This is a genomic window from Xanthomonas sacchari (genome assembly GCF_040529065.1).
GTDB classification, from domain to species: Bacteria; Pseudomonadota; Gammaproteobacteria; order Xanthomonadales; family Xanthomonadaceae; genus Xanthomonas_A; species Xanthomonas_A sacchari.
The window spans coordinates 512,103-567,174 of record NZ_CP132343.1 but is presented as its reverse complement, the minus strand read 5'-3'; the positions used below and the strand labels follow the sequence as shown (position 1 = coordinate 567,174).

At 71.0% G+C, this 55,072-nt stretch carries 55 protein-coding genes and 2 tRNA genes (2 of these 57 only partly in view); 32 read left to right on the top strand and 25 right to left on the bottom strand.

Features of this window, described 5'->3' with window-relative positions; genetic code table 11:
- A protein-coding gene (groL, locus tag RAB71_RS02465; RefSeq protein WP_010340980.1) for a chaperonin GroEL crosses the window boundary here: on the bottom strand, positions 1-8 show its 5' portion. It extends 1,639 nt beyond the left edge of the window; only the first 8 of its 1,647 coding nucleotides appear in the window; it begins with the start codon at positions 6-8; its stop codon lies off the left edge, out of view.
- Between the two features lie 136 nt (positions 9-144).
- The gene (locus RAB71_RS02460; RefSeq protein ID WP_010340979.1) at positions 145-432 is read right to left on the bottom strand and encodes a co-chaperone GroES; all 288 of its coding nucleotides are present in this window, start codon (positions 430-432) and stop codon (positions 145-147) included.
- A 279-nt stretch (positions 433-711) separates the two neighbouring features.
- On the opposite strand from RAB71_RS02460, the gene RAB71_RS02455 reads away from it, so the two are divergent.
- From RAB71_RS02455 to RAB71_RS02440, 4 genes are all read left to right on the top strand, one after another.
- Positions 712-2,487, top strand: coding sequence for an endonuclease (locus RAB71_RS02455; protein ID WP_010340978.1), 1,776 nt, complete (start codon positions 712-714; stop codon positions 2,485-2,487).
- A 135-nt stretch (positions 2,488-2,622) separates the two neighbouring features.
- Positions 2,623-2,955 carry a divalent-cation tolerance protein CutA gene (gene cutA / locus RAB71_RS02450; protein ID WP_010340977.1) on the top strand — a complete coding sequence of 111 codons (333 nt, stop codon included), beginning with the start codon at positions 2,623-2,625 and terminating at the stop codon, positions 2,953-2,955.
- Positions 2,956-2,959: 4 nt separating this feature from the next.
- Positions 2,960-5,263, top strand: a complete 2,304-nt coding sequence (locus RAB71_RS02445) for a protein-disulfide reductase DsbD (RefSeq protein ID WP_104609610.1) — start codon at positions 2,960-2,962, stop codon at positions 5,261-5,263.
- On the top strand, positions 5,260-5,850 hold the full coding sequence (locus RAB71_RS02440) for a TlpA disulfide reductase family protein (protein WP_104609611.1): 591 nt from the start codon (positions 5,260-5,262) through the stop codon (positions 5,848-5,850). The genes RAB71_RS02445 and RAB71_RS02440 overlap by 4 nt, the downstream gene beginning before the upstream one ends.
- A 131-nt stretch (positions 5,851-5,981) precedes the next feature.
- Here the strand turns inward: RAB71_RS02440 and RAB71_RS02435 are convergent, their stop codons facing one another.
- Complete coding sequence (locus tag RAB71_RS02435) at positions 5,982-7,382, bottom strand: FAD/NAD(P)-binding protein (RefSeq protein ID WP_010343845.1); 1,401 nt, start codon at positions 7,380-7,382, stop codon at positions 5,982-5,984.
- A 183-nt stretch (positions 7,383-7,565) separates the two neighbouring features.
- Complete coding sequence (locus tag RAB71_RS02430) at positions 7,566-9,530, bottom strand: beta-N-acetylglucosaminidase domain-containing protein (RefSeq protein ID WP_010343846.1); 1,965 nt, start codon at positions 9,528-9,530, stop codon at positions 7,566-7,568.
- 311 nt (positions 9,531-9,841) lie between these two features.
- On the opposite strand from RAB71_RS02430, the gene aroQ reads away from it, so the two are divergent.
- The 4 genes from aroQ (at position 9,842) to accC (ending at position 12,669) form a co-directional block, all read left to right on the top strand.
- Positions 9,842-10,288 (top strand): type II 3-dehydroquinate dehydratase, encoded by a 447-nt coding sequence (gene aroQ, locus RAB71_RS02425; protein WP_010343847.1) that lies wholly within the window; start codon positions 9,842-9,844, stop codon positions 10,286-10,288.
- Between the two features lie 93 nt (positions 10,289-10,381).
- Positions 10,382-10,864 carry an acetyl-CoA carboxylase biotin carboxyl carrier protein gene (gene accB, locus RAB71_RS02420; protein WP_010343848.1) on the top strand — a complete coding sequence of 161 codons (483 nt, stop codon included), beginning with the start codon at positions 10,382-10,384 and terminating at the stop codon, positions 10,862-10,864.
- A gap of 16 nt (positions 10,865-10,880) precedes the next feature.
- Positions 10,881-11,315: a four helix bundle protein gene (locus tag RAB71_RS02415; protein ID WP_010343849.1), complete on the top strand. Its 435-nt coding sequence runs from the start codon at positions 10,881-10,883 to the stop codon at positions 11,313-11,315.
- A complete protein-coding gene (accC, locus tag RAB71_RS02410) occupies positions 11,305-12,669 on the top strand; it encodes an acetyl-CoA carboxylase biotin carboxylase subunit (RefSeq protein ID WP_010343850.1) in 1,365 nt (454 codons plus the stop codon). The genes RAB71_RS02415 and accC overlap by 11 nt, the downstream gene beginning before the upstream one ends.
- Positions 12,670-13,007: 338 nt before the next feature.
- Here the strand turns inward: accC and RAB71_RS02405 are convergent, their stop codons facing one another.
- Positions 13,008-13,361, bottom strand: a complete 354-nt coding sequence (locus RAB71_RS02405; RefSeq protein ID WP_010343851.1) for a hypothetical protein — start codon at positions 13,359-13,361, stop codon at positions 13,008-13,010.
- On the bottom strand, positions 13,358-14,284 hold the full coding sequence (locus RAB71_RS02400; RefSeq protein WP_010343852.1) for a hypothetical protein: 927 nt from the start codon (positions 14,282-14,284) through the stop codon (positions 13,358-13,360). Before RAB71_RS02400 ends, RAB71_RS02405 begins: the two co-directional genes overlap by 4 nt.
- A 579-nt stretch (positions 14,285-14,863) precedes the next feature.
- Here RAB71_RS02400 and prmA point away from each other — a divergent pair.
- The 4 genes from prmA to fis all read left to right on the top strand — a co-directional run bounded on the left by prmA (position 14,864) and on the right by fis (position 17,794).
- Positions 14,864-15,784, top strand: a complete 921-nt coding sequence (prmA, locus tag RAB71_RS02395; RefSeq protein WP_010343853.1) for a 50S ribosomal protein L11 methyltransferase — start codon at positions 14,864-14,866, stop codon at positions 15,782-15,784.
- 186 nt (positions 15,785-15,970) lie between these two features.
- On the top strand, positions 15,971-16,345 hold the full coding sequence (locus RAB71_RS02390; protein ID WP_010343854.1) for a helix-turn-helix transcriptional regulator: 375 nt from the start codon (positions 15,971-15,973) through the stop codon (positions 16,343-16,345).
- A gap of 208 nt (positions 16,346-16,553) precedes the next feature.
- The gene (locus RAB71_RS02385; RefSeq protein ID WP_234006521.1) at positions 16,554-17,405 is read left to right on the top strand and encodes a DUF3426 domain-containing protein; all 852 of its coding nucleotides are present in this window, start codon (positions 16,554-16,556) and stop codon (positions 17,403-17,405) included.
- Positions 17,406-17,521: 116 nt separating this feature from the next.
- Positions 17,522-17,794 carry a DNA-binding transcriptional regulator Fis gene (gene fis, locus RAB71_RS02380; protein ID WP_010343856.1) on the top strand — a complete coding sequence of 91 codons (273 nt, stop codon included), beginning with the start codon at positions 17,522-17,524 and terminating at the stop codon, positions 17,792-17,794.
- 490 nt (positions 17,795-18,284) lie between these two features.
- Here fis and RAB71_RS02375 read toward each other — a convergent pair whose 3' ends face one another.
- The 8 genes from RAB71_RS02375 to RAB71_RS02340 all read right to left on the bottom strand — a co-directional run bounded on the left by RAB71_RS02375 (position 18,285) and on the right by RAB71_RS02340 (position 26,231).
- Entirely contained in the window at positions 18,285-19,259 is a 975-nt protein-coding gene (locus RAB71_RS02375; RefSeq protein WP_010343857.1) for a phosphatidate cytidylyltransferase, read from the bottom strand.
- Positions 19,256-19,888, bottom strand: a complete 633-nt coding sequence (locus RAB71_RS02370; protein ID WP_010343858.1) for a 1-acyl-sn-glycerol-3-phosphate acyltransferase — start codon at positions 19,886-19,888, stop codon at positions 19,256-19,258. The genes RAB71_RS02375 and RAB71_RS02370 overlap by 4 nt, the downstream gene beginning before the upstream one ends.
- The gene (locus RAB71_RS02365; protein WP_010343859.1) at positions 19,885-20,538 is read right to left on the bottom strand and encodes a CDP-alcohol phosphatidyltransferase family protein; all 654 of its coding nucleotides are present in this window, start codon (positions 20,536-20,538) and stop codon (positions 19,885-19,887) included. The genes RAB71_RS02370 and RAB71_RS02365 overlap by 4 nt, the downstream gene beginning before the upstream one ends.
- Positions 20,538-22,019, bottom strand: a complete 1,482-nt coding sequence (locus tag RAB71_RS02360; protein WP_104609602.1) for a TIGR04222 domain-containing membrane protein — start codon at positions 22,017-22,019, stop codon at positions 20,538-20,540. The genes RAB71_RS02365 and RAB71_RS02360 overlap by 1 nt, the downstream gene beginning before the upstream one ends.
- Entirely contained in the window at positions 22,016-22,465 is a 450-nt protein-coding gene (locus RAB71_RS02355) for a hypothetical protein (RefSeq protein ID WP_010341457.1), read from the bottom strand. Before RAB71_RS02355 ends, RAB71_RS02360 begins: the two co-directional genes overlap by 4 nt.
- Positions 22,462-23,793 (bottom strand): phosphatase PAP2/dual specificity phosphatase family protein, encoded by a 1,332-nt coding sequence (locus tag RAB71_RS02350; protein ID WP_100224002.1) that lies wholly within the window; start codon positions 23,791-23,793, stop codon positions 22,462-22,464. The genes RAB71_RS02355 and RAB71_RS02350 overlap by 4 nt, the downstream gene beginning before the upstream one ends.
- A gap of 2 nt (positions 23,794-23,795) precedes the next feature.
- A complete protein-coding gene (locus tag RAB71_RS02345; protein WP_010341454.1) occupies positions 23,796-25,550 on the bottom strand; it encodes a bifunctional alpha/beta hydrolase/class I SAM-dependent methyltransferase in 1,755 nt (584 codons plus the stop codon).
- A 66-nt stretch (positions 25,551-25,616) separates the two neighbouring features.
- Positions 25,617-26,231 carry a CDP-alcohol phosphatidyltransferase family protein gene (locus RAB71_RS02340; protein ID WP_010341453.1) on the bottom strand — a complete coding sequence of 205 codons (615 nt, stop codon included), beginning with the start codon at positions 26,229-26,231 and terminating at the stop codon, positions 25,617-25,619.
- Between the two features lie 327 nt (positions 26,232-26,558).
- Here RAB71_RS02340 and purH point away from each other — a divergent pair, with 327 nt between their 5' ends.
- The 5 genes from purH (at position 26,559) to yccS (ending at position 33,561) form a co-directional block, all read left to right on the top strand.
- On the top strand, positions 26,559-28,142 hold the full coding sequence (purH, locus tag RAB71_RS02335; protein ID WP_010341452.1) for a bifunctional phosphoribosylaminoimidazolecarboxamide formyltransferase/IMP cyclohydrolase: 1,584 nt from the start codon (positions 26,559-26,561) through the stop codon (positions 28,140-28,142).
- A gap of 17 nt (positions 28,143-28,159) precedes the next feature.
- Entirely contained in the window at positions 28,160-29,011 is an 852-nt protein-coding gene (locus RAB71_RS02330) for a hypothetical protein (protein ID WP_010341451.1), read from the top strand.
- 55 nt (positions 29,012-29,066) lie between these two features.
- On the top strand, positions 29,067-30,356 hold the full coding sequence (purD, locus tag RAB71_RS02325) for a phosphoribosylamine--glycine ligase (protein ID WP_010341450.1): 1,290 nt from the start codon (positions 29,067-29,069) through the stop codon (positions 30,354-30,356).
- 252 nt (positions 30,357-30,608) lie between these two features.
- Positions 30,609-31,286 (top strand): uracil-DNA glycosylase family protein, encoded by a 678-nt coding sequence (locus RAB71_RS02320; RefSeq protein ID WP_010341449.1) that lies wholly within the window; start codon positions 30,609-30,611, stop codon positions 31,284-31,286.
- Between the two features lie 52 nt (positions 31,287-31,338).
- Positions 31,339-33,561, top strand: a complete 2,223-nt coding sequence (yccS, locus tag RAB71_RS02315) for a YccS family putative transporter (protein ID WP_029561886.1) — start codon at positions 31,339-31,341, stop codon at positions 33,559-33,561.
- Here the strand turns inward: yccS and RAB71_RS02310 are convergent.
- Positions 33,506-34,717: an MFS transporter gene (locus tag RAB71_RS02310; RefSeq protein WP_050946541.1), complete on the bottom strand. Its 1,212-nt coding sequence runs from the start codon at positions 34,715-34,717 to the stop codon at positions 33,506-33,508. The genes yccS and RAB71_RS02310 overlap by 56 nt on opposite strands.
- A gap of 143 nt (positions 34,718-34,860) precedes the next feature.
- Here RAB71_RS02310 and RAB71_RS02305 point away from each other — a divergent pair, with 143 nt between their 5' ends.
- From RAB71_RS02305 to RAB71_RS02270, 8 genes are all read left to right on the top strand, one after another.
- Entirely contained in the window at positions 34,861-35,787 is a 927-nt protein-coding gene (locus tag RAB71_RS02305) for a hypothetical protein (protein WP_010341446.1), read from the top strand.
- 88 nt (positions 35,788-35,875) lie between these two features.
- Positions 35,876-36,820 (top strand): LysR family transcriptional regulator, encoded by a 945-nt coding sequence (locus tag RAB71_RS02300; RefSeq protein ID WP_010341445.1) that lies wholly within the window; start codon positions 35,876-35,878, stop codon positions 36,818-36,820.
- A gap of 27 nt (positions 36,821-36,847) precedes the next feature.
- Positions 36,848-38,770, top strand: coding sequence for an MFS transporter (locus RAB71_RS02295; RefSeq protein ID WP_010341444.1), 1,923 nt, complete (start codon positions 36,848-36,850; stop codon positions 38,768-38,770).
- 96 nt (positions 38,771-38,866) lie between these two features.
- On the top strand, positions 38,867-39,166 hold the full coding sequence (locus RAB71_RS02290; RefSeq protein WP_040901150.1) for a CD225/dispanin family protein: 300 nt from the start codon (positions 38,867-38,869) through the stop codon (positions 39,164-39,166).
- 46 nt (positions 39,167-39,212) lie between these two features.
- Positions 39,213-39,497, top strand: a complete 285-nt coding sequence (locus RAB71_RS02285; protein WP_010341442.1) for a CD225/dispanin family protein — start codon at positions 39,213-39,215, stop codon at positions 39,495-39,497.
- A 56-nt stretch (positions 39,498-39,553) separates the two neighbouring features.
- Positions 39,554-39,976: a DUF2752 domain-containing protein gene (locus tag RAB71_RS02280; protein WP_010341440.1), complete on the top strand. Its 423-nt coding sequence runs from the start codon at positions 39,554-39,556 to the stop codon at positions 39,974-39,976.
- A gap of 76 nt (positions 39,977-40,052) precedes the next feature.
- The gene (locus tag RAB71_RS02275; RefSeq protein WP_010341438.1) at positions 40,053-40,394 is read left to right on the top strand and encodes a CD225/dispanin family protein; all 342 of its coding nucleotides are present in this window, start codon (positions 40,053-40,055) and stop codon (positions 40,392-40,394) included.
- Between the two features lie 5 nt (positions 40,395-40,399).
- Entirely contained in the window at positions 40,400-40,807 is a 408-nt protein-coding gene (locus RAB71_RS02270; protein ID WP_010341436.1) for a DUF2752 domain-containing protein, read from the top strand.
- Positions 40,808-41,021: 214 nt separating this feature from the next.
- Here the strand turns inward: RAB71_RS02270 and RAB71_RS02265 are convergent, their stop codons facing one another.
- From RAB71_RS02265 to RAB71_RS02245, 5 genes are read right to left on the bottom strand one after another with little or no spacing between them, the layout of a single operon-like run.
- A complete protein-coding gene (locus RAB71_RS02265) occupies positions 41,022-41,918 on the bottom strand; it encodes a membrane protein (RefSeq protein ID WP_010341435.1) in 897 nt (298 codons plus the stop codon).
- Positions 41,919-41,970: 52 nt separating this feature from the next.
- Positions 41,971-42,900 (bottom strand): NAD(+) diphosphatase, encoded by a 930-nt coding sequence (gene nudC / locus RAB71_RS02260; RefSeq protein ID WP_010341434.1) that lies wholly within the window; start codon positions 42,898-42,900, stop codon positions 41,971-41,973.
- A gap of 48 nt (positions 42,901-42,948) precedes the next feature.
- Positions 42,949-43,335, bottom strand: coding sequence for an iron-sulfur cluster insertion protein ErpA (gene erpA, locus RAB71_RS02255; protein ID WP_017908990.1), 387 nt, complete (start codon positions 43,333-43,335; stop codon positions 42,949-42,951).
- 31 nt (positions 43,336-43,366) lie between these two features.
- The gene (locus RAB71_RS02250; RefSeq protein WP_010341431.1) at positions 43,367-43,816 is read right to left on the bottom strand and encodes a polymer-forming cytoskeletal protein; all 450 of its coding nucleotides are present in this window, start codon (positions 43,814-43,816) and stop codon (positions 43,367-43,369) included.
- A gap of 7 nt (positions 43,817-43,823) precedes the next feature.
- Complete coding sequence (locus tag RAB71_RS02245) at positions 43,824-44,558, bottom strand: DUF6776 family protein (RefSeq protein ID WP_010341430.1); 735 nt, start codon at positions 44,556-44,558, stop codon at positions 43,824-43,826.
- A gap of 191 nt (positions 44,559-44,749) precedes the next feature.
- Here RAB71_RS02245 and RAB71_RS02240 point away from each other — a divergent pair, with 191 nt between their 5' ends.
- From RAB71_RS02240 to RAB71_RS02230, 3 genes are read left to right on the top strand one after another with little or no spacing between them, the layout of a single operon-like run.
- The gene (locus RAB71_RS02240) at positions 44,750-45,379 is read left to right on the top strand and encodes a DUF4126 domain-containing protein (RefSeq protein WP_010341428.1); all 630 of its coding nucleotides are present in this window, start codon (positions 44,750-44,752) and stop codon (positions 45,377-45,379) included.
- 41 nt (positions 45,380-45,420) lie between these two features.
- Positions 45,421-47,358 carry an EAL domain-containing protein gene (locus tag RAB71_RS02235; protein WP_010341427.1) on the top strand — a complete coding sequence of 646 codons (1,938 nt, stop codon included), beginning with the start codon at positions 45,421-45,423 and terminating at the stop codon, positions 47,356-47,358.
- Positions 47,359-47,360: 2 nt separating this feature from the next.
- Positions 47,361-50,063 (top strand): hybrid sensor histidine kinase/response regulator, encoded by a 2,703-nt coding sequence (locus tag RAB71_RS02230; protein ID WP_234006519.1) that lies wholly within the window; start codon positions 47,361-47,363, stop codon positions 50,061-50,063.
- Positions 50,064-50,534: 471 nt separating this feature from the next.
- Here the strand turns inward: RAB71_RS02230 and bfr are convergent, their stop codons facing one another.
- From bfr to RAB71_RS02215, 3 genes are all read right to left on the bottom strand, one after another.
- Positions 50,535-51,005: a bacterioferritin gene (gene bfr / locus RAB71_RS02225; protein WP_010341425.1), complete on the bottom strand. Its 471-nt coding sequence runs from the start codon at positions 51,003-51,005 to the stop codon at positions 50,535-50,537.
- Between the two features lie 105 nt (positions 51,006-51,110).
- Entirely contained in the window at positions 51,111-51,320 is a 210-nt protein-coding gene (locus RAB71_RS02220; RefSeq protein WP_029561882.1) for a bacterioferritin-associated ferredoxin, read from the bottom strand.
- Between the two features lie 80 nt (positions 51,321-51,400).
- Entirely contained in the window at positions 51,401-52,012 is a 612-nt protein-coding gene (locus RAB71_RS02215) for an RNA pyrophosphohydrolase (protein WP_010341422.1), read from the bottom strand.
- Between the two features lie 120 nt (positions 52,013-52,132).
- On the opposite strand from RAB71_RS02215, the gene RAB71_RS02210 reads away from it, so the two are divergent.
- Both RAB71_RS02210 and RAB71_RS02205 read left to right on the top strand, forming a co-directional pair.
- Positions 52,133-52,209, top strand: a tRNA-Met gene (locus RAB71_RS02210).
- A gap of 41 nt (positions 52,210-52,250) precedes the next feature.
- A tRNA-Gln gene (locus RAB71_RS02205) sits at positions 52,251-52,325 on the top strand.
- A gap of 479 nt (positions 52,326-52,804) precedes the next feature.
- On the opposite strand, the gene rpsI is transcribed toward RAB71_RS02205, so the two are convergent.
- Together rpsI and rplM are read right to left on the bottom strand one after the other, a co-directional pair.
- Entirely contained in the window at positions 52,805-53,197 is a 393-nt protein-coding gene (gene rpsI, locus RAB71_RS02200) for a 30S ribosomal protein S9 (protein WP_010341421.1), read from the bottom strand.
- Positions 53,198-53,199: 2 nt separating this feature from the next.
- Entirely contained in the window at positions 53,200-53,628 is a 429-nt protein-coding gene (gene rplM / locus RAB71_RS02195; protein WP_010341420.1) for a 50S ribosomal protein L13, read from the bottom strand.
- A 215-nt stretch (positions 53,629-53,843) separates the two neighbouring features.
- Between rplM and coq7 the strand changes: the two genes are divergently transcribed.
- Positions 53,844-54,488 carry a 2-polyprenyl-3-methyl-6-methoxy-1,4-benzoquinone monooxygenase gene (gene coq7, locus RAB71_RS02190; protein WP_010341419.1) on the top strand — a complete coding sequence of 215 codons (645 nt, stop codon included), beginning with the start codon at positions 53,844-53,846 and terminating at the stop codon, positions 54,486-54,488.
- 183 nt (positions 54,489-54,671) lie between these two features.
- A protein-coding gene (locus tag RAB71_RS02185) for a hypothetical protein (protein WP_234006518.1) crosses the window boundary here: on the top strand, positions 54,672-55,072 show its 5' portion. 109 nt of this gene lie beyond the right edge of the window; only the first 401 of its 510 coding nucleotides appear in the window; its start codon is at positions 54,672-54,674; its stop codon lies beyond the right edge, outside the window.

The window sequence follows — 55,072 nt, the reverse complement described above, 5'->3', positions numbered from 1 at the left end:
GCAGCCATGTGTGTTGCTCCGGGATTCGTGATTGGGGATTAGGGATTCGCTAAAGCGGAATTCGGGCGGAGATGTCGGGTCGCGCGGCGCCTGGCGCCTTTGCCAATCCCGAATCCCGATTCCCGAATCCCGCGATCGGCGGCTTCAGCCGACGATCGCCAGAACGTCGTCTTCGCGCAGCACCTTGTACTCGACGCCTTCGGCCTTGTAGCTGGAACCGGCGTACTGGCCGTAGATGACCTTGTCGCCGACCTTCAGCGCCGGGGCGCGCACGCTGCCGTTGTCCAGCGGCTTGCCGGCGCCGACGGCCACGACTTCACCCTTGGTGGATTTTTCCTTGGCCGAATCCGGGATCACGATGCCGCCGGCGGAGATTTCGTCGGCTTCGATCGGCTTGACTACGACGCGGTCGTGAAGCGGCTTGATGCTCATTGAGTGAGACCTCTTAAGTGATTGATTGGTCTAGGAAAGGCCGGCGATGTTAGCACTCGCACATGACGACTGCCAGCAACGCTCGCGAAAAAACCCGGTAGCGCCGGGATGCGCCTGATGTAGTGCCGTGGCGGGGGCTTTCAAGGGCCGGGGGCAAAAATTTTTTGCCGAAGACGTGCGTTGCATGCCAAGCAGTGACCGAATCCCGTCACAGTGTCACAGAGTCGGGCTAGGCTGGGCGGACCCAGGGGGGGGATCCATCACCAAAAGGAGTTGTCGATGAAGCCATCCGCCGTTGCGCTGCCGCTGGCCTGCCTGCTCGCCCTTGCCGGGCCGGCCCAGGCCGCCGTATTCATCAACGAATTGCATTACGACGATGCCACCGCCGCCGGCGACACCGGCGAAGGCGTGGAGATCGTCGCCACCGCCGGGGAGAGCCTGAGCGGCTACCGCGTCTACCTGTACAACGGCAGCAACCCCGGCTCGGCCACCGTCTACGCCAACAGCGCGGTGCCGGCCGGCAACCTGGTCAGCTGCGGTGGGCAGGTACGTATCGCCACCGTCAGCTATGCCAGCAACGGCATCCAGAACGGTCCCAACGACGGCCTGGCGCTGGTCGACGGCAACGGCCAGGTGGTGCAGTTCCTCAGCTACGAGGGCGCCATCACCGGCGGCGGCGGCCCCGCCGCGGGCATGACCAGCCAGAACCTGCCGGTCAGCGAGAGCAACAGCACCGCGGCCGGCACCTCGCTGCAGCTGCGCGGCAACGGCAGCGCCGCGGCCGATTTCAGCTGGAGCGACAGCGCCACCAGCACCTTCGGTGCCTGCAACAACGGCCAGACCTTCGCCGGCGGGGGCGGCAGCAACGCCGCGCCGACGGTGACCGCCACCACCCCGACCCAGGGCGCCACCGACTTCCCCGCCGCCGGCGACCTGGCGGTGACCTTCAGCGAGGCGGTGAGCCTGGCCAGCGGCGCGTTCGGCCTGAGCTGCCAGCAGTCCGGCAGCGTGGCGCTGACCTATCCCAGCAGCGGCACCCAGTTCGCGCTGTCCACCAACACCGCGCTGAAGGCCGGCGAGAGCTGCACCCTGAGCATCGTCGCCGCACGCGTCAGCGATGCCGACGGCGCGCATCCGGCGCAGGACCGCAGCGTGGCCTTCACCGTGGCCAGCGGCTCGGGCGGCGGCAGCGGCGCCGGCACCTACTATTCGCACGTCAACACTTCCAGCCCCAGCCAGCTGCGCTGCTCGCTGCACGAGACGATCAAGGGCCACACCGTCTACCCGTACAGCAGCAGCTCCGGCACCGACACCTGGGCCATCCTGGAGATCGCCGACGAGGATCCCAACAACAGCCAGCGCGTGCTCGACGCCTACCGTAACCGCAGCTACGCCAAGGGCACCGACCGCGCCGGCAGCGGCAGCGGCCTGAAGTACAACCGCGAGCACAGCTGGCCGAACTCGCTGGGCTTCGGCACCGCCACCGGCAACAAGGGCCTGCCCTACGCGCCGTACACCGACACCCACATGCTGTACCTGACCGACGCCACCTGGAACGCCGACCGCGGCAACAAGCCCTACGCCAAGTGCGACAGCAACTGCGGCGAGCGCGCCACCGAGGCCAACGCCGGCTTCGGCGGCGGCAGCGGCCCCTATCCGGGCAACTCCAACTGGGTACGGACCCCGGACGGCAACAGCGGCACCTTCGAGGTGTGGGACCACCGCAAGGGCGACATGGCGCGTGCGGTGATGTACATGGCGATCCGCTATGAAGGCGGGGTCGATGCCAAGACCGGACAGTCCGAGCCGGACCTGGAGCTGACCGACGACCGCAGCAAGATCGTCAAGACCTCGTCCTCGCCGGCCTACATGGGCCTGCTGTCGACCCTGATCGCGTGGAGCCAGCAGGACCCGCCGGACGACGCCGAGCGCGCCCGCAACGAGGTGATCTACAGCTTCCAGGGCAACCGCAACCCGTTCATCGACCACCCGGAGTGGGCGACCTCGTCGCTGTTCACTTCCGCCAAGCCGGCCAGTTGCCAGTTGGTCAACTGAGCCGTTGTCTCGCCCGCTGCATTTGCAGCGGGCGGGATTCGGGATTCGGGATTCGGGATTGGGGATTCCGAGCGGCGCCGGCTTTCCCCACGGGCGCCGCCAAAGCGCGGCCGGCATCCCTATACTGTCGGCCGCATGTCCGCGCCCGCCCTCCGCTTGCTGCTCAGCACCTGCCCCGACCCGGCCAGCGCCGCGCGGATCGCCCAGGCGCTGGTCGACGAGCGTCTGGCCGCCTGCGTCAGCCGCCTGCCCGGCGTGCAGTCCACCTACCGCTGGCAAGGCGAGGTGGAACACGGCGAGGAAGTGCTGCTGCTGATCAAGACCGCCGCCGACCGCCTGCCCGCCCTGCGGCAGCGGCTGTGCGCGTTGCACCCCTACGAGGTCCCCGAACTGGTCGAACTCGAGGTCGCCGGCGGCCTGCCGGCCTACCTGCAATGGGTGCATGCCGAAACCCGTGAGGAACCGTAAGCCGATGACCCTGCTGCACCGCCTCGCCGCCCTGTGCCTGCTGGCCGTGGCCGCCTTCCCCGCCCTGGCGATCAGCGAAAAGGACTTGCTGCCGGTGGACCAGGCCTTCGCGCTCAGCGCGCAGGCGCCCGAACGTAGCCGCATCACGCTGCACTGGGACATCGCCAAGGGTTACTACCTGTACCGGCACCGCATCGCGGTCAAGGTCATCGGCGGCTTCAAGCCGAACCCGACCCTGCAGCTGCCGGCCGGCCACAAGAAGACCGATCCGTACTTCGGCGAGGTGGAGACCTACCGCGACGCGTTGAACGCGGTGCAGAGCGGCATCGCCGACCCCGGCACCGACCGCGTGCAGGTCGAGGTGCGCTACCAGGGCTGCGCCGATGCCGGCGTGTGCTACCCGCCGCAGAAGCGCCTGCTCGAGGTGACCCTGCCGGCCGCCACTGCCGCCGCCGCAGATGCCGCGCCGGCGTCGGCGCCGCCGCCGGCGGCGACGGGCGGGCTGCCGGGCAGCGGCCCGGGCGCGGGCAACGGGGCCAAGCCGCTGTTCGGTCCCGGCCCCGGCGCCGCTGCGGTGCAGGGTCTGCCGCTGCCGTCGGACCAGGCGTTCCATTTCGAAGCCATCGCCAACGACGGCAATACGCTGTTGCTGCGCTTCACCCCGGCACCCGGCTACTACCTCTACCGCGACCGCACCGCGCTGGCGCTGGAGGGCGCGCCCGGCATCCGCACCGGCATGCCGCGCTGGCCGCAGGGCAGCTCGCACCAGGACGAACACTTCGGCAAGGTGGTGGTGTACTTCGACCAGACCGAGGTCACCGTGCCGCTGCAGCGCCAGCGCGCCGATGCCGCCGCCGCGACCCTGGTGGCGACCTTCCAGGGCTGCCAGACCGACGGCATCTGCTACCCGCCGATGACCCGGCGGGTGAAGCTGGCACTGCCCAAGGGCACCATCACCCCGGCCGACCAGGCCGAGGTCAGCCCGCTGCTGGTGACGCCGCTGGACAGCCGCCAGGCCGACGCCAACGACGCGGCCGCCGCCACGGCCGCCGATGCCCCTCCGGCGACGCCGGACGCCTCGGCGCACAACGCCGCGCGCAGCGCCGCACCGCCGCCGGCCACGCAGAACCTGCTGTGGATCCTGCTGCTGGCGCTCGGCGGCGGCCTGCTGCTGAACCTGCTGCCGTGCGTGCTGCCGATCCTGTCGCTGAAGGTGCTGGGCCTGGCGCAGAGCGGCGAGAGCCGCGGCCGGGCCCGCAGCCATGCGCTGTGGTACACGCTGGGCGTGCTTGCCTCCTTCGCCGTGATCGGCGGCATCGCCGTGGCCGCGCGGCTGCTGTGGGGCTTCCAGTTGCAGCGCCCGGGCTTCGTCGCGGTGCTGGTGTACCTGATGTTCGTGGTCGGGCTGAGCCTGTCGGGCGTGTTCACCCTCAGCGCCAACCTGGGTGGCGTCGGCCAGTCGCTGTCCACGCGCAGCGGCCCGGTCGGTGACTTCTTCACCGGCGTGCTGGCCTGCGTGGTGTCCAGCGCCTGCATCGGCCCGTTCATGGGCCCGGCGCTGGGCTATGCGCTGACCGCGCCGGCGGCAGCGGCGATGCTGGTGTTCCTGACCCTGGGCCTGGGCCTGGCGCTGCCGTTCCTGCTGATCGGCTTCGTGCCGTCGCTGGCCAGACGCCTGCCCAAGCCGGGCGCGTGGATGGAGACGCTCAAGCAGGTGCTGGCGTTCCCGATGTACCTGAGCGCGATCTGGCTGCTGTGGGTGCTGGGCAAGCAGCGCGGCGTGGACGCGGTGGCGCTGCTGCTGATCGGCGCCACCCTGCTGGCGCTGGGCCTGTGGTGGTTCGAGCGCGCGCGCTGGCGCGACCACAAGACCGGCATGCGCTTGGCCGCCGTGCTGCTGCTGGCCGCCCTGCTGCCGGCCTGGGGCGTGACCCGGCTGCCGCCGCCAAGCGCCAGCGTCGAGCGCAATACCGTGGCCTATTCGCCGCAGATGCTCGACCGCCTGCGCACCGACAACCGCGTGGTGTTCGTCAACATGACCGCCGACTGGTGCGTCACCTGCAAGGCCAACGAGCGCAACGTGTTCGACAGCGACGCGTTCCGCGACACCATCAAGCGGGTGGACGCGGTGTACATGAAGGGCGACTGGACCAACGAGGATCCGCGCATCAGTGCCTTCCTCGCCGAGCACAAGGCGGTGGGCGTGCCGCTGTACGTGGTCTATGGCCCCGGCGCGCCGCCGACGGTGCTGCCGCCGGTGCTGAGCCAGGCGGTGGTCGAGGACGCCCTGCTGCGCGCGGCGCGATGACCCCCGCCAGCGCGCGCCTGCTGGCAGTCGTCGCGGTGGCGGCGGTGCTCGGCGTGGCGGCGGCGCACTGGTGGGAACGGCGGACGCCGGCGCTGGACCCGGCCGCGCCCGCCACGGCCAGCGGCCATGCGGCGGCGCCGGTCGCCGCGGCGCGCCCGGGCGATCCCGCCCCGGCGCTGCGCCTGCCCACGCTCGACGGCGGCCACCTGACCCTGGCCCAATTCCGCGGCCGGCCGCTGCTGGTCAACGTGTGGGCGAGCTGGTGCGAACCCTGCGTGCGCGAGATGCCGGAACTGGACCGGCTGGCGCGCGCGCAACCGAGCGACGGCCTGCAGGTGCTGGGCATCGCCCTGGACCGCGCCGAGGACGTGCGCGCCTTCCTGCAGCGTGTGCCGATCGGCTACCCGATCGCGCTGGAGACGCCGGGCCCGGCCGACGCCAGCGTGCGCCTGGGCGACACCCAGGGCCTGCTGCCGTACAGCGTGCTGATCGACGCCGACGGCCGCATCGTCAGGCAGAAGCTCGGCCCGTTCGCGCCGGGCGAGGTCGAGGGCTGGGTAAGCGGCGGCGCGCAGCCGACGCATTAGTCGGCAGAGCGCTGGACGCACTCGCGTAGGAGCGGCTTCAGCCGCGACCAGACATTACCGGCAAAGCCCGGTCGCGGCTGAAGCCGCTCCTACGCCAGCAGCGCGGGCAACGCGCGCGTGCGGATCCAGCATTAGAACGCCAGCCGCTGCGGCGCATCGCCACTGGCGCCACCATCGGCGGTCCGCGCCTGCGCCAGCGTCGCCAGCTCCTCGGCCAGGCGCTGCGCGGCGGTGCGCAGTTCCGGCACCGCAGTAATTTCCCACAGGCCGCCGCGCAGCAGCGGCCCCAGGCAGTACAGACCGGCGACCGGCTGGCCGCCGGCGTCGCGTACCCGCAGCCGCGGATCGACCACCACCCCCAGGCCCAGCGGATCGGCCTGCAGCAGGCCGGCCTCAAGCAGCGCCGCAACCAGCGGATGGCTGGTGCGGGCGACGTCGGTATCCAGCCCAGTGGCGCGGATCAGCACGTCGAACTGTTCGGTACGCGCGCCGCGGTCGGCGCGGTCGCGGATCACCGCCTCCACTGCGTCCTCGCCCAGGCGCGCGCGCAGCAGGCGCCCGGCGCGGATCCGCAGCTGGCCCTGCTGCTGCATCTGCGCCAGCGCGGTGGCCGCGGCCGGCGCCAGGCGGTGCCGCGCCACCTCCCAGTACGGCCGCAGGTGGCGCAGGAAACGCGCGCGCGCCGCCGGCGCCAGGCCGCTCCAGAACGGCTGCAGGTGCGGACGCAGCGCATCCACCACGCAGCGCCAGTCCTCCACCACCGTGGTCAGTTGCCGCAGGCTGCGCACCAGGCCACGCAGGTCGTGGCCGCGCAGCGCCTGCACCACGCTGGGCGGCAGGCTCACCGGCGCGCCCGGCTGCGGCAGATGCGCCTGCGGCGCCAGGCCGCGCCGCGACAGGGCGGTGATCGCGCCGCGGTGGCCGCGCCGGCGCAGGGTCAGGGCCACGTCGGCCATGGTCAGGCCGGTGCCGACCAGCAGCAGCCGCGCCTGCGGCGGCACCGTGTCGAGCACGCCGTCCTGCCATGGCCAGCCGATGTAGCGCCGGTGCACCGCCAGGCGCGGGCCCACGCCCGGCAGCGCCGCCGGCGGCAGTGCGCCGATCGCCAGCACCACCACGTCGCTGACGAAATCCTCGCCATTGGCCAGGAACACGCGGAAGCCGTGCGGATCGCGCTCCAGCGCCACCGCCTCCTGCGCCAGCGGCACCACCTCGGTCGCCGAGTCGGCCAGGGCGGCCGCCAGGTGCTGCTCCAGGTACTGGCCGTACTGCAGCCGTGGCAGGAACGCCATGCCCTGCGCCGCATCCAGGTGCAGCGCCGCGGCGAAGCCGCCGGGATCCTGCGGATCCACGCCCAGGTCCTTGGCGCGCACGTTCAGCAGGTGCTCCGGCCGCGCCGCGCCGTAGGCGACGCCGCGGCCGAAGGTGTCGGCCATGCCGACCAGGGTGATGCGGCTGGCGGTGCCCTGGCGTGCCAGCGCCGCGGCCAGCACGTTGCCGCAGAATCCTGCGCCGATGATCGCGATTCGCATGGCACGCACCTTGGCCGCTCGGGGCGTCCTTTGTGCCCCGGATGCGGCGCGCGGGTGTAAATCGCCGGTTAATGCGTGCGCTGCGCGGCATGGCGATCGGGCATCAGCACATGGGCGATGCCCATGAGCGAGCCGGGACACTGGCGCGCGGACCGCGCCGATCCGCCGCGGCTCGCGGTTTCGCTAGCGTGCCGGCGGGCGTTCCACCAGGCCGGGCGCATCGGCGATGAAGGTATCCAGCACGCCGTCGGCGACCTTGACCGGGCCGCCGAAGCGGGTCGCACCGGGAATGGAAGGAATCGCCGCCGCCTGGGCGGCGAGTTTCCCGGCCGCGGCGAAGGCCTGTTCGGCCGCCGGATCGCCCGCCAGCGCCTGGTTCAACCCGTCCACGCTCAGGCGCAGCGCGCGGCCCCACAGCGCGGTCGCATCCAGCCATGGCGCCGCCTCGGCCACGAACGCGCCGGTAGTGGTGCCGGCACGGATGCGCTGCGGTGCCGCGGCCAACTCGTCGGCGGCATGCCCGAGTGCAGTCAACGCCGCGCTGCGGGCCGCCGGATCGCCATCGGCCAACGCATCGCGGGTCGCATCGATCAACGCCTTGAGCCGCGGCGCCTGCGGCTGCCAGGGCAGATGGCCGAAGGTCGGCGCCAGGTGCTGGGTGTCGAAGAAGGTCAGCAGCGCGTCGGCGACCTGCGCATCGCCGCCGGCCAAGTCGCGCGCGGCCGCGCGCCAGGTGCGCGGCGCGTCGTAGCCGCGGTCGTTCCAGGCGAAGGCCAGCAGCCCGGCCACCGCCGGCCGGCTGGCCACTTCCTGGTTCATCGGGTTGGACACGATGCCGCTCAGCTCCGCCGACAGCCCGGCCTGGCGGCGGTCGTACGGCGCCAGCAGCAGGCGCCCAGCGGTCTCGGCAAAGTCGTTGACCGGATAGTTGTCCCACAGCAGGGTCTTGCGCCCGAACGCCTTGGTCGCGTTCTTCGCATCGCTCACCGAGATCGACGCCGGGACCACGTCGGTGCCGGTCCACTGCACCACCACGCGCGGATCCAGCGCCTTGCGCAGCGTCGCCTTGTACGGCGACTCGGTGACGTTGTAGTACTCGGTCGGCACCATGATCAGCGCGCCGTGGCCGGCCGCGGCGATGTCCGCCTGCACCGCGTTGAGCAGTTGCGCCTGCGCAGTGGCCGCGGCCTGCTCGCCGGCCGGGCCGAACGCGGCGGCATCGCCGGCACAGTTCCACTTGGTGTATTCGATGTCGTCGAAGGCGATGTAGAAGCTGCGCACGCCGCGCGCGCGCAGCGCGGCGAACTTGCGCCGGATCGCCTGCAGGTCGGCCGCGTCGCTGTAGCAGATCGACGGCCCCGGCGAGAGCGCGTAGACGAAGTTGATGTGCTCGCGGTTGGCGACCGCGGCCAGCTTGCCCAGCGCCGCCAGCGTGACCGCCGGGTACGGCGCGCGCCAGCGATCGCGCGCGAAGGCGTCGTCCTTCGGACTGTAGATGTAGGTGTTGGCCTTGAACCGCGCCAGGAACGCCAGGTGCGCGGCGCGCTCGTCCATGCTCCAGGGCTTGCCGTAAAAACCCTCGATCGTGCCGCGGACCGGCATCGCCGGCGCGTCGGTCACCGCCACCGAGGCGACGCGTCCGTGCGCGACCAATTGCCGGAAGGTCTGCGCCGCGTGGTACAGGCCGGCGTCGTCGCGGCCGGCCAGCACGATCCGCGTGCCGCCGCCGCTGGCCATGCTGCCCATGCTGCCCAGCGCATAGCCTTCCGCGCGTTCCGGCACGTCCAGGTCGACGGCGGCCAGCGCATCGCGCACCGGCGCCGCGTCGACGGTGCCGAGCACCACCGACACCGCCTGCGGGTCGTGCGGCAGTGTGCCGGCGCGGCGGATGCGGGAAACGCCGGCCTCGCGCAACACCGCACGCACCAGTGCGTCGGTAGCCGGGTCGGTCTTGCCGGCCTGGACCAGCACCACCGACGGCCCCAGCGGCAATTCCGGCCCGAGCAGACGCAGCGCAGTCGGCGCCGGGTACACCGCCGGCAGCGTCGCCGGCGGCGCCGCCAGCGCGGGCGCGGTCGCCCCGGCCAGCAGCGCGAACGCCAGGATGTGGCGGCCAAGGCCGCAACGGCCAATACGCTCGGTTCGCATGCGCCTACCCTCGACTGGTATTTCAGTGATTTTGAAATGGTATATACCACTTCCACCGGCGCGTCGACGCGCGGCGGCGATGGCGCTGCAATGTGGCCGTCCCATGCTGCAGCGACACTTGCATGGTCCGCGCAAGATGCGACATAACCGCAGGCAGTGGCGCGGCCCGTTGCTCGCCCGCCATGCCTGCGCTGACGCGACGCGAGCCGGCGAAAAATCAAACATTTGTTTAAAACACCCGCAACTTCGCCGAACTGGACAGCAATGCCGGCTTCGCGCAGACTGCCGCCCTTTCCGCTGCTTTGTTCCCGATGGCGCGACTGCTGCTGCTGCATGGCCCCAACCTCAACCTGCTCGGCACCCGCGAGCCGGGCGTGTACGGCCATGCCACCCTGGCGCAGATCGATGCGGCGCTGCAGGCCCAGGCCAGCGCCGCCGGTCACGCGCTGGAGAGCCTGCAGTCCAACGCCGAGCACGTGCTGGTGGAGCGGGTGCAGGCCGCGCGCGGCGACGGCACCGCCTTCATCCTGATCAACCCGGCCGCGTTCACCCATACCTCGGTGGCGCTGCGCGACGCGCTGGCGGCGGTGGCGATCCCGTTCATCGAGATCCACCTGTCCAACCCGCACAGCCGCGAGCCGTTCCGCCACCACAGCTATTTCAGCGACCACGCGGTCGGCGTGGTCTGCGGCTTCGGCGCCGACAGCTACCGCTATGCGATGGACGCGGCGCTGACCCGGCTGGGAGCGGCCGCATGAGCCGCGCCCACGCCGGACCGGCACCGCATCTCCCCGTCTGAGTCCCCGGGCCGCGCGCCCGGTCTTTTTCAAAAGTCACCTCACGAGGCCGTTATGGATCTCCGCAAAATCAAGAAACTGATCGACCTGCTGGAAGAATCGAATCTCGCCGAGATCGAGATCAAGGAAGGCGAGGAAAGCGTGCGCCTGGCGCGCACCCCCAAGGGCATGACCGCCAGCGCGCCGCAATACGTGGCCGCCGCCCCCGCGGCCGCGCCGGCCGCCGCTGCGCCGATGCCGATGAGCTCGCCCACCGAAGCCTCCACCGGCGGCAGCGCCAAGCCCGGCAACGCCCTGCCCGAGGGCCACGTGCTGCGCGCACCGATGGTCGGCACCTTCTACACCTCGCCGGCCCCGGACAAGCCGGCCTTCGTCAGCGTCGGCCAGGCGGTCAAGGCCGGCGAGACCCTGGCGATCATCGAGGCGATGAAGATGTTCAACCCGATCGAAGCCGACGTCTCCGGCACCATCGTCGCGATCCTGGGCGAAAGCGGCCAGCCGGTGGAGTTCGACCAGCCGTTGTTTGTGATTCAGTAGCCGGGATTGGGGATTCGTGATTCGGGATTCGCAACAGCGGCCGCACGAGCGCCTGGACGTCTGGCGCGACGCGATGACGCTGGTCGAATCGATCTACCGGATCACCGAACACTTCCCCGACTCCGAGCGTTTCGGACTCATCGCGCAGATGCGCCGAGCAGCCGTCAGTGTTCCCTCCAACATTGCCGAGGGGGCGGCCCGCAGATCCACCGCGGAGTACCTGCGCTTCCTGTCGATGGCCCGTGGCTCGCTGTCGGAACTGGATACCCAGACCCAACTCGCCGTGAGGCTTGGTTTCAGCGGCGCAGACGCCCCGCTGGCCGCGCTGCTCGATCGCGTTTTTTCCCGACTCAACGCCCTGATTCGTTCGCTGGACAACGCCCACTCCATCCGGGAGGACGTTGCCCCCTACGAATCCCCAATCCCGAATCCCGAATCCCATGCTCGATAAAGTCGTCATCGCCAATCGCGGCGAAATCGCGCTGCGCATCCTGCGCGCGTGCCATACGCTCGGCATCCGCACGGTCGCGGTGCATTCCACCGTGGACCGCAACCTCAAGCACGTGGCCATGGCCGACGAGTCGGTGTGCATCGGCCCGGCGCCCTCGTCGGAGAGCTACCTCAACATCCCGGCGCTGATCGCCGCGGCCGAGGTCACCGATGCCCAGGCCATCCACCCCGGCTACGGCTTCCTGTCGGAGAACGCCGACTTCGCCGAGCGCGTGGAGCAGTCCGGCTTCATCTTCATCGGGCCCAAGGCCGACACCATCCGCCTGATGGGCGACAAGGTCGAGGCGATCCGTGCGATGAAGGCCGCCGGCGTGCCGTGCGTGCCCGGCTCGGGCGGCCCGCTGGGCGAGGACATCGTCGCCAACACCAAGATCGCCCGCGAGATCGGCTACCCGGTGATCATCAAGGCCGCCGGCGGCGGCGGTGGCCGCGGCATGCGCGTGGTGCATTCGGAGGCCGCGCTGAAGGCCGCCATCGAGACCACCAAGTCCGAGGCCAAGGCCGCCTTCAGCAACGACCAGGTGTACATGGAGAAGTTCCTGGAGAATCCGCGCCACGTGGAGATCCAGGTACTGGCCGACGGCCAGGGCGGCGCCATCCACCTGGGCGAGCGCGACTGCTCGATGCAGCGCCGCCACCAGAAGGTGGTGGAGGAAGCGCCGGCACCGGGCATCACCGAGGAACTGCGCAACGAGATCGGCAAGGTCTGCGTGGACGCCTGCATCCGCATCGGCTACCGCGGCGCCGGCACCTTCGAGTTCCTGTTCGAGAACGGGCGCTTCTACTTCATCGAAATGAACACGCGCATCCAGGTGGAGCACCCGGTCACCGAGCGCATTACCGGCATCGACCTGGTCTGCGAGCAGCTGCGCATCGCCGCCGGGCACAAGCTCAGCATCAAGCAGAAGGACATCGTCCTGCGCGGCCATGCGATCGAGTGCCGCATCAACGCCGAGGACCCGGAAACCTTCATGCCCAACCCGGGCCTGATCACCGGCTTCCACCCGCCCGGCGGCCCCGGCGTGCGCGTGGACACGCACATCTACAGCGGCTACAAGGTGCCGCCGAACTACGACTCGATGATCGGCAAGCTGATCGTGCACGGCCCCGACCGCGAGACCGCGATCGCGCGCATGCGCGTGGCGCTGAGCGAGATGGTGGTGGATGGCATCAAGACCAACATCCCGCTGCAGCAGCGGATCATGCGCGACAAGGGCTTCCAGGCCGGCGGCCAGAACATCCACTACCTGGAAAAGCGCCTGGCCGAGCGCAAGAACAAGTCGATTGCCTTGTAGGAACGGCGGGATTCGGGATTCGGGATTCGGGATTCGGGATTCGGGATTCGGGATTCGGGATTCGGGATTCGGGATTCGGGATTCGGGATTCGGGATTCGCAAGAGGCTGCGCCGGCGCATGCCGGTGTCAAGCAAACTGACAAGAAAACGCCACTCCATCCGGAGTGGCGCGACCGGCGCATGCCGGCCGCGGCGTTGTAGGAGCGGCTTCAGCCGCGACCTGCCAGTGGTGACGCATCGCGGCTGAAGCCGCTCCTACGACCACCTGGCATCGCAGCGGGCTTGCACTCGCGCAGCCCGCCACTCCCGAATCCCCATTCCCCAATCCCGAATCCCGGCTACTTCGCCTGCGTCCCCGCCACCGGCTCCGCGCCCAGGCTCGAGGTCGGGCTGACGATCATCACCGTCTCGGTGGAGCCGTCCGGCCAGACGATCTGGAAGGTGCTGCCCGGGGCCAGGGTGGAGAACGGCATGCCGCTATTGGCGCGGTAGATCGCCGCCACCTGCGCGGCGCCGGCACGGCGCACGTCCGGCGCGGAATGCGCGGTGGTCAGCTCGACCTTGGACAGGCCGCGGTAGCGCTGCTCGGCGGTGTCGATCAGCAGCAGGCCCGCCGCCGCCGCCGAGTAGGCGACGAAGGCCAGGACCCAGAACCAGAACTTGGCGCCGTGCAGCCATCGCCGGTAATTCATGAGCCTGCTCCCGTGCTGTCCACCAGTCGATTGACCATGTCGTTCATCGTGTCCGTGCCTTGCCGCGGCACCGCGGCGTCGTAAACAAAACTGCTGAAGTCCTGGGTGGGGTCGCGCGAGCAGATCCCGCCGTTGGCGCAATAGCGGGTCATCAGCTCGCTGTCCGGGCCGCAATCCAATCCCAGCCTGCAGGCGGCCAACTGCCAGGCCAATTCGGAAAACTGGGTGCCGGCCACGCTGCCGCCCAGGCTGTCGTCGCCGCTGGCGGCCAGGCCCATCGCCGGCGCCAGCGCCACGTAGGCATCGGGGTCGCCGGAGGCGCGCACCCGCGCGACCAGGTCGCGCTTGTACTCGGCGCCGGCATGCAGCGGCTGGCCCAGCGCCAGCAGCGCCGCTTCGGCAGCCAGGTTGCCGCCACGCGCGGCCTGCACGCGCTGGGCCACGATGGCCTGGCGGGTCAGGCCATCGTCGGGCGCGAAGCCGGCACAGCGGCGGCCGACGCGGGCACGGGCCTGCACCATCTGCGCCGAGGTCGGCAGGCGCGCATCGGCGATCGCGCGGGTGTCGGCGCCGTAGCCGATCGGGTCCATCGCATAGCCGGCGCAATAGTCGTAGATGCGGCTGAGCCGCCAGGACGCCTCGGGGTCGCCGTGCGCGGCGGCGATCGACAGCTGCTGCGCGGCGCGGTAGAGGTCGGCGCCGTGTTCGCCCTCTGCATTCCCACGCGGGTGAATCGGCGTCGACGTCGGGATCGGCAGGCGAGTCGGCGCGGCGGGCGCAGGGACGGCGCCGGCCGCCACCGTGGTCGTTGCCGCGGGCACCGCCGGTGCCGCCGGCAGCGACAGCGCGCGATAGGCGACCACGCCCAGCAACAGCGCGGCGGGCGCCAGCAACAGCCAGGTTGGACGGGACACGACGGGCATGCGCGAGAGAGCCGGACAACGGGCAGAAGCGCAGCCGGACCCCCTGTCGCCCGGCCGCTGCGAGCCGGCAGTCTACCCCAGGCCGCGGCCGTGGCATGCGCCAAGTGCGTGCCACGGGCATCGGCGCACGGACGCGCGGAGCGGCGGCAGGGACGAACGGCACGGTCCGATGGGCGGCGCGGCACCCAGTCGCAGTGCGGGTCCTGGCCTCTCAGCGCCTAGTCGCCTTGTCGGGCCTTTTCCGCCGACCGCCGCGGCCCGGCTCCGCGTCGGTCCGGCCTCATCGCGCCGGTCGCCGCGATGCTCGGCGGCCCTTTCGACTGGGCGGCGCGACCCGCACGGCGATGCGGCCGGACCCGATGGCGATCGCGCACCCGCCGGTTCCCCATGCGAACGCCCGGCGCCAGCGCGACGCCACGCACCGCCGTCGTACGCCGCGCTCCGAACGCTGCCGGCTGGGCATGGGCGTTCGCCACCCGCTGAAATGCGCTCCCTGCCCTCCTACGCCGGCAGGCAATCTCCAGCGCAAGGCCCTCCGCCCGTCTAAGATGCGCGCTTCCCTCATTGCCCCACCGACCGATGCCGTTCCTCGAACTGACCCTGCGCTGCACCGACGCCACCCAGCCCCGCTACGAGACCGCGCTGGAGGATGTCGGCGCGCTGGCGGTGACCCTGCTCGATGCCGACGCCGACACCAGCAACGAACGCGCGATCCTGGAACCGGGCGTAGGCGAGACCCCGCTGTGGGGCACGCTGGTGCTGAGCGCGCTGTTCCCCGAGGAACAGGACGGGCTGATGCTGCTGGCCGCGCTGGAGGCGTTCGACCCCGGGCTGGACTGGGCCCAGGTCACTTTCCGCAAGGTCGACGACCAGGACTGGGAACGGGCCTGGCTGGACCAGTTCCAGCCGATGCGCTTCGGCGCGCGCACCTTCATCGTGCCGTGGAACCACGACCTGCCCGAGGACGCCCGCGGCGCCGACGCCGCGGTGGTGCGCCTGGACCCGGGCCTGGCGTTCGGCTCCGGCACCCACCCGACCACCGCGCTGTGCCTGCGCTGGCTGGACGCGCTGGCCGCCGACGGCGTGCTGGCGCAGGCGCGCGTGCTCGATTTCGGCTGCGGTTCGGGGATCCTGGCACTGGCCGCGCTGAAGCTGGGCGCCGCCGCCGCGGTGGGCGTGGACAACGACCCGCAGGCGCTGCTGGCCAGCCACGACAACGCCGAACGCAACGACGTGGGCGAGCGCCTGGCGGTATACCTACCGGCCGACGAACCGGCCGCGACCTATCCGGTGGTGGTGGCCAACATCCTGGCCTCGGCGCTGGACGCGCTGGCACCGACCCTGGCCGCGCGCGTGGCGCCGGGCGGGCACATCGCCCTGTCCGGCATCCTGCATGGCCAGGAGCAGGAGCTGCTGCAGCGCTACGCGCCGTGGTTCGCGCAGCTGCGTACCGAGCAGGACGGCGACTGGATGCGCATCGACGGCGTGCGCCGCCACTGAATCGGGGCGCGAACGCGCCCAGCGGCGCCGCAGCGCGGCATTCGCCACGCCAGGCATGGCCCGCGCCCAGGCCGGCCGGCCCAGTGAAGCGAAGACAGTATCGCTAACATTCTCTCGCTGGACAGCGCCACGAACCAACCGCATCGGCCGGCGCGGCTATATCTCGCCTCCCCTGCGGAGGTGCGTGTGAACAGCAAGCTGTACGAACGGGTGCGCGAAGCGCGCAAGCTCACCGGCCTCACTCAGGAGGCCCTGGCGCTGGACCTGGGCGTGACCCGCAGCGCCGTGGCGCAGTGGGAAATGGCCGAAGGCACGGCGCCGGCGCTGGAGCACCTGATCGCCCTGGCCCGCCGCAGCGGGCTGCACTTCGAATACCTGGCCACCGGCCGCGGCGAGCGCGTGTTCGGCGAACCGACGGCCGATGCCACTGCCATCGGCGAACTGCCCAGCCAGTACCAGTTCACCGACCAGCAACTGCGCCTGCTGGAGCGCTTCGAAGGCCTGAGCCCGCGCCAGCGCGCCGGCCTGCTCGACCTGCTCGACACCCGCAGGTCGCGCTGAGCGCGCCGCGGCGGGTTGCTTGAGTTGGGAATCGGGAATCGGGAATCGGGAATCGAATTCAGGTTCTCGGCCCCTGATCGCGCGGTGGCCGATCGGCGCGTCTGTCTGACGCCTGCAAGGCCGCAGTCCAGCCGCCAGCGCGCTGCAAATCCCGCCGGCGCGTGCTGAACATGCTTGAATAAGGGTCTCGCCGTCGTCGTCCGCGCGCATGCCCGATCGCACTCCGCCCCGCCCCAGCTTCGCCACGTTGCTGCGCCAGCCCGATCAGTCCGCCACGCCGGACGAGACCCCGGTTGCGCCAGCGGCGGACGAGGCGGCGTCGGCAGGCGCGGCGCCGCCGACCGACACCACACACCCCACGGCGCCGAGCGTCTCGCCAACGTTTGCGAACGCAACGTCGGTCGAGACCGAGAGCGAGGCCGACACATCCCGCGCGCCCATTCAGACGCATGACCTGGACGCGCCGCTGGCGGCGTCGGCGCCGGACCAGACACCAGCCACACCCCCGGCACTTGCGGCCACCGCCACTGCACCGGCATCCGCCGCCGCCCCGAGCTTCCTGCACGGGCCACGCGCACGGCGCCCGGTGCTGCGCGCCGCGCCGTGGCAGTGGATCGCGCTGGCCGGGCTGGGCCTGCTGCTGGCGCTGCAGATCCTCATCGCCGATCGCCAGCGCCTGGGCGCCGACCCGCGCTGGCGGCCGTGGGTGGCCGGAGTCTGCCAGGTCCTGCGCTGCAGCGTGCCGGCCTGGCGCGAGCCGGCCGCCTTCACCATGCTCAGCCGCGAGGTGCGGCCGCTGCCCGGCCATGCCGGCACCCTGCAGGTGCAGGCGACCTTCCGCAACGACGCGCGCTGGGCGCAGGCCTGGCCGCTGCTGCAGCTATCGCTGGCCGACGCCGACGGCCGCACCATCGGCAGCCGTGTGCTGCGCCCGCAGGAATACCTGGGCCGCGCGCGTCCGGACAGCGTCACGCTGGCACCGGGACAGAGCGCGCAGATCGCCTTCCAGGTGCGCGAACCGGCGGCCGAGACTGCGGCATTCAGTTTCGACTTCCACTGAGAACGCTGCGTTCGGGCACTGCGCCATGGCAGCGGCGCAGGCCACGCGCTAGACTCGTCCCCCCGCGCCGGCGCTCCTGCCGTCCGGTGCCGCTGTCATCCGGGGATCCGTCGAACTTGAACGCCGCCACCACTCGTCCTGACTCCAGTCGCGGCGCGCCGAAGCCGCCGCTGCGCGAACACGTGGCGCAATCGGTCCGCCGCTACCTGCGCGACCTCGACGGCTGCGATGCCGACGACGTGTACGAGATCGTGCTGCGCGAGATGGAGATCCCATTGTTCGTGGAAGTGCTCAACCATTGCGAAGGCAACCAGAGCCGCGCCGCCGCGCTGCTGGGCATCCACCGCGCGACCTTGCGCAAGAAGCTCAAGGAATATGGGTTGGCCTGAGGGAGGCCGGGATTGGGGATTCGGGATTCGGGATGACCAGCCTGCGGCTGGTGAAAGGCCGGGAATCGGGAATCGGGAATCGGGAATCGGGAATCGGGAATCGGGAATCGGATCGTGCCGTCCTGCATGACGTGAGTGTCAAGCGATCCGACACACATAGCGACCCAGCGTGTAGCGCCTGCACATCGCCCTCGTAGGAGCGGCTTCAGCCGCGACGCCTGAACCCCCAGGCAACCGAACGCACTACCGCAGCGAAGAAAACACCGAACGCCGAACCGCGCGCATCGCTACTGTGGGAGGGGCTTCAGCCCCGACGCGACATCGTCTGAAGATGCGGGTGCGGAAGCCATGCCGTCCTCCTGCGCGATCGGCCGCTATACGCTCTCGGTAAAGCATCGCGGCTGAAGCCGCTCCTACGCCCGCACAGGCGCAACGCGCACCGCGCGCCGCTCCAACCAATCCCCAATCCCTAATCACGACTCCCCGCCCCTCACACCCACCCATAGCGGATCAGGTGGAAGAATACCGGCGCCGCAAAACACACCGAATCCAATCGGTCGAGCACGCCGCCGTGGCCTTCGATCATGTGGCCCCAGTCCTTGATGCCGCGGTCGCGCTTGATCGCCGACATCACCAGGCCGCCGAAGAAGCCCATCAGGTTGGCCACCAGCGCCAGCGCGAATGCCTGCAGCGGCGAGAACGGGGTGATCCACCACAGCGCCGCGCCGAGCAGGCTTGCCGAGAGGATGCCGCCGACGAAGCCTTCCACGGTCTTGGACGGCGACAGCTTCGGCGCGATCAGGTGCCGGCCCAGCAGCTTGCCCCACACGTACTGCAGCACGTCCGAGGACTGCACCACGATCACCAGAAACGCGAACAGCAGCAGGTTGCGGTCCTCGTAGCCGGGGATGCGCAGGTTCAGCAGCGCCGGCACATGCGAGATGCAGAACACGCAGATCATCAGCCCCCATTGCACCTTGGCGGTACGTTCCAGGTAGCGCGTGGTGTCGCCGCCGATGGTCGCCAGGATCGGCAGCACCAGGAACGCGTAGACCGGGATCAGCAGCGTGTACAGGCCGTACCAGTCGCTCCACACCAGCCAGTACTGCCACGGCAGCACCACGTAGAACGCGGCCAGCAGCGCGTAGTAGTCGCCGCGCCGGGTCGGGGTGAGGGTGATGAACTCGCGCAGCGCGAACAGCGACACCAGCGCGAACAGCACGATCACGCCGAGCCGGCCGAAGGCGAACGCCAGCGCCACCACCCCGGCCATCACCCACCACGCGCGGATCCGCGCCACCAGGTTGTCCAGCACCGCGCTGGGCCGTCCGCGTGCGCGCCAGCGCAGGGTCTCGGCGATCAGCGTGGCCACCACCAGCACCGTGGCGATGCCAAGAAACAGCCACACCGTCTGTTGCCGCAGCGAGGATTGCTGCAGGTGTTCGCTCAGCGCGATCGGATTCATCGGGCCGCCTCCGCCTGCTCCGGCGCCAAGGCCAGCAAGGCCGCACGCGCGCGATCGAGGAAGGCCTGCTTGTCCTCGCCGGCGCCCAGTCGCAGCGGTTCGCCGAAGGTGGTGGTGCACAGCAACGGCAACGGCAACCACTTGCCCTTGGGCATCACCCGCTTGAGGTTGTCGATCCACACCGGCACGAACTCCAGTTCCGGACGCTGCCGCGCCAGGTGATAGAGCCCGCTCTTGAACGGCAGCAGGCCGTCCTCGGTGTTGCGGGTGCCTTCCGGAAACAGGATCAACGAGCCGCCGGCGTCGACCGCCTCGCACAGGCAGGCGATCGGATCGCGCTGGCGCTGCTGCGGGTCGCGCTCGATCAGCACGCCGTTGAACACCGCGTGGATCAGGTAGCGGCGCAGCGCATCGCGCTGCCAGTAGTCGGCCGCCGCCACCGGCCGCACCTCGCGTCGCAGCGGCGCCGGCAGCGACGACCAGATCAGCACGAAATCGCCGTGGCTGGCGTGGTTGCCGTAGTACACCCGGCGTTCGCTGGACGGCATGCAGCCGCGCCACAGCGCGCGTGCGCCGGTGAGCAGACGGATCGCGGCACTGCAGCCGCGGGCGATCAGGCGTTCGATCATTTCCACTCCAGTTCGCGCACGATGGCGCGCACGCGGATCACGATGGTCAGGGCGGCGGCGGCGATCAGCAACGCCAGCGCCACGGCAAGGATCGTGCGGGCCAGTACCACGTGTTGCAGCAGCAGCGCGGCCGCCGCCAGCAACGCGGCCAGCGACAACCAATGCATGCGCTGCGCGCGCGCCATCGGCCCCTGCAGCGGTTCGCGCACCGCGCAGGCCAGGCCGAGCATGCGCACATAGGCGGTGCCCACGCACAGCAGGGCGGCGGCCCAGCCCAGTTCCGCGCCGATGCCCAGCACCGGCTGCAGGCCATAGCCCACACCCAGGCACACCGCCACGTCCGACAGCCGGTCCGGCGCCTCGTTGTACACCGCGCCGGCGCGGCCGATCATCTGCGCCTGCTGCGCCATCAAGCCGTCCAGGCGGTTGCACAGCAGCCGCGCCTGCAGCGCCAGCGCCGCCAGCACCAGCAACGCGGCGGCGTTGGCCGGCGGCTCGCGCCAGGCCAGGGCGAACATCAGCGCCGCCAGCACCGCGCACGCCAGTCCGCTCCAGGACACGCCGTTGGGCGTGGCCCCGCGCGCGCGCAACGCCAGCGCCAGCCGCGCACGCCACTGCGCGCGCCGCGCCTGCCAGGTCGAACCGGCCATCAGTCGCCGCCTCCACAGCCGCCGCAGCCACCGCCGCCGCAACTGCTGCCGCCGTCGCTGCCGCCGCCGCCCCCACCGCAGTTGCTGGTCGAACAGCTGCCGCCGCGGCCGTTGGCTGCGGGCGCACGCAAGGCGTGATAGTCGGCCCAGGGCGTGGTCATCAGCACGCTGGTCCCGGCCAGGGCCAGGGCCAGGGCCAGCGGCAGCGCCAGGTGCGAACCGGGCGCCAGCGAGGGCGCGGCGACGCCATCGCGCCAGGCCGCCTCGCGGTCGGCCAGCAAGGCGTCGCCGGCGACGCTGCGCCGCGGCGGCGTGAGCAGGAAACCGAGCGCAACGACGCTGACCACCACCATCGCCGCCACCAGGAAGCCGACCGGACGCTGCAACTGCAGGCCGATCCGCAACTTCATCACGCCCAGGGTCCACAGCGCCAGCAACGGCGCGGCGCCGAACAGGCGCGCGCACAGCGCCTGCCCATGGCCCAGCCATAGCCCCTTGGCGACCAGTGCCCGGCGCAGCGGCGCGGCATCGCGCTGCAACGCGGCCAGCGCCTGCTGCAACTGCGGGTGCGCGCGCACGATCGCGAGCGCGCGTTGCAGCGCCGGTGGTACCGCGACCGTGGTGGGCTGCAGCCGCGCCTGGCGGCGCACGTGCGGCTCCGCGTGCAGACGTACAGCGCCGGCCGCGAGCAACAGGGCCAGTTGCTGGTCGGCGACGCGCTCGCTGCCGCCGGCCAGATAGGCCAGTTCGGTGGCGTCGAGCGGCGTGTCGAGCACGGCGCGGCGCAATCCGCGCACGGCCAGGCGCAGACGCGCGCCCAGGCTCCAGGCCAGGCCGATGCCGGCCAGGAACAGCAGCAGAAACGGCGGTCCGGGCCAGTGCAGCGGCGACAGCGGACCGTGGCGTTGCCAGAGCACCGCGAACAGCAGGGCAACACCCAGCATCCAGCCCCACACGGCGACGCCGGCACGCGCCGGCGCGCTGCGGCGCGCGCCGGCCTGGCGCGGTGCCGGCACGGATGGACGCGTGCCGGCCGGCGCCGGCCAGCACGCCGCCGGCGGCTCGCCGAAGTAGTGCCGGTACTGCGCCAGGGTGGCCGCGTACTGGGCCTGGAAACGCGCAGCGTCGGCCGGATCGCCGCGCCCGGGCTGGTGGTGCAGGGTGCGGCGCAGCACCTGCGGACAGAACCGCTGCCAGTATTCGCGGGTGTCGGTGAGGTGCGCATGCCAGGCCTGGTCGACCAGCGGACTCGGCGTGATCTCCTCGCCGGCGACGCAGGCCAGGAAGCAGAAGCGCCGGTATTCCTCGACCAGGTGCGCGGCCAGCGCCAGCGACACGCTGGCCTCCTCAGCGACGCGGCGCTCGAACGCCGGCAACGCCGCGTCGCCCTCGCCGAAGCCATCGGCCTGCAGGCGCTGCCACAGCGCCGCGTGATCGGGATCGACGCTGGCCGGCAGCAGCGGCGTCGGCGTTCGCGTCATCGCAGCGCTTCCCAGCCCGCTGGCGCCGTGCACAGCGCCAGCAGCAGTGACAGAACCTGCAGGGCGAAACACAGCAGCTGCCGCCGCAACAGGCGGCGCATGCCCTGCCAGCGCGCCAGCCAGTCGCGCGGCGGCGGCGGCGTGCGCAACAGGCTCAGCCGCTGCAGAGCCGCGTCCAGGTCGGCGCCGGCGCGCTGCAGGTCCGGTTCGGCCAGCACTGCCTCAAGCAACGCCACGTCCAGGCCGACCCGCGCCGCCCAGTAGCGCTGCAGCAGGCCGGCCAACGCGGCGACGCCACAGCAGGACACGGCGAGGACGGCACCGGTGCCGGCATACCACGCCGCCAGCAGCACGCTGACCGCGAGCAGCAGCAGCGACAGCCGATCCAGTGGCGCGGCCTGGCGCAACACCGCCGCCATCGTGCGCAGTTCCAGCGGCGTGCTCATGCCGGCAGCTCCTGCGCCTGCAGCAGCGCCGGTGATGTGGTGCAGGCGGCGGCGATGGCGGCACGCTGCGCCGGTCCCAGCACGATCCGTGGCGCGTGCGCTCGCAACAGCGCCAGCGCCTCGTCCACGCTGGTGGCGCGGCCGCTGCGCAGCAGCCAGGTAGCCACTGCTGCCGCGCTGCGCGAATAGCCCAGCGCGCAGCAGGCCAGCACGTGGCCGTGTGCGCGCGCCGCTTCGATCGCGTCGGCGGCCATGCGCAAGGCCGCGGCCGGCGGCGCCACCAGGTCCAGCATCGGCACCACGCGGTCGTGCGCCTGCGCCTCGCGCAACGACAGTTCCGCACTGACATCGACCACCGCGGCGAAACGCGTGCGCTCGCCGCGACCGGGCAGGCGCCCGAGCCAGACGCCGTCGACGATCGCGCGCGGCGCCGGATCGCGCCAGGTCCAGGCGCGCGAGTTGAGCCAGGCAGCGGCCAGGTACGGCGCATACAGCCAGCGGGCGGCCAGGCTCAGGCGGCCATCGTCACGTTTCTGCAGGCCCAGCGGGCCGAGCAGCGCATAACTGAGCGCGACCAGCAGCAGCGACAGCGCCGGCCACAGCAGCCACCAGCCGGCGCCACCGAGCGCGCGCGCGGCAGCCGCGCAGGCCGCGCTGCCGAGCAGGTACAGCGCAGCCAGGCGCCAGCGCCGCGGATCGCGCGCCGGCGCCGCGGCCCGCCACGGCGCGGCGATGCGCTCCGGCCACAGCCACACGCAGAGCCAGCCCGCGGCCAGGCCGGTGGGCACGTCGAGGAAGTGATGCTGGTAGGTGGTCAGCACCGATAACCCGATCAGCGCGAACCAGCCGTGCAGGGCCCACCGCGCCAGCCCGTGCAGGTGCTGCGCATAGCGCACCCACAGCACCACCAGCAGCACGATGTGCAGCGACGGCGCCTGGTTGAACGGCTTGTCGAAGCCGAGCAGCACCGCGAACAGCCAGCCGAACACGCCCTCGGTCGGCGGCCGTTCGAAGCCAAAGCGCAGCGGCCACAGCAGGAAGCAAGCCACCGCCAGCAGTTGCGCGGTGAGCAGGCGCCGCGCATGCGTGTCCAGCTCGGCGCGCGTGCGGCAGACGAAGAACGAGATCACGTAGAACAGGTCGATCGACCAGTACGGGACGATGGTCCACGGCCAGAACGGGATGTGGCTTTCCCAGGCGAACGGCAACGACGGCACCTCGGCACGGCGCGCGGCCAGGGTGTTGGCCAGGCCGTAGCTGAGGAAGAAGAACGGCCCCAGCAGCGCCAGCCAGGCCAGCGCACGCCGCCACGGCCGCGCGGCCGCCATGCTCATGGCGCGATCCGCTGCGCCAGCGACACGGTGAAGATGCCCCACTCGTCGATGCGCTGCTCCAGCTTGCGGAAGCCGGCCGTGCGCACCAGTTCATCCATCTCCTGCTGGGTGCGCCGGCGCATCACCCAGGCCGCACCGCCGCGGTGGCTGGTCAGCGCACGGGCGATGAATTCCAGCTGCGGATGCCAGGGCTGGCCGGTGTAGGCCAGGTAGCCGCCCGGCTCTACCGCCGCAGCCACGCCCTGCAGCGAGCGCAGCACCTGGTCGTTGTCCGGGAACAGCTCGTACAGACCCGACACCACGGCCAGCGTCGGCCGCGGCTGCAACGCCGCCAACGCGTCGCGGTCGAAGGCGTCGCCCTGCTCGAAGCGGGCGATATCGGTGGCGCCGAGTGCGGCAATCAGCGCGCGGCCCTGCTCCACGTTCAACGGGCTGAAATCGCGCAGCAGGATCGCATCGGCGCGCTGGCTGCCGCCGGCCAGCGCTTCCAGCACGTAGCGGCCGTGGCCGGCGGCGATGTCCAGCGCGCGCACCGGCAGGCCCGCGGCGCGCAGCCGCTGCATCGCCAGGCCCAACAGTTCGTGGAGATGCTGGCGGCGCACGCGGATGCCGCGCCAGCCGATCGCATCCAAGTAGTTGCGGTCGATCATCCGCCCCAGCGGGCCGCGCCCGGCCGCCTGGTCGCGGTAGATGTAGTCCAGCGTGCTGCCGGAATCGAAGCCGGTCTGCAGGCCGAGGGCAATGCCTTCGGAGAGCTGTCCGCCCAGGCGCAGCCCAGCGCGCACGCCGCGCCAGCGCAGGTCCTGCAGGCTGTAGCGCTGCGGCGGCCAGGCCAGGCGCTCGGCTTCCTCGAAGGTCGGCCCGCGGCGGTGCGCGTGGCGCAGGCTGGGCAGCGCCGGCACCTCGGCGAAGCGATCGCGCACGAAGCGGCGGATCTGCGCCAGCGCCGGTGCGCGGTCGCGCTCGCCCAGGGTGTCGTGGAAGAAACCGGGCAGCAGGTGGCGCTCCTTCACCGGCGAGGACAGGCGCTCGTAGAAGCGGTCCTGCGGCCCGCGGTGCACCACGAAATCGCTGCCGGACACCAGCAACTGCACCGGCACGGTGATCGCCTGCGCATCGCCGACCACGCGGTCGGCCGCCGCGTACAGGCCCAGCAGCACCCGCACCGAGATCGGCCGGGTGATCAGCGGATCAGTGCGGTAGCTCTCGACCCGCGCCGGGTCGTGGGTCAGCCACTGCGGCTTGACGTAGCTGTTGACGAAAAAATTGCCGCGCAGCGTCTGCATCAGGGCCAGCCCGGGCCGCGCGAACGGCACGTACAGCTTGACCTTGAACGCCGGCGAGGCCAGCACCAGCGCGCGCAGCGGCGGCGCGTAGTCGTGCACCCAGGTGCTGGCGACCACCGCCCCCACGCTCTGCGCGATCACCACAATGTCCTGCACGGCGACGCCGTGGACCTCGCCGATGTGCGCGACGAAGCGGTCCAGGTCGCGCACCAGCGCCGGGAAGCCGGGGGCATCGCCGCGCGCGCCGGGCGAGCGGCCGTTGCCGCGCGCATCCCACGCGAACACCGCGCAGTCGTCCAGGCCCAGTTCCTCGGCCAGATGCGCGACCCGCCCGGAATGTTCGTGGCCGCGATGCAGCAGCACGATCGCCCTGGGCGGTGCCACCGGCGCGGTGGCCGGCCAGTGCCGGTAGAACAACCGTGTGCCGTCGAAACTGACGAATTCGCTTTCGTTGACCTGCCGCATCCGTTGCCGATGTCCTGTCTGCCGTGAATCCACTGTGTCCCGCGGCCGCATCGGCCGCGCCCCCGCTCACGCGCGCGCAGCCGCCTCGCGCAATCCCGCCGCGACCCGGCGCAGCACGGTCGCCGCGCACAACAGCGCCACGGCCATGGCGATGGCCGTGACCGTGGCCGCGCCGATCCAGGCGCCGGCCAGCAGCACGCCGATCAGCCCGACGACGAAGGCACGGTCGCTCTTGCCCATCGGCCCATCGTAGCGACGGCTGGCGCCGACCATCAGCCCGAGCACGCCGGCATATTCGGTCAACGCCGCGGTCAGCGCCATCAGCCACAACCAGCCGGCACCGACGCCGGGCACGCCGAGCAGGCTCAGGTACAGCGCCGCATCGGCGACCACGTCGCACAGTTCGTTGAGGTAGGCGCCCAGCCGCGACTGCTGGCCGAACTCGCGCGCCAGCATGCCGTCCACCGCGTTCAAGGCCATCCGCAGCAGCATCCACAGCGGCAGCAGCGCGTACCACAGCGGCTGCGCCGCGCCTTGCGCATAGACCAGCGCGGCGACCAGCAGCGACACCAGCGCCGCGGCCGCGGTCACCTGATTGGCGGTGACGCCGAGCCGGTACAGCACCCGCACGCCGGGCCGCAGCAGGTCCTGGAAACGTCCTTTGAGGGCATAGATCGACACGCGCGTGGTCCTGGCGGCGAGGGCGGGGGCGGCGACAGCCTAATGCATCGCAGCGGCGGCGCGCGCGATGGCGCGCAACCCACGATGCCCAAGGCAGGCGGCGCGCGCAGCGGCACAGGCAACGGTGTGCGTCGTCGACGCGCGGCGGATTGTCGCGCAGCGTCTGCGGCGCCGAAGCGCTGCTACGCACGGGCGCTCGCCCTCGGCGCGATCGCCCCGACCGGGGCGCATCGGCACGATCCGCGCGTCCGGCACGCGCGCCGGCCGGGCGTCGCCGGGCCTCAGCGCCTACAATGGCGGCCCGTTCCGCTGCCCCCGCCCTGCCCCATGTCCTCCGATTTCCTGCCCGTGCGCCGGGCGTTGCTGTCCGTTTCCGACAAGACCGGCCTGATCGACCTGGCCCGCGCGCTGGCCGCGCGCAACGTCGAACTGCTGTCCACCGGCGGCACCGCCAAGGCGCTGCGCGAGGCCGGGCTGGCGGTGAAGGACGTGTCCGAACTGACCGGCTTCCCGGAAATGATGGACGGCCGGGTCAAGACCCTGCACCCGCTGGTGCACGGCGGGCTGCTCGGCCGCGCCGGCACCGATGATGCGGTGATGGCCGAACACGGCATCGCCGCGATCGACCTGCTGGTGCTCAACCTGTATCCGTTCGAGGCGGTCACCGCCAAGGCCGACTGCACGCTCGCCGACGCGGTGGAGAACATCGACATCGGCGGCCCGGCGATGCTGCGCTCGGCGGCCAAGAACTTCGCCCGCGTGGCCGTGGCCACCGACCCGGCGCAGTACGCCGAGCTGCTGGCCGAGCTGGAAGCCAATGACGGCCGGCTGTCGGCGGCCAAGCGCTTCGCCCTGGCGGTGGCCGCGTTCAACCGCGTGGCCCAGTACGATGCGGCGATCAGCAACTACCTGTCCGCTGTCACCGCCAGCGACGCCGCCGTGCCCACGCGCAGTCCGTTCCCGGCGCAGATGAACTCCAGCTTCGTCAAGGTGATGGAACTGCGCTACGGCGAGAACCCGCACCAGCAGGCCGCGTTCTACCGCGACCTGCAGCCCACGCCCGGCACCCTGGCCACCTTCACCCAGTTGCAGGGCAAGGAGCTGTCCTACAACAACATCGCCGACAGCGATGCGGCCTGGGAATGCGTGCGCCAGTTCGACGCGCCGGCCTGCGTCATCGTCAAGCACGCCAATCCCTGCGGCGTGGCGGTCGGCGCCGGCTGCGGCGACGCCTACGAACTGGCCTACGCCACCGACCCGACCAGCGCCTTCGGCGGCATCATCGCCTTCAACCGGCGGCTGGATGCGGCCACCGCGCAGGCGATCCTGGACCGCCAGTTCGTCGAGGTGCTGATCGCCCCCGACTACGACGACGCCGCGCTGGAGTACGCCAAGAAGAAGGCCAACGTGCGCGTGCTGCGCATCCCCGCCGGCGACGGCGCCTACGGCATCGACAGCAAGCGCGTCGGCTCCGGCATCCTGCTGCAGACCAGCGACGCGCACGTGGTGCCGCGCGACGCGTTGAAGGTGGTGACCCGACTGGCGCCGACCGAGGCGCAGTTCGACGACCTGCTGTTCGCGTGGAAGGTGGCCAAGTACGTCAAGTCCAACGCCATCGTCTACGCCAAGGACCACCGCACCATCGGCGTCGGCGCCGGGCAGATGAGCCGGGTGTACTCGGCGCGCATCGCCGGGATCAAGGCCACCGACGCCGGCCTGGCCGTGGAAGGCTCGGTGATGGCCTCCGATGCGTTCTTCCCGTTCCGCGACGGCATCGACGCCGCCGCCGCGGCCGGCATCAAGGCGGTGATCCAGCCGGGCGGTTCGATGCGCGACGCCGAGGTCATCGCCGCGGCCGACGAGCACGGCATCGCCATGGTGTTTACCGGCGTGCGCCACTTCCGGCACTGAGTCCCGGAGCGCTGCGCATGTCCGCTGTCGCGCCCCGTCCGCACGCCGTGCTGGCCCTGGCCGGCGTGCTCGTGCTCGGCGGCTGCAAGCCGGCCGCGACGCCCGCACCCAGCGCGGCACCTGCGCCCGCCAGCGCCGCAGCGCCGGCCCACGTCAGCCGCACCGCGCGGCTGCAGGCGTTCCTGCAGCAGCGCTACGGCAGCGCCGCCATGCTCGCCGGGCACTGGCCGGGACAGTGGACCCAGGATGGCGCGCGCCATGCGGTGGACTGGCAGGTCTGCGTCGAACAGCCGGTGGTCATCGGCGACGGCTGGCAGCAGTTGCTGGCGGTGTGCGGCACGCTGCGCGATGCAGGCCATCCGGAGCCGGGCACCATCGACTTCTACGTGCTGCGTCCCGAGGGCCAGGGCTTCGCCGTCGCCGCCGAGCGCACCGGCGGCACTTACGGCAGCAACGGCCAGCCGGGCGAGGTCGGCATCGTCCGCGCCGGCAGCGATTTCTACGGGTTCCGCGTCGAGGACGGCTGGTTTGGCCAGGGCTACGCGCTGCAATCGCAAACGCTGATCCTGCCCGGCCCCAAGGGCCTGGTCGATGCCGGCAGCCTGCGCAGCCACATCGACAACGGCGCCGCCGCCGACTGCGACGCCGCAGATGCGGCTGCGGACTGCAAGGCCGGCCAGTTCGACCTCGACTTCGCCCTGCGCTTCGACGACCGCGACCCCGCCGCCCGCGTCTGGCCGCTGCTGATCGAGGAAACCGGCGTGGATTGTGGCCAGCGTCAGGTCCAGCGCGAACACCGCTTCGTGCTGGACACGAAGACCTGGACCTACCATTTCCCCGAAGCGCTGCAACGCGAAGGCTGTGCATGAGGCACGCGCGCCCGGTGCAGCCGTTCCCCTTTCCCCTGCAATCTGGAATTCCGCGATGAAACTGCTCGTCATCGGCTCCGGCGGCCGCGAACACGCCCTGGCCTGGAAGCTGGCCCAGTCCCCCCGTGTCGACGAAGTGCTGGTGGCGCCCGGCAATGCCGGTACCGCCAGCGAGGCCAAGTGCCGCAACGTGGCGGTCAAGGTGAACGACCTCGACGGCCTGCTGGCGCTGGCCCAGGACGAAGGCGTCGCGCTGACCGTGGTTGGGCCGGAAGTGCCGCTGGTGCTGGGCGTGGTCGACCGCTTCCGCGCCGCGGGGCTGCGCATCTTCGGCCCCAGCGCCGCCGCCGCGCAGTTGGAAGGCAGCAAGGCCTACGCCAAGGATTTCCTGCAGCGCCACGGCATTCCCACCGCGTTCTACGCCGTGCATACCGAGGTCGAGGCCGCGCTGGCCTATGTCCGCGCCAAGGGCGCGCCGATCGTGATCAAGGCCGACGGCCTGGCCGCCGGCAAGGGCGTGATCGTGGCGATGTCGCTGGACGAGGCCGAGGCCGCGGTGCGCGACATGCTCTCCGGCAACGCCTTCGGCGACGCCGGCGCGCGCGTGGTGATCGAGGAATTCCTCGACGGCGAGGAAGCCAGCTTCATCTCCATGGTCGACGGCCACACCGCGTTGCCGATGGCCACCAGCCAGGACCACAAGCGCGTCGGCGACGGCGACACCGGCCCCAACACCGGCGGCATGGGCGCGTACTCGCCAGCGCCGGTGGTGACGCCCGAGGTGCACGCACGCGTGATGCGCGAAGTGGTGGAACCGACCGTGCGCGGCATGCGCGCCGACGGCGTGCCGTTCACCGGTTTCCTGTACGCCGGGCTGATGATCGACGCCAGCGGCGCGCCCAAGGTGATCGAATTCAACGTGCGTTTCGGCGACCCGGAAACCCAGCCGGTGATGCTGCGCCTGCAGTCGGACCTGCTCGACCTGCTCGACGCCGCGCTCGACGAGCGCCTGCACGCGACCGAAGCGCAGTGGGATCCGCGCCCGTCGCTGGGCGTGGTGCTGGCGGCGGCGCCGTATCCTGAGACCCCGGTCACCGGCGAAGCGATCACCGGCCTGGACGCGGTGCCGGCCAACGCCAAGGTGTTCCATGCCGGCACCACGCTGGACGCGCAGGGCCGCGTGCTCAGCGCCGGCGGCCGCGTGCTGTGCGTGGCGGCGCTGGGCGAGAGCGTGGCCGAAGCGCAGCGCCATGCCTACGCCGGCGTGGCGCAGATCCACTGGGCCAGCGAATTCCACCGCCACGACATCGGCTGGCGCGCGATCGCGCGCGAGCAGGGGGCGTAGCACGTCGCCACGTGTGGGAGCGGCTTCAGCCGCGACGAGCGAAGCCCAAAGCACAGCTGACAACGTCGCGCGTCGGGACTGAAGTCCCTCCCACAAGGATGCCCAGCCCGCTCCCTGTAGGAGCGGCTTGAGCCGCGACAGGGGTCTGACCGGGAGCGCCGGTCGCGGCTGAAGCCGCTCCTGCGAATGCGCCCACGCAATCTCCATCACCCCTGCGCTAGCTTTGATCCTCTACCGGTTCGCGCACGCCCCATGGCCCTCTCTCCCGCTCTCCGCACCCGCTTCCGCGCGCTCGCCGCGCAGACCGACGGCATCGACACCGCGGCCTACGCCGCCTGCGGCAAGGATCCGTTCGATCCCATCATCGGCCTGGGCCGCCGCGATGCGAAGGTGTGCATCCTCGGTCGCGACCCGGGCCGCAGCGAGGTGGAACACGGCGAACCCTTCGTCGGCAGCGGCGGCCAACTGGTGCGCAAGGCGCTGTACCGGCACCTGCACCACGGCGAGGAGATGCCCGACTTCGCCGCCGGGCTCAGGGCCGGCCGCGTCGCCTTCTGGCTCAACACCGTGCCGTACAAGCCGGTGGGCAACAAGGCGTGGTCGATGCCGGTGAAGCGGCGCTTCCACCCGCTGATGCGGCGCCTGCTGCTCGAGCAGTGGCGCGGCCACGCGATCCTCACCCTCGGCCGCGAGGCCTTCCTGTGGTTCGGCATCGACCAGCCGCGCGAGGTGCGTGCGGCGCTGGACGCGTTCTGGGCGCGCGAGGACCGCTTCCAGGCGCAGACCGAGGTGGAGCTGCGCAGCGAGGACGGCCGCCGCACCCGCCGCGTGACGCTGTACCCGCTGCCGCATCCCTCGCCGCTCAACCAGACCTGGTACAAGCGCTTCCCGGCGCTGCTGGACGCACGCCTGCGGCAACTCGCGGTCTGAGCCAACCTTTCAGAGGGGATCGCATACAGCGACGGTGCGCTATCGTGTCCCCGTGCCGACCCCCTCGATCGAAACCCGCCTGAGCCGCCTGTGGGCCCACGAAAAGGCCAGCTACGGGCTGCGCGTGTTCATCGCGCTGGCGGTGGCGATGGGCGTGTGCTGGCATCTGCAGCAACTGGAGGCGGTGCCGGCGATCTTCCTGGGCACCATCGCCAGCGCCATCGCCGAGACCGACGACAACTGGCTGGGCCGGATCAAGTCGGTGCTACTGTCGCTGCTGTGCTTCGCCGCCGCCGCCGCCGCGGTGGTGCTGCTGTTCCCGTATCCGTGGCCGTTCGCCGCCGGCCTGGCGCTGTCCACCTTTGCCCTGACCCTGCTCGGCGCGCTCGGCGAACGCTACGCTTCGATCGCCCAGGCCACGGTGGCGCTGGCCATCTACGCGATGATCGGCCTGGACCACGGCAACCAGAACGGCCATGTCGGCGGCGACGCCTGGCACGGCGTGGCGCTGCTGTTGCTGGGCGCCAGTTGGTACGGCGTGCTGTCGGTGCTGTGGACGGTGCTGTTCGCCAACCGGCCGGTACGCGAGCGGCTGTCGCGGCTGTACCTGGAATTGGGCCGCTACCTGCGGTGCAAGGCGGCCCTGTTCGAGCCGGTGCGGCAGAGCGACCTGCACGCGCGGCGGCTGGCGCTGGCCGAGCAGAACGCGCGGGTGGTGGCGGCGCTGAACGCGGCCAAGACCGCGATCATCAGCCGCTTCGGCCGCTCCGGCCGGCCCGGCGTGCAGTCGGGCCTGTATTTCCGCCTGTACTACATGGCGCAGGACTTCCACGAGCGCGCCAGTTCCTCGCACTACCCGTACGAGGCGCTGACCGACGCGTTCTTCCACAGCGACGTGCTGTACCGCTGCCAGCGCCTGCTGGCCCTGCAGGGCAAGGCCTGCGCGGCGCTGGGCGAGGCGATCCGGCTGCGGCAGCCGTTCGACTACGGCGAACAGACCCAGCAGGCCACCACCGACCTGCGCCAGTCGCTGGATTTCCTGCACGCCCGCGCCGATCCGCGGCAGGCGCGCCTGCTGGGCTCGCTGGAGCTGCTGGTGACCAACCTGCACAGCATCGAGCGGCGCCTGGCCGAGGCCGCGCAATCGGATACCACCAGCGATACCCTCGATACCCGCCTGCGCGACTCCTCGCCGCACACCCTGCGCGAGATGCTGCGGCGCCTCGGCCAGCAGCTCACGCCCGGCTCGGTGCTGTTCCGGCACGGCCTGCGCATGGCCATCGCGCTGGTGGTGGGCTACGTCGTCATGCAGTCGATCCATGCCAGCAACGGCTACTGGATCCTGCTGACCACCGCCTTCGTGTGCCGCCCCAACTACGGCGCCACCCGCCTGCGCCTGGTTCAGCGCATGGCCGGCACCCTGATCGGCCTGGGCGCGGCGTGGGCACTGATGCAGCTGTTCCCCGGCACCGAACTGCAGTTGCTGTTCGCCCTGCTCGGCACCCTGGTGTTCTTCGTCACCCGCACCGACCGCTACATGCTCGCCACCGCGGCGATCACGGTGATGGCGCTGTTCTGCTTCAACCTGATCGGCGACGGCTTCATGCTGATCTGGCCGCGCCTGCTCGACACCCTGATCGGCTGCGCGATCGCCGCCGCCGCCTCGTTCCTGATCCTGCCGGACTGGCAGGGCCGGCGCCTCCACCAGGTGCTGGCGACGGTGCTGTCCAGCAGCGCGCGCTACCTGGCGCAGGTGCTGGAGCAGTACCGCAGCGGCATGCGCGACGACCTGCCCTACCGCATCGCCCGCCGCGACATGCACAACGCCGACGCCGCGCTGTCGGTGGCGCTGTCGAACATGCTGCGCGAACCCGGCCGCTACCGCCGCAACCTGGATGCCGGCTTCCGCTTCCTGGCCCTGTCCAACACCCTGCTCGGCTACCTGTCGGCGCTGGGCGCGCACCGCGCCGCGCTGGCCGGCGAGACCGATCCGGACATCGCCCGCGCCGGCGACTACCTGCCGCAGGCGCTGGGCGCGTTGGCCGACGCACTGGCCGAGCGACGCACGCTACCGGCCGCCGACGAACCCGCCGAGATCGCCCTGGCCGAGGCGCTGGAGCGCGAGGACGGCATCGACGAGGCCAAGCGCCGGCTGGTGCGCAACCAGCTCGCGCTGACCCTGCGCCTGCTGCCCAAGCTGCGCGCCGCCGCGCAGGCGGTCAGTGCCGCACCGGTGCCGCCGGCGCCGGCGCTTGCCGCCCCGGCCGCACGCTGAGGCCCATCCACAGCAGCGCCGCCACCGCCAGCGCCGCACCACCGATCGCCACCCCGCGCCAGCCGGCGTAGGCATAGGCCGCGGTGCCGAGGCTGGAGCCGATCGCACCGCCGATGAAGTAGCAGGTGACGTAAGCCGAGGTGATGCGGTTGCGCGCGGCCGGATCCAGTTGGTAGATCACGCTCTGGTTGCCGATGTGCACGCCCTGCACCGCCACGTCCAGCAGCACCACCCCGGCGATCAGCAGCCACAGCGAGTGCGGCGCGCCGAGCAGCAGCAACCACGACAGCAGCAGCATGACCAGGCCACCCCAGCCGACCAGATGGCCGGCACCGCGGTCGGACAGCTTGCCGGACAGGTTGGCGGCGAACGCGCCGGCCGCACCGATCAACCCGAACAGACCGATGGTTGCGGTGCCGTAGCGGTAGTCCGGGCCGGACAGCAGGAACGCCAACGTGGTCCAGAACATGCTGAAACCGGCGAAGATCAGCCCACCCAGCACCGCCCGCGCGCGCAGCACCGGCTCGTCGCGCAGCAGCGCCAGCACCGAGCCGATCAGGTGCGGATAGGACAGCTGCGGATTGCCCGGATGCCGCGGCAGGCCGCGCCACAGCAGGCCCAACACCACCAGGATCAGCGCCGCCGCCACCCAGTACACGGTGTGCCAGCCGCCGATCCCGGCCAGCAGGCCGGACACCGTGCGCGCCAGCAGGATGCCCAGCAGCAGCCCGCTCATCACCGTGCCGATGACCCGGCCGCGCTCGTGCGGCGCGGCCAGCGTCGCGGCGAACGGCACCAGGATCTGCGCCGCCACCGAACTCAGGCCGGTGATCAGCGTGCCCAGCAGCAGCAGCGCGAAGCTGTGCGCCATCGCGCTGACCAGCAGGCCGACCGCGCTGAGCGCATACAGCCCGACGATCAGGCTGCGGCGCTCGAAGCGGTCGCCCAGCGGCACCAGGAACAGCAGGCCGGCGGCATAGGCCAGCTGCGCGGTGGTGACCACCGCGCCGGCATGGCGCACGTCGATGGCGAAGGTCTGCGCCAGTACCTCCAGCAGCGGCTGCGCGTAGTAGTTGCTGGCCACCGCCAGGCCGGTGGCGGTGGCCATCAGCAACACCAGGCCGCGGCGTATCGGCGGATGCGAGGTCGTGTCCATGGAAGGGAACCGGATCGAAGAGAGGGGCGCAGTCTGTGGCGGCGGCAGCGATCGTTCAAACGCATTTTTTTCACCACTGCCATCTGTTTTTGAGATAGCGTGAGCGCGGCCCGCGGCACCGCAGCTTCCGAGGAACCTACCCCATGCCCAGCACCGACATCGCCGAGGCGCTGCACCGGCACGGCTACGCCGTAGTCCGCGGCTTCCTGGGCGACGGCGACATTCCCGACGGCCTGCTGCGCTTCCTGGAAGGCGCCGAGAAGTTCCACGATGGCGTGATCGGCAACCTGCCGGCGGCGGACATGCAGCGGATCCAGGCGCGCATCGCCGCCACCGTGCCGGCGGTGGCCGCGGCCATGGGCCTGGCGATCGCCGCCGACCGCTTCGGCTACTGCGCCATCCGCATTCGCGAGAGCCATGCCGCGCCGAGCCTGCGCCTGCCGTTCGACCCGCACCGCGACCCGAAGACCGCGCCGGGCGGCGCGCTCAACTGGCACCTGGACCACTTCAGCTATTTCCTGCACGCCGACCACCGCAACTACCTGATCTGCTACATGCCGGTGTTCAAGCCCGACGCCGGCCTGGCCAACGTGGCGATCGTCGCCGACGACGTGGTCGCGCGCCTGGATCCGCACCTGCACCAGCGCATCCAGGGCCGCGGCGCGCTGCGCTTCCGCTGCGTGGAGGCCGACACGCTGGACTGGTTCCGGCTGCGCTTTCCCGGGCAGGCCATCACCATCGGCGACTGGTATGCGATCGAGGACCTGCACGACGCCAGCCCCGGCTGGAAGATCGGCTTCGACCTGGAAGCGCACAAGGTGGTGCCGCAGCTCGCCGTCGGCGACCTGCTGATCATGCGCGCCGACGTCATCCACCGCACCCACGACGCCGGCTGCGACCGCATCTCGGTGCGCTGCGACGCCCTGCCCGCGCAGGCGCCGCGGCTGGACACCCTGCGCGGCCTGCTCGGCATGAGCCTGCGCTACCCGTTCATGAGCCGCAAGCGCCGCTACAACATCCGCCTGTGGCTGCGCCAGCAATGGCGCAGGCGGCTGGGGCGCCCGGCATGAGGCGCGCGCCGCGACCACGGGCGACGCACGCCTGCGGCAGCAGTGCCGATCGGCTGCCACATCGGCGCGACGCACGCCAGGCGCCATCATGCTGACCTTGCGCCAGCTCGAATTCGCCGTCGCCGTCGCCGAGGAAGGCAGCTTCACCGCCGCCGCACGCCGCTGCCACACCGTGCAATCGGCGCTGAGTCACCAGATCGCCAAGATCGAGCAGGCGCTGGGCGCGCGGCTGTTCGAGCGCGGTGCGCGCCACGTGCGCGCCACCGCCGCCGGCGAGGTGTTCCTGCACAACGCCCGCGCCACCCTGCGCGCCGCCGAACGCCTGCACGAGGAGATGGCGCAGACCCTGGGCACGGTGCGCGGCCGCCTGCAGATCGGGCAGATCTCCTCGTTGAACGCGGTGCAGGTGCCGGCGGTGCTGCGCCAGTTCCGCGAGGCGCACAGCGCGGTGGACGTGCACCTGCGCACCGGCATGAGCGATGCGCTGCTGCTGGACCTGGGCGAAGGCCGGCTCGACGTGGCCCTGGTCGGGGTCGGCCCGCACGTAGCGCTGCCGCCGCAGCACCTGCTGCTGCACGAGGAGCCGCTGGCGCTGATCGCCGCGCCCGGCAACCGCTTCGCCGCGCGTCGCGAGGTGTCGCTACGCGACCTGGAAGATGCGCCGATGGCCGGGCTGACCCCCGGCGCCGGCGTGCGCGGCATCATCGACCGCGCCTTCGCCGCCGCCGGCCTGCGCCAGCGCCTGCAATACGAGGTCACCCATGCCGACCTGCAGCGGCAACTGGTGGCCGAGGACCTGGGCCTGGCGGTGGTGCCGCAGACCATGGCCACCGGCATGCACGGCGTGGCCACGGTGGCGCTGCGCGAGCGCTTCCGCTTCCTCACTTATGCCGTGTGGCGTCCGGACCCGACCCCGGCCGCACGCGCCTTCATCGCCCTGCTGCACGCGCGGCGCGACGCCATCCAGGCGGCGGCCGGCAGCGCCGGGGCGGGCCGCCGCGCGCCGCGCCTGCGCGCGCGGCGAACCTGCTAGGCTGCGCGCGTTCGCAAAGGAGCCTGCATGTCCGCCCACAGCCAGTTCGCCCTGCTGCGGCAACGCCGCTTTCTGCCGTTCTTCGTGGTCCAGTCGCTGGGCGCGTTCAACGACAACGTGTACCGGCAGGCGATCATCGGCCTGCTGTTCTACCTGGGCGTGACCCCGGAGCAGCGCACGCTGTACACCAACCTGGCGCCGGCACTGTTCATCCTGCCGTACTTCCTGTTCTCCTCGCTGGCCGGGCAGATCGCCGAGAAACTGGAGAAGTCGCGGCTGGTGGTCATCACCACCACGATGGAGATCGGCATCATGTCGCTGGCCGCGGTCGGCTTCCTGACCGAGAACATGGCGGTGCTGCTGGTGGCGCTGTTCTGCACCGGCCTGCAGTCCACCCTGTTCGGCCCGGTGAAGTATTCGATCCTGCCGTCGGTGCTCAAGCCGGAGGAACTGACCGGCGGCAACGGCCTGGTCGAGATGGGCACCTCGATCTCGATCCTGTGCGGCATGATCCTGGGCGGGCTGATCTTCCAGATCGCCGGCAGCCACGGGCCGGTGGCCGCGGCCACCGCGGTGGTGGCGCTGGCGGTCACCGGCAACCTGATGGCGCGCTGCATCCCCAAGGTCGACGCCGGTGCGCCCGAGCTGAAGATCAACTGGAACCCGCTGCCGGAATCGCTGGCGATCATGCGCCTGACCCGGCGCCAGCTGGCGGTGCGCAACGCCGTGCTCGGCGTGTCCTGGTTCTGGTTCGTCGGCACCGTGCTCACCGCGCAGTTGCCGACCTACGCCGAACTCAACCTGGGCGGCGCGCAGGACCTGTACATCTTCGCCCTGGCGCTGTTCTCCATCGGCACCGGCACCGGCTCGCTGCTGTGCGAGAAGCTGTCCGGGCGCACCGTGGAAATCGGCCTGGTGCCGCTGGGCGCGTTCGGCATCAGCGCCTTCATGCTCGACCTGTATTTCGCCCGGCCCGGCGCCGCGCTGCAGACCGGCCTGGGCATCGGCCAGTTCGTCCACCAGGCCGGCAGTTGGCGGATCATGCTCGACCTGGTCGGCATCGGCCTGTGCACCGGCCTGTTCGTGGTGCCGCTGTTCGCGCTGATCCAGAGCCGCACGCCGAAAGCGGAGCTGTCGCGCGTCATCGCCGGCCTCAACATCCAGAACTCGCTGTTCATCGTGCTGGCGGCGATGATCGGCATCGTCCTGCAGATGCAGGAACTGCACCTGTTCGGCACGCGCATCCCGATGCCCGGGCTGAGCATCCCGCAGGTGTTCCTGGCGCTGGCCATCGCCAACGCGGTGGTGGCGATCTGGATCTTCAGCATCGTCCCCGAATTCCTGATGCGCTTCCTCAGCTGGGTGATGGTGCGCACCCTGTACCGGCTGCGCCTGCACGGCATCGAGCGGCATGTACCCGAGGAGGGCGCGGCGCTGATCGTGTGCAACCACGTCAGCTACATGGACGCGCTGGTGCTGGCCGCGGCGATTCCGCGGCCGGTGCGCTTCGTCATGTACTACCGCATCTTCAACATTCCGGTGATGCGCTGGATCTTCCGCACCGCCAAGGCGATCCCGATCGCCGGCGCACGCGAGGATCCCGAACTGATGCAGCGCGCGTTCGACGCCATCGACGCGGCGCTGGCCGAGGGCGAACTGGTGTGCATCTTCCCCGAGGGTGCGCTGACCAAGGACGGCGAGATCGCCGCGTTCAAGTCCGGCGTGGAGAAGATCCTGGCCCGGCGCACGGTGCCGGTGGTGCCGATGGCCCTGCGCAACATGTGGACCAGCATGTGGAGCAAGCGCGACTCGCGATTGCGGCGCATGCGCGTGCCGCGGCGCTTCCGCGCGCATGTCGAGGTGATCGCCGACGCACCGGTTCCCGGCGCGCAGGCCAGCGCCGAGAGCCTGGAAGCGCAGGTGCGGCGCCTGCGCGGCGATGCCGCCTGAGTGCGGCGCAGGTGCCGCAGGCGCGCGCTTGGGGTAAATTAGCCGCAGGGGAGACGCCACAAGCGGTGGCGTCCATCACGAAGGACCGCGCGGAAAGTGAACCACGTCGCACCACCACCAGCGCCCAACGCGACGGGCGTGTATGTGCCCAACAATCTCGTCTGGGCGATCCTGTCCACGCTGTTCTGCTGCCTGCCGCTGGGCATCGTCTCCATCGTCTACGCCTCGCAGGTGGATGGCCGCCGCGCCGCGGGCGACATCGCCGGCGCCCGCGAGGCCTCGCGCAAGGCCGGCCTGTGGGCGCTGTGGTCCGCGTTCGCACTGCCGATCCTGATGGCGCTGTGGTTCCTGCTGTTCGGCGGCCTGGCCTTCCTCGGCAGCCTGACCAACCACTAGCGCCAAGCGTTTCCCGTTTCACCACCCAACCATCGGAGCAACACGGATGAATACCACCGCACCGCAAGTGTCCAACAATCTCGTCTGGGCGATCCTGACCACGCTGTTCTGCTGCCTGCCGCTGGGCATCGTGTCCATCGTCTACGCCGCGCAGGTCAACACCAAGCTCGCCGCGGGCGATGTGAACGGTGCGCGCGAGTCGGCGGACAAGGCCAAGAAGTGGGCGATCTACTCGGTCATCGGCGCTGTAGTGGCGTTGGTCATCTATCTGATCTTGATCTTCGCCCTGGGCGGTCTGGGCAGCATGATGCAGCAGTCGTCCATGTCCTGAGGACTGCGGCCGCCGTCGCCTGCGACGGCGGCCGACCACGCGATCCTCCGCCTGCCATGTCCCTTCAGCGCCTGCAGTCCCTGCCCCGCTGGCTGCCGCTGGCCGCACTGAGCGGCGCCGCTGTGGTCGCCACCGTCGTGCTGCGCCGCGTCGATCCCAATGTCCCCGGCAATCCACTACCGGGTTGCCCGTTCCGCGCCCTCACCGGCCTGTACTGCCCCGGCTGCGGCAGCACCCGCTGTCTGCATGCGCTGGTGCATTTCGATCTGGCCCACGCCTGGGCCAGCAATCCGTTGCTGGTGGTGGCGCTGCCGCTGCTGGCGATCATGGCGCTCAACGCCGCCGGCCTGCGCCTGCGTCCGCTGGCGCCGCTGCTGAAGATTCTCGCCGACCCACGCCTGTGGCTGTGGGTCCTGCTCGGCTACGCGCTGCTGCGCAACCTGCCCTGGTACCCCTTCACCCTGCTCGCGCCGCACTGACGGCGCGCCATGCCCGCACCGCAGCGACTCGTCTAGACTCAGCGGCTGCCGTGCACCACCCATCGAGGAGATCCACATGAGCACCGTCAGCCCCGTCACGCCCCCGCCCGCGCCCGTGCCCGCTCCGGTCCCCAACCACCTGGCCTGGGCGATCATCTCGACGGTGCTTGGCTTCTGCTTTTGCTGCCCGTCGTTGATCACCGGCATCGTCGCCATCGTGTTCTCCAGCAAGGTCAACGGCCTGCTCAACCAGGGCGACCTGGAGGGCGCGCGTCGCGCCTCCAACACCGCCAAGACCTGGTGCTGGGTGACCACCGCACTGGCCATCATCGGCGTGCTGATCAATGCCGTCATGGTCGCCACCGGCGGCATGCAGAGCTACATGCAGTACATCCAACAGATGCAGCACGCGAGCTGATCGGCATGCGCGCCTGGCAACAACGGGCGTGCCTGGGCGCCGCCGCCGCGTTCGCGGCCGGCGGCGCCACGCTGCTGTACCGCTTCGATCCCAATGCCGCGAACAATCCGTTCGCGCCGTGCATGTTCCATGCGCTCACCGGCTACTACTGTCCGGGCTGCGGCATGACCCGCGCCCTGCATGCGCTGGTGCACCTGGACCCGGTCGGGGCGTTCGCGATGAATCCCGGCGCGATGCTGGGCCTGGCCCTGCTGCCGGGCCTGATCGCCTGGAAGGCCGGCTGGCGCGCGGCCTGGTTCGCGCCGGTGGTCGGCGTGGTGTCGCGGCCGAACTTCTGGCTGATCGCACTGCCGGGCTACTGGATCGCACGCAATCTGCCGTGGTTCCCCTTCACTCTGCTGGCGCCGCACTAGCCGGCCTGACACGTCCGCCTCGTCGTGTCCGGTAGCAGGCTTGCACCACACGGCCGATGGGCGCCTCGCATCGCTTCGGGATGCGCCCTATAGGAGCGGCTTCAGCCGCGACAGGCGTTCCCGACAAATCCGTCGCGGCTGAAGCCGCTCCTACGCGACAACCTCATGCGTGGCGAAGCAGGTTGTCAGAGGTGCCCTGATGTCGAGAGCGGCCTCAGCTGACCCAGCCGGCGATCACCAGCAGCGCCAGCAGCACCAGCCACAGCAGCAGCACCCGCCAGACCTGGCTCATCGCATCGCGCAGTTCGGGCAGGCGCCGCAGCGCCGGCACCACCATGCCCGCGTCGCTGTAGTCGTGCGCCTCGGCATCGAGTTCGCCGCGCACGCTGGCGCAGGCCACCGGCCCGAGGAAGCCGACGTCCAACTGCCAGCGCTTGCTGCCGGCGGCGCGCCAGGCGCCGAACACCGCCTCAAAATTGCCGACCAGGGCCAGCGAGAAGGTCATCAGGTGCGCCACCGGCCATTCCAGCGCCGTCAGCAGCGCCCGCGCGCCGGCGGCAGTGGACGGCGGCAGCCGTGACGCGTACGGACCAACCGCGGCCAGCGCCAGCAAGCGGTAGCCCAGCGCACCGAACGGCCCCAACAGCAGGAACCAGAACAGCACCGCGAACCAGCGCCGCAGCGCGCTGACCGCCACCGCCTCGACCAACCCGGCCGGATCGGCGCGCAGCGGCCCGCCATCGGCCTGCAACCGCGCCACCGCCAGTTGCCGCGCCGCGGCATCGTCGGCGTCGATGATAGCCTCCACATCGGTGTCCAGGTCGCGCGGCCCCCAGCTGAAGGCCAGCACCGCGATCCCGAACAGCAGGGTCAGCAGGCCCAGGTGCGGCGCGGCCAGCAGCCACTGCAGCAGGCCGACCAGCAGCAGCGGCGGCAGCAGCGCCAGCGCGATACCGTAGCGGCCGCGCCAGGCACTGCCCTCGCCGGCATGCGTGTCCAGCCAGCTGAGCCAGTCGCCGAAGGCGTCGAAGCGGCGCAACGAGGCCACCATGCCGGGGGCGACATGGCCCAGCACCAGGGCGACGATCACAGCGACGAGGGTCGTGAACATGCAGGTCCTCCGGGACCATTCTGAAACGGATGCGCGCAGCGCGCCGGCGCGGTCAGGCCGGCGCGCCGTGCCGGTACCAGTCCTCGATCAGCGCGCGGGCGATGGAGATGCGCGGCGGCAGACGCAGGCCGTGGCCATCGTCGGCGCTGTCGCCGTGCGCGGCCAGGCGCGCCAGCGCGGCGCCGACTTCCTCGCGCTCGAACCAGCGCGCGTCTTCCAGCTCGCCGTCCACCTGCGGCGTGTCCGCCTCTGCCTGCGCGGTAAAGCCGAGCATCAGCGCGCCCGGGAACGGCCACGGCTGCGCGCCGAAGTAGCGGCAGCTGCCGGGCCGTACCCGCACCTGGGTCTCTTCGGCCACCTCGCGCGCCACCGTCTGCTCCAGCGATTCGCCCGGTTCGACGAAGCCGGCGATCACCGAATAGCGTCGCGCCGGCCAGCTCGCCTGGCGCCCCAGCAGCAGGCGCCGGCCGTCGCTGACCGCGACGATCACCGCCGGATCCACCCGTGGGTAATGTTCGCTGGCGCACTGGGTGCAGACGCCGAGGAAGCCGCCGCGCTGCAAGGCGATGGCGCCGCCGCAGACGCCGCAGAAGCGCGTCCGCGACTGCCAATGCAGCATTGCGCGGGCGTAGGCGAACAGTCCGGCCTCCCGCGCCGGCCACTCGGCGGCGGCGCGGCGCAGGTCGATGCGCTGCGGCGGCGACGGCAACTGCGGCACCGCGTCGGTGGCCAGCGCAAACCAGGCCTGGCCGTGGTCCAGGCCGAGGAACAGCGCCTGCTCCACCAGGGCGCCAAGCGCGGCGCCGCTGGCGATCAGCGGGCGTCCGTCGGCCTCGGCATGCGCATGGCCATCGGCCTCCAGCACCAGCACCCGCGCCTGGTCCCAGGCCTGGCGCAGCGCGGCCGCGTCGTTGCGCACGGCATCGGCACGGTCGATCGCAGGACCGGCGAAGGCGAAGGAGTCAAGCGTCGGATCGGACATGCGCCGCAGGGTGCAGGCAAACCGGGCGTCCCGCAAGCCGCAGCGTGTCTACACGCTGAAGCTGCTGCCGCACCCGCAGGTGGTCTTGGCGTTGGGATTGCGGATCACGAACTGCGCGCCGTGCAGGCCCTCGCTGTAATCCACTTCCGCGCCCATCAGGTACTGCAGGCTGAGCGGGTCGACCAGCAGGGTGACCTGGTCGGTCTGCACCGCCAAGTCGTCCTCGGCGCGGTTCTCGTCGAACTCGAACCCGTACTGGAAGCCGGAACAGCCGCCGCCCTGGATGTACACGCGCAGCGCCAGCGCATCGTTGCCTTCCTCGCGGATCAGCTCGCGCACCTTGGCCGCGGCGGCCGCGGTGAAGTTCAACGGCCGATCCAGCGACTGGTAGTCGGGCGTGGGCGCGGCGCCTGGCAGGGATACGAGAGTGCTCATGGCGGCAGAATGGGGACGGCCGACGCCCGAATCAAGCCTCGGCGGTCAACGCGCGCGGCGGCTCGGCGTCGCCGGCGGCCTCGCGATGCGCTTCCGGCGGCGCCAGCGCAGCCAGGCTGCCGGCGTGGATCAGGCGCCCGGTCAGCTGCGCGCCGGCGTTCATCTCCACCACCTGGTAGTGCACGTTGCCCTGCACCCGCGCCTTGGACGCCAGTTCCACGCGCTCGGCGGCGTGCACGTCGCCGATCAGCTGGCCGTTGATGATGACCACCGGCGCGCGCACCTCGCCCTCGATGCTGCCGTGCTCGGACAGGGTCAGCGTGGCCGGCGCGCCGTCTTCGGCGATGACCTTGCCGAGGATGCGCCCTTCCACGTAGAGCCCGCCGCTGAACACCAGGTCGCCGCGGATCACCACCTGCGCGCCGATGAGCGTGTCGACCACGGTCTGGCCGCTGCTGCGGCTGTTCTTGTTCCCAAACATAGGTTGATTATTCCCCTTTGCCGTTACCGGCCAATGTCCAATCGAAGGTCTGGCTGACCGGCGCCCCCCCGCCGCTCAGCACCACCCGCACCCGTTGCGGAGTGAAGCCCTTGGGCAGGATCACGCTGCCATCCAGCTGCTGGAAGTAGCGGAACGAGTAGTCCTGCCCGGGCACACCGGTCTTCTGGTGCAATTCGTCCCAGCCCACGCTGGTCAGCTTGCCGCCGCGCACGCCTTCCACGGTCAGGCGCAGCTGGCCCTGGCTGATCGCGCCGCGGTTGAGGTTCTGGGTCAGCACCACGTTGTAGCGCCAGGTGCCGCCGGCCTCGGCGGAGAACTCCACCGAATGCACGCTCAGGCCCTTGCGCTGGCTGGTCGCGCCGACCAGGCGCTCGTAGAACGCCACGTCGGCGCGCAGCCCGGCGATCTCCTCGTCGCGCTCGGCCAGCGAACTCTGCACCTCGTTGTTGGCGGCGCGGCTGATCTGGTCGGAGCGGGCCAGGGTGGCCTGGCGCTGGTTGAGCGTCTCGATCTGCCGCTGCTGCGCCTGCAGATTGCGTTCGGCCTCGCGCAACTGCGCGCTGACCGCACTCAACCGCGGCGCGGCCTGGCGGCTGGCCAGCCACCAGGTCAGCGCCAGCGACAGCAGCCACAGCGCGGCCAGCAGCAGCCATAGCCCGCGGCCGCGGCGGGGCGCGGCGCCATTGGGCACGATCTGGAAACGGGGAACGGGTCGGTTCATGCGCACTGCCACGCCACCGAGGCGGCGCCGGCGTCGATCCTCGCGGGTCGGCCTGCTGGGCCACCTAGTGTAAGCCACCCTCCTGAGCGGCGCCGGACTGCACCGCATCCCACGCCCCGCCCCGCGGGCTGGCCTTCGCGGCAGGCATGGCCGATAGTGGCCGATACCCGTGCTTTGCAGGAGCGCCTGCCATGACCGACGCCCATCTCTTCGTAATCGGCATCCTGCTGGCCTGGCTGGCCGGCATCCGGGTGTACCTGACCGTGTTCGGCATCGGCCTGGCCGGCCTGCTCGGCTGGCTGGAGCTGCCGCCGGCGCTGCAGGCGACGCAGTCATGGTGGGTGCTCGGCACCTCCGGCGCGCTGGCGCTGGCGGAATTCTTCGCCGACAAGATCCCCGGCGTGGACTCGGTCTGGGACCTGCTGCAGACCCTGACCCGGATCCCGGCCGGTGCGTTCCTGGCCGCGGCCACGCTCTCGCCCGACGGCCAACTCGGCGCCGGCGCGCTGGCCACCGGCGCGGGCGTGGCGCTGACCAGCCATGCGCTCAAGGCCGGCACCCGCGCCCTGCTCAACACCTCCCCGGAACCGGCCAGCAACTGGATCGCCTCGCTGGCCGAGGACTCGGTGGTAATCGCCGCGCTGGCCCTGGCGCTGGCGCACCCGTGGCTGGCGCTGGCGGTGGTGCTGGCGGCGAGCGTGCTCGGCGCGCTGCTGGTGTGGTGGATCTGGCGCCTGCTGTGGCGGGGCATGCGCCGCCTGCTGGCCTCGCCCGCCCCCGCACCCGGCAACGCCACGCACACGGGCGCCCTGCCATCGTGAACTTCATCGCATAATTGGACGCGCCCCAGGAACCAGACGCGATGCCCGCCAACGACACCGCTCCGCTTTCCCCTCGCGAGGACACCCGCGCGCGTCACGTCCGCGCGGAGACGCCACCGCCGCACTACTGGCGCCGCTGGGTCGGCGATGCAGCGCGCGCCACCCCCGCCGATGTCGCCTCTGCTGCCGGCATCGCCGATCCTGCGTCCACCGCCGCGACCGCCGACGCCACGCCGCCGGCCGGCAACGAGCACGACGACGGCGCAGCCGACGCCAACGCGGCCGCCTTCGTGGTCGCCAACGCCACCGCCGATTCCTCCGCACAGGCTGCAGCCGCCGCGCCGTACCGCGTGTTGATCGTCGAGGACGACCGCGCGCAGGCGCTGTTCGCGCAGAGCGTGCTGCACGGGGCCGGCATGCACGCGCAGGTGCAGATGCAGGCCGAAGGCGTGCAGCAGGCCATCGCCGACTATCGGCCGGACCTGATCCTGATGGACCTGCACATGCCGGGCCTGGACGGCATGCGCCTGACCGCGCTGATCCGCCAGCAGCCGCAGCACCAGTTGCTGCCGATCGTGTTCCTGTCCGGCGACGCGGATCCGGAGCTGGAATACGAAGTGCTCGACAGCGGCGCCGACGATTTCCTGACCAAGCCGATCCGGCCGCGGCACCTGATCGCCGCGGTGTCCAACCGTATCCGCCGCGCCCGCCAGCAAGCCCAGCACGGCCACGCCGAGGCGGCGCCGCTGAACAATCCCGAGACCGGCCTGCCGACCCGCGCGCATGTGCTGCAGTTGCTGGACACGACGTTGCGCGCCCACCGCCCCGGCAGCCTGTACTTCATCGAGATCGCCAGCGCGCTCGGCCTGCGCGAACGCTACGGCTACGCCGCGTTCGAGCGACTGATGGTGCAGGCCGGGCGCCGCCTGGCCGGCGTCACCGCGCCGCAGCCGCTGGCGCGGCTCAACGACAACAGTTTCCTGCTGCTGGCCGAGGACGCCGAGGCCGACGCGCAGTTGCAGTGCGCGCAGCGCCTGCGCGACGCGCTGTCCGGCCACGCCTTCCCGCTGCGCGAGGACGAGGCACTGCACCTGCGCTGCGCGATCGGCTACGCCGACTTCGGCCATGGCTTCGAGGACGCCGGCAGCGCGCTGGAGGCGGTCGAGCGCACCGCGCTGCAGGCGCGGCTGCAGCCGCAGGGCATCGCCGCGTACGTGCCGCCGCGCGCGGACGAGGACCTGCAGCGCATCGCCATGCTGGAAGGACAGCTGGAACCGGCCTACCAGCCGATCGTCGCCGTCGCCGGCGGCGACATCGCCCAGTACCAGGTGCTGCTGCGCCTGCGCCAGCGCGACGGCAGCCTGCTCTCGGCCGGCCAGGTGCTGCCGGCCGCCGAGGCGGGCGGCCGCATCGCCGACCTCGACCAGCAGGTGCTCGATCACGCGCTGGGCCTGCTGCACCTGTACCAGCACGCCACGCCGCCGCTGCGCCTGTTCGTCTCGCAGTCATCGCGCACGCTGGCGCGTACCGCCTTCGCCGAGTGGCTGATCGACACCATCGGCCGCCGCGGCGTCACCGGCACCTCGCTGGTGATCGACCTGCGCCTGGACGACGCCCTGGTCCACACCGCCACGCTGCAGCAGTTCTGCGCGCGGCTGATGCCGCTGGGCGTGCAGTTCTGCGTCAGCCAGTTCGAACCGGGCGCGGAGGCCGAGGCGCTGCTCGCGCACCTTCCGCTGGGCTATCTGCGCCTGTCGGCGCGCTTCGCCGGCGCGCATGCCGATCCCGAGTTGCGCGACCAGTTGCGCGCCACCATCGATCTGGCGCACCGCGCCGGCCTGCTGATCATCGGCCAGCAGATCGAGCAGGCGCAGGCCGCGGCGGCGATGTGGATGGGCGGGGTCGACTTCATCCAGGGTAACCTGGTGCAATCGGTCGGCGACCAGTTGAACTTCGACTTCCAGAACGCGGTGCTCTAGCCATGTCCGTCCGTCGACGCCGGCCCGTCCCACGGCCGGCGGCCTTCGCCGCGGTGCTCGCCGTCGCCGGCACCCTGCTGGCGCTGCCGCCGCTGGCGCTGCCCTTGCCGGCGCCGTGGCACTGGCTGGCGCCGGTCTGCATGGCTGCCGCCGCGGCCCTTGCCACCCTCGCCGGCTGCCGCGCGCGCCAGCAGATCGAACGCCTGGATGCGGCGCTGGCGCGTGCCGCGCTGGCCGAGTCCGAACGCAACGCCCTGCAGCACGACGTGCATGCGCGCGAGCGGCTGGAACAGGAACTGCTGCAGGCCAAGCAGGCCGCCGAGGCCGCGGTGCTGGCCAAGGGCGAGTTCCTGGCGACGATGAGCCACGAGATCCGCACCCCGCTCAACGGCATCATCCCGATGCTGGAGCTGATCGGGCGCGGCCCGCTCGGCCTGGACCAGCGCGAGATGCTGCGCGCGGCCAGCACCTCCTCGCTGCAACTGCTGCGCATCGTCGACGACATCCTGGATTACTCCAAGCTGGAAGCGAACCGGCTGGAGCTGGAGATCACCACCTTCAACCTGCGCGAGCTGCTCGACGGCGTGCTGGAGCTGATGCAGCGCGCGGCCGAGGCCAAGGGCCTGCGCATGACGCTGCAGCTGGACCCGGCGGTGCGCCTGCCGGTGCGCGGCGATCCGGTGCGCCTGCGCCAGGTGCTGAGCAACCTGCTCGGCAACGCGGTCAAGTTCACCGCGCGCGGCGGCATCGACCTGGGCGTGCGCCGGCTCGGCGAGACCCCGGCGCAGCACCTGCTGCGCTTCGAGGTACGCGACACCGGCATCGGCATCAGCGCCGAACGCCAGGAACACCTGTTCCAGGCCTTCACCCAGGCCGACGCTTCCACCACGCGCCTGTACGGCGGCACCGGCCTGGGCCTGACCATCTGCAAGCGCATCGTCGAACTGATGGGCGGGCGCATCGGCGTGACCTCGCGGCAGGGCCAGGGCGCCACGTTCTGGTTCGAGATCCCGCTGCTGAAGGTGATCGGCGACCTGGCGCAGCACCCGGGCGGCCTGCCGCGACTACATGCGTTGCTGGTCGGCGCCGACCAGCGCCTGCAGCAGCGCCTGAGCGTGCTGCTGCCGAACTGGGGCGTGCAGGTCAGCAAGGTCGATTCGACCCAGGAGGCGCTGGAGCGGCTGCGCGGCAACGGCAACGGCAGCGGCGCGCGCGCGGCCTACGACCTGGTGATCGGCGACCTGGACGGCCTGCGGCAGAGCGCGCGCGCCCTGCAGCGCGCGGTGGCGCGGCTGCCGGCGCCGCAGACCACGCGGCTGATCTGGCTGTACGGCGAGGCCGACATTCCCGAGGAGATCCGCGCACACGGCGCCCTGCTGTCGCGGCAGGCCGCCGACATCGATCTGCGCAGCATGCTGGCGCTGGCACCGGCGACCCCGCACCTGGCCAGCGAGACGGTGGGCGCCAGCGACGACGCCGCGGATACGTTCTACCACGACGCCTTCGCGCAGGACGCCGCGGACAGCCCCACGTCCCCTCCCGCCGCGGACGCGGCGAGCGCGATCGCCGACGCCCCGCCGCCGCGCAGCGGCTACCGGCTGCTGCTGGTCGAGGACAATCCGGTCAACCTGATGGTGGCCCGGCGCCTGCTGGAATCGCTGGGCCACCACGCCGACAGCGTCGAGGACGGCGCCGCCGCACTGGCGCAGTTGGCGCGGCAGCCGTACGACCTGGTGCTGATGGACTGCCAGATGCCGGTGCTGGACGGCTACGCCGCCACCCGCCAATGGCGCCAGCGCGAGGCCGAGACGGCGCGCCCGCGCCTGCCGATCGTGGCGATGACCGCCAACGCGATGGCCGGCGACAGACAGCGCTGCCTCGATGCCGGCATGGACGACTACCTGTCCAAGCCGATCGACCGTGCGCGGCTGGAGACCTGCCTGCAGCGCTGGCTGCCGCTGCAGCCGGCGGCCTTGCCGGCCAGCGCGGCGTTCGCGCCGGAGCCGGATGCAGGCCCGGCAACGGCCGCCATCGCGAATGGAGCGGCCACGGAGGCGCTCGCCAGCGCGATGCACGTCGAACCGCAGCAGGCCCGCCACGCCGACATGCCCACGGCCGACGCCGCGGCGGCCACGCCTGCTACGGCATCCAGCCCCACCACCCTGTCGCCCGCCCCGATGCCATCGCTCGATCACGACATGCGCGAAGCTCCCCCAGCCGCGCCTGTGCTGGAACAGGACGTGGCGTCGCGCGGCACCACCGCGGCGTCGACGCCGCCGCCGCTCGCCTCGCCGGAGGCCGACGATCTGCAACCGCCATCGGCGGTGCCGGCGCCGGTGCTGGACATCGCGGTGCTGGACGAACTGCGCGACGTCATCGGCGCCGCCAGCGTGACCCAGATCGTCGAGCTGTTCCTGGCCGATGCGCCGCTGCTGATCCAGCGCCTGGAGCAGGCCGCGGCGACGGCGCAGAGCGACGCGCTGCGCGAAGCCGCGCACACGCTGAAATCCTCGGCCGCCAACCTCGGCGCGCTCGCGCTGTCGGCGGCGGCCCTGCGCATCGAGTCAGGCGTGCGCAGCGGCACGCTGGAGCGCCCGGTGGTCGCGGTCGCCCTGGTGATCGCCGAATTCGCGCGCGCACGCTTGGCGCTGAGCGGCTACCGCGCCAGCGTGCGCGATGCCGTCGAGGACAGCGCCGCGCCCTGAGGCGTCCGGAGATCTGAGGACGCTCCATGCGTTCCGCCGTCCACGCCCGCAGAGGATGACGGTCAAGTGGAGCGAAGCGCACGACCTGACGCATGCAGGTTGCCCGCGTAGCGAACGGCGCTTGTCGCTTTCCGGATCCGCCGCGGCTTCTGATGCCACGCGTCGCGGCTGAAGCCGCTCCTACAGCAAGAGCGACGCGGCGCTGACATGGGCGTCGCGATGCGCCTTCCTGACCTGCTCTCGTCGCACGATCGGGGTCTGTGATCGCACATGACTGAGGCAGCGCGATTCAGCCGCTTGTTCGATTTGTGTAGGAGCGGCTTCAGCCGCGACGCTTCACCGACACCGCATCGCGTCTGAAACCGTCCCTGTTCGTGCACGGCGGGATCGACGCAATCGCTGCCTGCAGCAGCGAACACGCTAGATCGCGGCGAGGCCTAGGCCAGCGCCGCGGCATCCTGCGCCGACGATTCAGTCGTCGATCTTGGTCAGCAGATAGTTCGGCTCGCCGATGCGGTCGATCAGGTCGAGCTGGGTTTCCAGCCAGTCGATGTGTTCTTCTTCCGATTCCAGGATGTCGGCCAGGAGCTGGCGGCTGACGTAGTCCTGGATCGATTCGGCGTAGGCGATGCCCTCGCGCAGCGTGACCGTGCCGTCCTGCTCCAGCGCCAGGTCGCACTCGAGGATTTCCTTGGGATTCTCGCCGATGCGCAGCTTGCCCAGCGCCTGGAAGTTGGGGAGCCCCTCGAGGAACAGGATGCGGTCCGCCAGCTTGTCGGCGTGCTTCATCTCGTCGATGGACTCCTTGTACTCGTGCTCGGCCAGTTCCTTCAGGCCCCAGTTCTTCAGCATCTTGGCGTGCAGGAAGTACTGGTTGATCGCGGTCAGCTCGTTGTAGAGGACCTTGTTGAGGAACTCGATGACTTTGCTGTCGCCCTTCATGCTGTCGCTCGCGTAAATCCGGAAAGCGCAGACTCTAGCGAATCGCGCCGCGACGTGAAGGAACGCGAATCGTGATCATCCCGCGCCGCAGCGCGGCAGACGCACTCAGGCGGCGCGGGCCAGGCCGCCCAGCACCGGCAAGGGCAGTTCGCGGCTCAGCGCGCGCTCGAGCAGCTCGCCGGCCATGTCCAGGCAGGAGCCGCAGGTGGCGCCGCAGCCCGTGCGCATGGTCAGTTCGGACACGCTGCGGCAGCCGGCTTCGGCGGCTTCGCGGATCTGGCGATCGGTGACCCCATTGCAGATGCAGACGTACACGGCAGTCTTGGCGGCAGACGGCGCGGACTGCGCCTGGCGCCCATTCAAACCAAAGTGAGAATGGTTGTCAATTCCGCCCGTTAATCGTTATTAATACGCGCTGCCCAAGGCCCGCCGCGCTTGCGCGGACGCTTGCGCGGGCGCTCGTGGCCGGCGGTATTGCCCGGCAACCAGGCCTCCTGGGCCAGGGTCGGCATGGCGCGGATGCCGGCGCCGGCGATGGTCTGCGCCAGCGGCGCCAGATGGCGCAGCGCCCGCGCGTAGACCCCGCGCTTGAACAGCACCACGTGCTCCACCGGGTACCAGAAATCGACCCAGCGCCAGTGGTCGAACTCCGGCGTCTCGGTCAGTTCCAGGTTCAGCTGGCTCTCGTCGCACTGCATCCGCAGCAGGAACCACACCTGCTTCTGGCCGATGCAGACCTGGCGCTCGTTGCGGCGGATGGCCCGGCTGGGCAGGCGATAGCGCAGCCAACCGGGGGTGGCGCCGAGCACTTCCACATGCTCGGGCAACAGCCCGGTTTCTTCGCGCAACTCGCGGTACATGGCCTCCACCGGGGTCTCGTCGGTGTTCATGCCGCCCTGCGGGAACTGCCAGCCGTCCCGGCGCACACGGCGTGCCCAGAACACCTGACCATCCGGCCGCATCAGCACGATGCCTACGTTCGGTCGATAGCCGTCCGGATCGATCACGATGCGGACTCCTGAAAAATCTACTGGCTCCGACTCTGCCATGGCTGCGGCCGGGCCACAAGCAGCGCAGAAACCCGTTGACAGCCGCCCGCTTCTCCATAAGAATTGGCGGTTCACCAGGGCTATGTAGCTCAGCCGGTTAGAGCACAGCACTCATAATGCTGGGGTCGGTGGTTCGAGTCCACCCATAGCCACCATGGTGTGTACGCCCAAGGCGTGCGATACTTGCAGTCCACATTGCCCCGTCGCCAAGCGGTAAGGCACCTGACTCTGACTCAGGCATTCGGTGGTTCGAATCCATCCGGGGCAGCCAAACAAAAAAAGAAGGCCGATCGAAAGATCGGCCTTCTTTTTTTGTTTGGCGCGGGGTTTGCGCAGGCGCTTCGCGCCTACGCCCCACCTCTTGCTGCGCAAGAGGTGGGCCCCAGCCCTTCCGCTTCCACATCCCCGCGCCTGTCGGCGCGCCCCCTTGGACTCCAAGGGGGCTACTCCACCAGATGGAATGCGGATCGTCGGAAGCAGGCGCGAGCCCAATGAACTTCATCGGAAGCATTTCGGCCGCAGGGGCGCGCGACCCCGTGCTTGATGCAGGAACTCCAAGCAACCTCGGATATCCAATCAGGCCGGCGATCGACCAAGTCCTGTGAGCAGATCCAACAAGGAAGAGCCTCGACAACCACCACTGCACCAGCCAGCACAAGCCACGCCCCAGAACGACAAAAGCCCGGCCGAAGCCGGGCTTTTGCGTGGTCCCAGCAGACTCCCGAAGGAGCCCACGCCAGGCGCGATGGATCAGCGCTTGGAGAACTGGGTGGCGCGACGGGCCTTGTGCAGACCGACCTTCTTACGCTCGACTTCGCGGGCGTCGCGGGTCATGAAGCCGGCCTTGCGCAGCTCGGTCTTCAGGGTTTCATCGTACTCGACCAGCGCGCGGGCGATGCCCAGGCGGATCGCACCGGCCTGGCCGGTGGTGCCGCCGCCGGTGGCGGTGACCAGGATGTCGAAGCTTTCGGTGTTCTTGGTCAGCTCCAGCGGCTGGCGCACGATCATGCGCGCGGTCTCGCGGCCGAAGAACTCGTCCAGCGGACGGCCGTTGACGGAGATGTTGCCGGTGCCCTTGCGCAGGAACACGCGGGCGGTGGAGGACTTGCGGCGGCCAGTGCCGTAGTTTTGCGAAATCGCCATGATTAGATATCCAGAACCTGCGGCTGCTGAGCGGCGTGCGGATGCTCCGCACCGGAATAGACCTTGAGCTTGCGGTACATCGCGCGGCCCAGCGGGCCCTTGGGCAGCATGCCCTTGACCGCGATTTCGATCACGCGCTCCGGGTGGCGCTCCAGCGCCTGCTCCAGGCTCTCGGTCTTCAGGTTGCCGATGTAGCCGGTGAAGCGGTGATACTTCTTGTCCTTGAGCTTGTTGCCGGTGACGACGATCTTCTCGGCGTTGATCACCACCAGGTAATCGCCGGTATCGACGTGCGGGGTGTAGACCGGCTTGTGCTTGCCGCGCAGGCGGCGGGCCAGTTCGGTGGAAAGCCGGCCCAGCGTTTTGCCGGCGGCGTCGACGAGATACCAGTCGCGCTGGACGGTCTCGGACTTAGCAGTGAAGGTGCTCATGATCAGACTCGGTTGGTCGGGCGGATTCCTGCAGCGAACGGCCGGAACTTTGCCACGCGTTGTGAATTGCAAAAACGCAAGAGGCGAAATTCTACGTGGCCCGGCCGGCCGGCGCAAGTCCACCCATTGACGGGCGGAGATCGGGCAGGCGGCGCTTGGCAGTGCGTCAGGCGGCGGCGAAAATCGGGCTCCCCACCGCTTCCGGGCTTGCCCATATGACGACCAGCCGCCAGCATTCCCCGCTCGATCGCGCCCTGGTCGAGGCCCAGCGCGCGCTGGAGACCGTATTCGGCGACCCGCCGGCGCAGCGCCCCTACCCGGCCGCGGCCACCGCCGATGTGGTGCTGGCGCCGGACGAGCGCCGCCATGCCGCCGGCCTGATGCGCATCAACCACGTCGGCGAGGTCTGCGCGCAGGGCCTGTATTTCGGCCAGGCCGCGGTCGCGCGCGATCCGGCCACCCGTGCGCACCTGCTGGAGGCGGCGCAGGAAGAGACCGACCACCTGGCCTGGTGCGCGGCGCGGCTGCGCGAGCTGGACAGCCGCCCCAGCCTGTTCAATCCGCTGTGGTACGCCGGCAGCTACGCGATCGGCACCCTGGCCGGCCTGCGTGGCGACGGCTGGAACCTGGGCTTCGTGGTCGAGACCGAGCGTCAGGTCGAGGCGCACCTGGACGAACACCTGCAGACCCTGCCGCCGGCCGACCTGCGCAGCCGCGACGTGCTGAAAGTGATGAAGGCCGACGAGGCCCGCCACGCCGAGCATGCCGAACAGGCCGGCGCACGGCGCCTGCCGCCGCCGATCCCCACGGTCATGGCGGCCGCCTCGCGACTGATGAAGGCCGTCGCCTATCGGCTGTAGCCGCCCGCCGGTCGGGCCGGCGATGCGCCGGCTGGCATTGCCGGCCAGATGGGGGTAAAGTGAACGAACGCTGACTGATTCCGCGTCGGCGCACGCCGTTTCGGCCGCAGCACCGCCATGTGCCGCAGCCACCGATGTACCCGTGCCGAGCCGCGTCCGCGTGCGCTCCGCCTGCCGACTGCCATGCCCGCATCCACGCTCCACCTGCCATCGCCCCGCACCCGCTGGTTGTCGCGCCTGCTGTTCGCGACCCTGTTCGCGATCGGCGGCGGCACCCTGTTGCACCACCTGCTCGGCGATTACCGCCAGGCCAGCGCGATCCTGCGCGACCATTCGGTGGCGACCGTGCCGGTGATCGCCGACGGCGCCTTCGGCGTGCAGACCGAGCCGCTGGTGCGCTACCGCTTCCACTATGTGTTCGAGAGCAGGGGCCGGCTGCACAGTGGCGCCTTCGAGGCCAGCGGCGCCGAGGCCGCGCCGCTGCTGCTGGACGGCGCCACCGTCGAGATCGCCTACGCCAACGCCGACCCCGCGCGCTTCGGGCGGCTGGACCAGTTGCAGCATGCCGGCAACCTCGGCAGCGT

Excerpts from the sequence above, each read along its gene's own strand:
- bfr (WP_010341425.1), bottom strand. The coding sequence starts at position 51,005 with ATGAAGGGCGACAGCAAAGTCATCGAGTTCCTCAACAAGGTCCTCTAC.
- erpA (WP_017908990.1), bottom strand. The coding sequence starts at position 43,335 with ATGAGCACTCTCGTATCCCTGCCAGGCGCCGCGCCCACGCCCGACTAC.
- RAB71_RS02345 (WP_010341454.1), bottom strand. The coding sequence starts at position 25,550 with ATGCGGCAGGTCAACGAAAGCGAATTCGTCAGTTTCGACGGCACACGG.
- purH (WP_010341452.1), top strand. The coding sequence starts at position 26,559 with ATGTCCTCCGATTTCCTGCCCGTGCGCCGGGCGTTGCTGTCCGTTTCC.
- RAB71_RS02285 (WP_010341442.1), top strand. The coding sequence starts at position 39,213 with ATGAATACCACCGCACCGCAAGTGTCCAACAATCTCGTCTGGGCGATC.
- coq7 (WP_010341419.1), top strand. The coding sequence starts at position 53,844 with ATGACGACCAGCCGCCAGCATTCCCCGCTCGATCGCGCCCTGGTCGAG.
- cutA (WP_010340977.1), top strand. The coding sequence starts at position 2,623 with ATGTCCGCGCCCGCCCTCCGCTTGCTGCTCAGCACCTGCCCCGACCCG.
- RAB71_RS02305 (WP_010341446.1), top strand. The coding sequence starts at position 34,861 with ATGCCCAGCACCGACATCGCCGAGGCGCTGCACCGGCACGGCTACGCC.
- purD (WP_010341450.1), top strand. The coding sequence starts at position 29,067 with ATGAAACTGCTCGTCATCGGCTCCGGCGGCCGCGAACACGCCCTGGCC.
- RAB71_RS02445 (WP_104609610.1), top strand. The coding sequence starts at position 2,960 with ATGACCCTGCTGCACCGCCTCGCCGCCCTGTGCCTGCTGGCCGTGGCC.
- RAB71_RS02400 (WP_010343852.1), bottom strand. The coding sequence starts at position 14,284 with ATGCCCGTCGTGTCCCGTCCAACCTGGCTGTTGCTGGCGCCCGCCGCG.
- accB (WP_010343848.1), top strand. The coding sequence starts at position 10,382 with ATGGATCTCCGCAAAATCAAGAAACTGATCGACCTGCTGGAAGAATCG.
- RAB71_RS02295 (WP_010341444.1), top strand. The coding sequence starts at position 36,848 with ATGTCCGCCCACAGCCAGTTCGCCCTGCTGCGGCAACGCCGCTTTCTG.
- RAB71_RS02365 (WP_010343859.1), bottom strand. The coding sequence starts at position 20,538 with ATGGCCGGTTCGACCTGGCAGGCGCGGCGCGCGCAGTGGCGTGCGCGG.
- RAB71_RS02245 (WP_010341430.1), bottom strand. The coding sequence starts at position 44,558 with ATGAACCGACCCGTTCCCCGTTTCCAGATCGTGCCCAATGGCGCCGCG.
- rpsI (WP_010341421.1), bottom strand. The coding sequence starts at position 53,197 with ATGGCGATTTCGCAAAACTACGGCACTGGCCGCCGCAAGTCCTCCACC.
- RAB71_RS02360 (WP_104609602.1), bottom strand. The coding sequence starts at position 22,019 with ATGACGCGAACGCCGACGCCGCTGCTGCCGGCCAGCGTCGATCCCGAT.
- RAB71_RS02270 (WP_010341436.1), top strand. The coding sequence starts at position 40,400 with ATGCGCGCCTGGCAACAACGGGCGTGCCTGGGCGCCGCCGCCGCGTTC.
- RAB71_RS02320 (WP_010341449.1), top strand. The coding sequence starts at position 30,609 with ATGGCCCTCTCTCCCGCTCTCCGCACCCGCTTCCGCGCGCTCGCCGCG.
- RAB71_RS02350 (WP_100224002.1), bottom strand. The coding sequence starts at position 23,793 with ATGGCGGCCGCGCGGCCGTGGCGGCGTGCGCTGGCCTGGCTGGCGCTG.
- RAB71_RS02330 (WP_010341451.1), top strand. The coding sequence starts at position 28,160 with ATGTCCGCTGTCGCGCCCCGTCCGCACGCCGTGCTGGCCCTGGCCGGC.
- RAB71_RS02310 (WP_050946541.1), bottom strand. The coding sequence starts at position 34,717 with ATGGACACGACCTCGCATCCGCCGATACGCCGCGGCCTGGTGTTGCTG.
- RAB71_RS02435 (WP_010343845.1), bottom strand. The coding sequence starts at position 7,382 with ATGCGAATCGCGATCATCGGCGCAGGATTCTGCGGCAACGTGCTGGCC.
- RAB71_RS02240 (WP_010341428.1), top strand. The coding sequence starts at position 44,750 with ATGACCGACGCCCATCTCTTCGTAATCGGCATCCTGCTGGCCTGGCTG.
- RAB71_RS02385 (WP_234006521.1), top strand. The coding sequence starts at position 16,554 with ATGCCCGATCGCACTCCGCCCCGCCCCAGCTTCGCCACGTTGCTGCGC.
- RAB71_RS02235 (WP_010341427.1), top strand. The coding sequence starts at position 45,421 with ATGCCCGCCAACGACACCGCTCCGCTTTCCCCTCGCGAGGACACCCGC.
- RAB71_RS02440 (WP_104609611.1), top strand. The coding sequence starts at position 5,260 with ATGACCCCCGCCAGCGCGCGCCTGCTGGCAGTCGTCGCGGTGGCGGCG.
- RAB71_RS02300 (WP_010341445.1), top strand. The coding sequence starts at position 35,876 with ATGCTGACCTTGCGCCAGCTCGAATTCGCCGTCGCCGTCGCCGAGGAA.
- RAB71_RS02355 (WP_010341457.1), bottom strand. The coding sequence starts at position 22,465 with ATGAGCACGCCGCTGGAACTGCGCACGATGGCGGCGGTGTTGCGCCAG.
- accC (WP_010343850.1), top strand. The coding sequence starts at position 11,305 with ATGCTCGATAAAGTCGTCATCGCCAATCGCGGCGAAATCGCGCTGCGC.
- RAB71_RS02280 (WP_010341440.1), top strand. The coding sequence starts at position 39,554 with ATGTCCCTTCAGCGCCTGCAGTCCCTGCCCCGCTGGCTGCCGCTGGCC.
- rplM (WP_010341420.1), bottom strand. The coding sequence starts at position 53,628 with ATGAGCACCTTCACTGCTAAGTCCGAGACCGTCCAGCGCGACTGGTAT.
- RAB71_RS02405 (WP_010343851.1), bottom strand. The coding sequence starts at position 13,361 with ATGAATTACCGGCGATGGCTGCACGGCGCCAAGTTCTGGTTCTGGGTC.
- RAB71_RS02455 (WP_010340978.1), top strand. The coding sequence starts at position 712 with ATGAAGCCATCCGCCGTTGCGCTGCCGCTGGCCTGCCTGCTCGCCCTT.
- RAB71_RS02370 (WP_010343858.1), bottom strand. The coding sequence starts at position 19,888 with ATGATCGAACGCCTGATCGCCCGCGGCTGCAGTGCCGCGATCCGTCTG.
- RAB71_RS02460 (WP_010340979.1), bottom strand. The coding sequence starts at position 432 with ATGAGCATCAAGCCGCTTCACGACCGCGTCGTAGTCAAGCCGATCGAA.
- nudC (WP_010341434.1), bottom strand. The coding sequence starts at position 42,900 with ATGTCCGATCCGACGCTTGACTCCTTCGCCTTCGCCGGTCCTGCGATC.
- RAB71_RS02430 (WP_010343846.1), bottom strand. The coding sequence starts at position 9,530 with ATGCGAACCGAGCGTATTGGCCGTTGCGGCCTTGGCCGCCACATCCTG.
- aroQ (WP_010343847.1), top strand. The coding sequence starts at position 9,842 with ATGGCGCGACTGCTGCTGCTGCATGGCCCCAACCTCAACCTGCTCGGC.
- RAB71_RS02230 (WP_234006519.1), top strand. The coding sequence starts at position 47,361 with ATGTCCGTCCGTCGACGCCGGCCCGTCCCACGGCCGGCGGCCTTCGCC.
- RAB71_RS02265 (WP_010341435.1), bottom strand. The coding sequence starts at position 41,918 with ATGTTCACGACCCTCGTCGCTGTGATCGTCGCCCTGGTGCTGGGCCAT.
- RAB71_RS02275 (WP_010341438.1), top strand. The coding sequence starts at position 40,053 with ATGAGCACCGTCAGCCCCGTCACGCCCCCGCCCGCGCCCGTGCCCGCT.
- prmA (WP_010343853.1), top strand. The coding sequence starts at position 14,864 with ATGCCGTTCCTCGAACTGACCCTGCGCTGCACCGACGCCACCCAGCCC.
- RAB71_RS02250 (WP_010341431.1), bottom strand. The coding sequence starts at position 43,816 with ATGTTTGGGAACAAGAACAGCCGCAGCAGCGGCCAGACCGTGGTCGAC.
- RAB71_RS02375 (WP_010343857.1), bottom strand. The coding sequence starts at position 19,259 with ATGAATCCGATCGCGCTGAGCGAACACCTGCAGCAATCCTCGCTGCGG.